Raw genomic sequence first — 55,756 nt, 5'->3', positions numbered from 1 at the left:
ACTGCGTAACCAGTTGCGTCTGCGCCTGAATGGTCTTGGCAACCACCATCAGGCCGGTAGTGTCCTTGTCCAGACGGTGCACGATACCGCAACGCGGCACGTTGATGATGTCCGGGATATGGTGCAACAGGGCATTGAGCAAGGTGCCATCAGCGTGCCCGGCCGCCGGGTGAACCACCAGGCCTGCGGGTTTGTTGATGACCAGGATGTCGTCGTCTTCATAGACGATATCCAGCTCAATGTCTTGGGCGACCCATTCTCCCTGGGCTTCCTGCTCGGCAGTCAGCTCAAGAATCGCACCGCCATGAACTATGTCTCGCGGGCGGATAACCGCTCCATCCACAGTCAGGCGGCCGTCTTTGATCCAGGCGGAAAGGCGCGAGCGCGAGTGCTCAGCGAATAATTGTGCGGCGACTTGATCGAGGCGTTGGCCGCCCAATTCGGACGGCACCTCTGCGCGAAGTTCAATTTTATCGGACATGCTCAGACTAGGCGTGGCACAGCCTTTGGTTTCGGCTGCGCGCTTGTGGTTAAATACGGCGTCTTTTGCCCCGAGGCTTTCAACGGGGCGCTCATCATAACAGGACGGCCCCGCCCAAGACAGCGGCCGTCATAGGGACGCAAGCCGCCATGCAAGTGAAACACCTGCTGCTGATCGCCATCCTCGCCATGACTGCTGCTTGCTCGTCAACAAAGGAAGTCGTCGACGAAAACCTGAGCGAAGTCGAGCTGTACCAACTGGCACAGAAAGACTTGGACAATAATAGCTACACCAGCGCCACAGCGAAGCTGAAGGCACTGGAGTCGCGTTATCCGTTCGGGCGCTATGCCGACCAGGCTCAGCTTGAGCTGATCTATGCCAACTACAAGAACGCCGAACCGGAAGCCGCCAAGTCCGCCGCCGAGCGTTTCATCCGTTTGCACCCGCAACACCCGAACGTGGACTACGCCTACTACCTCAAGGGCCTGACCTCGTTCGACCAGGATGTTGGCCTGCTGGCGCGCTTCCTGCCGCTGGACATGACCAAGCGTGACCCAGGTGCTGCCCGCGACTCCTACAATGAGTTCGCCCAGCTGACCAGCCGCTACCCGAACAGCCGCTACGCCCCGGACGCCAAGCAGCGCATGATCTACCTGCGCAACCTGCTGGCGTCTTACGAGATCCACGTAGCTCACTACTACCTGACCCGTCAAGCGTATGTCGCTGCTGCCAACCGTGGCCGCTACGTAGTAGAAAACTTCCAGGAGACCCCTTCCGTGGGTGACGGCCTGGCAGTGATGACCGAGGCCTACCAACGTCTGCACTTGGACGAACTGGCCAACACCAGCCTGGAAACCCTGAAGCTCAACTACCCGGATCACCCGAGCCTGAAAGACGGCCAGTTCGTGCCTCAGGTTGCAGAAGCGGACAACCGTTCGTGGCTGAGCAAATACACCCTGGGCCTGATCGAGTCGCGCCCACCGTTGCCGCCGGGCGAAACCCGCGCCAATCAGGACGTGATCAAGCAGTACCAGGACGCCAAGGAAGCCATTCCTTCGGAGCTCAAGCCGCACGACGAGAACGGCGACGTGATCGAAGAAGAAGAGCCAGAGGCCCTGGGCAACAATCAGGACCGCTCCTGGTTCAGCTACATGACCTTCGGTGTGTTCGACTGATCTGTCGACGCAACGCAAAAAGGAGCCCCTCGGGGCTCCTTTTTTATTGGGCAGTATTATTGCGCTGTGCGCTTGCCACGTCCTTGGCTAAACTGGCGCATTCCTTATCGAGAAACCGCCCATCATGCTTCGTCTTCTGTTCTGGATTGCCGTTATTGCTGCAGCGGTATGGTTCTGGCGCAAATTCAAAAGCCCGGCCACCAAGCAGCGACGCACAAGCGAGCCAAGCGCTGCGTTGATGGTGCGCTGCGCCCACTGCGGCGTGCACCTGCCACAGGATCGCGCTCTAAGCTCGCGCCAGGAGTGGTATTGCACCCAGGCGCATCTGGAGCAGGGACCGAAGTCTATCCAGCGCTGACCCGACCTTCAGGCGCGTAAGGTGCGGGGTCGATAATCGGCGTATGCCCCAGCAGCAAGTCTGCAAACAACTGACAGGACGCCGGCGCCAGAACCAGGCCGTTGCGGTAGTGCCCGCAGTTGAGCCACAGCCCTTTGAAGCCGGGCACCTGGCCAATATAGGGAATGCCTTCCGGTGAACCGGGGCGCAAACCGGCCCAATGCCCAACCACCTCGGCATCCGCCAGAGCGGGAATCAGTTCCACAGCCGAGGCCTTGAGACTTTCCAGCGCAGTTTCGGTGGGTGTCTTGTCGAAGCCCTCATGTTCCAGGGTACTTCCGATGAGAATGTGTCCGTCGCGCCGGGGGATGGCGTAACGCCCCTTGGCCAGGACCATGCTCGACAGGAAGTCCGAGGCGCACTTGTACAAAATCATCTGCCCCTTGACCGGCTCCACCGGAAGCGCCAAGCCCAGCGTGCCAAGCAACTCACCGCTCCACGCTCCTGCCGCCAACACTACATGCGCCCCCACAATCGGCCCCTCTGCCGTATTTACGCCCACCACATTGTCGCCTTCCAGAACAAATCCGGTGACTTCGCACTGTTCGTGAACGATTACGCCAGGCATCGCCAATAACGCGGCTTTAAGGGATTTAACCAAGCGAGGGTTTCGCACATTGGCCACATTCGCCATATAGATTGCTTGGCAATACCCGCCGCCCAGCACCGGCACCGCATCATGGGCGGCCGAAACATCCACTTTGGTCAGGGGCCGACCTTCACGGATCGCCCATGCCAGCGCTTCAGCCTCGTCGTCCAAGTCCAACCAGTACAAGCCGGTAACATGAACCTCCGGATCCACGCCGGTGGCGGCAAACAGGCGCTCACCCAGTTGTGGATAAAAATCCTGGGACCAATGGGCCAAAGCAGTGACCGCCGGGCTGTAGCGCCACGGATACAGCGGCGAAACAATGCCACCGCCCGCCCATGAAGACTCCTGCCCAACGCCGGCGCGCTCCAACAGGACGACCGCCTGCCCCTGGCTCGCCAGGTTGTACGCCGTCAGCAGGCCAATGACTCCGCCTCCGACAATCACCACTTGCTGTTGCTTAGCCATCATTTGATCCAGCCGATAAAATAGGAACAGGCGCGCCCGGCGCCCAATCATCCAGCCACCTCATCATTGCCCCCAGCATGTCTGGCGCGACATTTCAGGAGCAGCACCCGGATTGGCCCGTAGACCGGTGCTGCTGAGGCTGAAGCCACCGCAAGGGTCACCAGCCATCAACGAATCGGCGCCCGGCGTAGCGACCAGGTAGAAATCCTGAGGGTTCAACGCAGCGGTGATTCTATAGCGATCATTGCCCGTGCTGACGCCGCTTGCGTCAATAAAAGTGCCGTTCCTCGTATAAAAGCGCTCCAGTAGCTGAGCTTGCTCAGTCAGCAGCGCGACAATTTCCGCGCGATAGACTTTTTTCACATGGCCGGTGTACCCGGGGTAAGCTATCCCGGCCAGAAACGCGATAATCGCCACAGCGATCAGTAACTCGATCAGGGTAAATCCCTGGCTGTCCATGCCCATTCCATTGCTCCTTATTGAAGTTGTCGCCAAGACACTCGCCTAAAACGCGAGCCACTGGCTTCGTCCACTCGCGCGTACACGGTCTCCAATACCGTGCGTGACTGACCACTCATCCCAATCGCCGTCACCCGGTACAACGTTGCTGGGGTTTGCGGTGGCAAATTCGCCAGTCCTACGCTCGGACCAAGGGATTGAATACCGTAGAGCCCCCCTTTGATGGCAACCCAGTTAACTGATGAAACAGGACTGGTACCGGCCGCGACCACCGACAACGCCTCATCCGGAGGCCCACAGGCAACAATCGAATGGCACTGCGGCAAATCCGCACCCTTTCGCCTCACAACTTCCTCCCCCAGCCTTAAGCCACTTTCTGCTGCTTGAAACGATTGGTTGCGATGCCACAGGCTGCCGGCAATTTTTTGCTGGGTGACTGCCCCCTGCATGGACGACAACCCGATCAACGCCAACAACAGCAGAAACACCAGGCTTATCAGCAGGACTATCCCTCTTTGTCGCAAAGAAATTCCTCCAGCACTCTTCATGGCTGCCCTACCCCACACGGTTTCGCAGAGCCACCACCACGCTGTAGGTTTGATCTCTCACCTTCCCAGTGGGGTCCTGCAGCGTCATGCGGATGCGCACGCTGCGGATCAATGCCTCATCGGATGGCATGGCGTCGTAGCCCACAACTCGCGGTGATGACGCCCTGGCAGCCACGCCGAAACTGATATCGAAATCCCGTACGTTATCCACCAGCACCGCCTTGGCCGGCGCTGCGAGCGTGCTGACCTTTAACTGGCTGGTCTCGAAGGTGTAAGTCAGCTGTCGAATCGCAAAACGAATCTGTCCAGGATCAGGGGCAGGTGGATTCCCTGCATAGGCTTGAGCGTTAGTCGTGCAGTCGGACAGCACCGTCCAGTCTGGCCTGCCAACCCCTCGGCCGACATCAGTGGTGACCAGCGTTAGCGACTTTGAGCTACCCCCGGCAGTCCAGCGCATGGGCTGTTCAAAGGCTGGCGGCGCGTTATCAATAACTTCCGTGGCCAAACAGCCAAACATCCCAGCCTGACGAATGTCCTGAATCATCTTGCCCAGCGCAAACCGCGCGTCATCCTGCAACAACATGGAAGCCTGCTGGCTGGCGTAGGTAACTCGGGAGCTGATCACCACTTGGCTCCCTCCAATCACCAGTACCAAACCGACGGCCAGTGCCAGCAACAATTCCACCAGGCTGAAACCGCTAACCAGAGGCCTCATTGCATTACCCCAGGTTCATTGTCGATGCGACTGGTCAGGGACAAGGTTTCCCGCGCGCCAGGCGTGTTCTCACTTCGGCTGCCATCCCAACTGATACTGACAGTCACTTCATTTGTGCTGACCGCCACTGAACCTTTGGCACCCTCCCCGGCAAAGGCGCGAATATTGGATTCGAAATCATGGAGGTCCAAATCACGCACGCTGACGTTCCCAGTACTGGGGGCCTGCACTCCGTGGCGCAATGAGTAGTCCGCGCCGGAATTGGCGCGGACTCGGTCGAGCATATCGTAGGCAATAAAACTGGCCTGACTGGTCATCCTCGAACTTTCGGTGTACTTGAGGGCATTTAGTTGAAGCACCACTGCGCCTAACAGGCCCACGGTGAGAATCAGCATCGCCACCAGTACCTCGATCAACGTCATGCCGGTCTGGCATCGCGCAAAAGCGTGGGGAAAACAGGTGTTAAGGCAGGAAAACATTACCGTCGTCATCCGTGTCGAAGGCCGAAGAAAGCAGGAAATCCCGCTGTGCGATCCAAGACTAGCGTCGGTTTTTCGCCCGTGCTGCCCACGGCACAAAGGGAAATACTTTGGACCTATAGGCCATCATTCGCCTCCCAGAAACGGACGCTATACCTATGCCTAGACCTGTTTCCTAAACACGCCCACGGAGAGAAAGCCGATGGAACAGCGAGGTTTTACCCTGATCGAACTGCTGCTCGGACTCCTTGTGAGCGGCACTCTGCTGCATCTGGCAGCACCTAATTTCATGGGCCTGCTGGAGTCACAGCTGCGACAAAGCGCGGCACAATCACTTACCAGCGGGCTTCGCTTCGCACGCACTGAAGCCATCGCGCGTAACCGTGCGGTGGTCATCCACGCACTGGACGAGGACTGGAGCAAGGGTTGGCGGGTGATATTGGATGTGAGCGGACACGGGCATCAGGACGACGACAACCCCGTGCTCTTGGAGCGCCAAGACAGCGGGCGCGTGCCGATAGTCGGGAATGGGCCGGTCAAAAGCCAGGTGCGCTTCAGCAGTTCAGGCGAGCCGGTGTTTTCAGGGGGAGGTTTTCGTGCTGGCACTGTGCACGTATGCGCCAGGGACTCGGCGCAAAGCCTGCACCAGTTGGTGCTGGCGCCTAGTGGGCGTATCAGCCTGCGTAGCGATAAAGCCGAACAGGCGTTGTGCCGAAGTTAATCCGGCACCCTGACGTTCAAAGCAATGAGCGAACGCGCAGCTCCTTGGGCATGGAGAAAGTGATGTTCTCTTCACGTCCTACCAGCTCATCAGCGCCGGTAGCGCCCCAGGCGTGCAGTTGCTGGATAACACCGCGCACCAGCACTTCAGGGGCAGAAGCACCCGCAGTGATGCCAATACGCTCGACGCCATCGAACCAACTGCGTTGCATGTCTTCGGCACCGTCGATCAGGTACGCCGGTGTCGCCATCCGCTCAGCCAGCTCACGCAGGCGGTTGGAATTGGAGCTGTTAGGACTGCCAACCACCAGAACCACATCGCACTCGTCAGCCAATTGTTTGACCGCGTCCTGGCGGTTTTGGGTGGCGTAGCAGATGTCATCCTTGCGCGGGCCGCCAATGGCCGGGAAGCGGCTGCGTAGCGCGTCGATCACACGGCTGGTGTCGTCCATGGATAAGGTTGTCTGAGTCACGAAGGCCAAACGATCAGGGTTGTGTACCTGAAGGCTGGCGACGTCATTCTCGTCCTCCACCAAGTAGATGGCGCCGCCGTTGCTGGCGTCGTATTGGCCCATGGTGCCTTCGACTTCCGGGTGACCGGCATGACCGATCAGAATGCATTCCCGACCATCACGGCTGTAGCGCGCGACTTCGATGTGCACCTTAGTAACCAGCGGGCAAGTCGCGTCGAACACTTTCAGGCCCCGGCCCGCCGCTTCGGTACGCACGGCCTGGGAAACACCATGAGCACTGAAGATGACGATCACGTCGTCCGGCACCTGCTCCAGTTCTTCGACAAAGATGGCGCCACGTGCGCGCAGGTCTTCGACCACAAACTTGTTGTGGACGACTTCATGACGCACGTAGATCGGCGGACCGAAAACTTCCAGGGCACGATTGACGATTTCGATCGCACGGTCCACGCCGGCGCAGAAGCCACGGGGGTTGGCGAGTTTGATTTGCATGCTGTGCCTCGTGTCTTGCAGCTACTATGGGTCAGTATTGAAGCTACTCAACTGACAATGAAGATCAAAGGTGTGAGGGGGCTTGCCCCCGATAGTGATGGGTCAGTAAAAAACTTTGACTGATACCCCGCTATCGGGGGCAAGCCCCCTCACACAAGTCCGATCCACACATTTAGTGTGTTTCGTCAGTTAGAGCGCTTTAACGTCGATGATTTCAACGTCAAACGTCAAGGTTTTACCGGCCAGCGGGTGGTTGAAGTCGATGGTCACTTGCGCGTCATCGAACGCTTTCACCACGCCAGGCAGCTCAGTATTCGCGGCGTCGTTAAAGATCACCAGCAGGCCTTCCGACAGGTCCATGTCCTGGAACTGCGAACGCGGGATGATCTGCACGTTTTGCGGGTTAGGCTGACCAAAAGCGTTTTCCGGCAGGATCTGCAGGGTGCGCTTGTCGCCAGCCTTGAAACCGAATAGAGCCGCTTCGAAACCCGGCAGCAGATTGCCGTCGCCGACCTTGAAGGTCGCCGGGGCCTTGTCGAACGTGCTGTCGACCGTGTCGCCATTCTCCAGGCGCAATGCGAAATGCAAAGTGACTTCCGTGTTCTGGCCGATGCGTTGCTCAGCCAATACCTGATCAGTCATTGACGGTCTCTCCGGTTTTCTTACTTTTGAACATATCCAGCGCCAGCATGATTGCACCAACGGTGATGGCGCTGTCGGCAAAGTTGAACGCAGGGAAATAATGACGGTTCTGCCAATGCACCAGGATAAAGTCGATCACATGGCCCAGGGCAATGCGGTCGTACAGGTTACCCAGCGCGCCGCCCAGAACCAAGGCCAAGGCGACGGCCAGCCAGGTGTCATCGCGGCCCAGGCGCTTGAGCCAGACCACGAGCACCGCACTGACCACCACTGCGATCAGCGCGAACAACCAGCGCTGCCAGCCGCCACCGTCAGCCAGGAAGCTGAAAGCGGCGCCGGTGTTGTAGGCGAGGGTCCAGCTGAAGTAATCCGGGATCACCACGATTTGCTGGAACATTTCCAGGGAGCCTTCGAAATGAGCCTTGCTGACCTGGTCGATGACCAAGACCAGCAAACTCAGTACGAGCCAGCCCAGACGTCCGAAACGACTGGTATTAGGCATAATGGCGAACCTCGCCTTCACCCGAGATGTTGTCGACGCAACGACCACAGATTTCTGGATGCTCAGGGTTCACGCCGACGTCTTCACGGCAATGCCAGCAACGAGCGCACTTGGCAAAGGCCGACTTGACCACTTTGAGCTTGAGGCCCGGCACTTCGGTGGCCACGGCGTCCGCTGGGGCCTGGGCGAATGGCGCCAAGCTTGCAGTCGAGGTGATCAGTACAAACCGCAGTTCGTTGCTCAGCTTGGTCAAGTCGGCGGTCAGGCCTTCCTCGGCAAACAGGGTGACTTCGGCCTGCAGGTTGCCGCCGACGGCCTTGGCCGCACGCTGCACTTCCAGCTCCTTGTTCACTGCAACTTTGACGGCCATCACGCCTTCCCAGTACTCGCGACCCAGTTCGAAATCGGCCGGCAGTTCGGTCAGGCCTTCGTACCAGGTGTTGAGCATCACGGACTCGTTACGCTCACCCGGCAGGTATTCCCACAGCTCGTCGGCGGTGAAGGCCAGGATCGGTGCGATCCAGCGCACCAGCGCTTCGGAGATGTGATACAGCGCGGTCTGCGCCGAGCGGCGTGCCTTGCTGTTGGCGCCGGTGGTGTACTGGCGGTCCTTGATGATGTCGAGGTAGAAACCACCCAACTCCTGCACGCAGAAGTTGTGGATCTTCGAATACACGTTCCAGAAGCGGTATTCGCCGTAGTGCTCCTGCAACTCGCGCTGCAACAACAGGGTACGGTCCACGGCCCAACGGTCCAGGGCGAGCATGTCCTCGGCCGGCAGGATATCGGTGGCCGGGTTGAAGCCGGTCAGGTTCGACAGCAGGAAGCGCGCGGTATTACGGATACGACGGTAGGCATCGGCGCTGCGGGCCAGGATCTGGTCCGATACGGCGATCTCGCCCGAGTAGTCAGTAGACGCAACCCACAGACGCATGATGTCGGCGCCCAGGGTGTCGTTGATCTTTTTCGGTTCGATCACGTTTTTCAGCGACTTGGACATCTTGCGGCCCGTCTCGTCGACGGTGAAACCGTGTGTCAGCAGCTCGCGATACGGGGCGTGATCGTCGATCGCGCAACCGGTCAGCAATGACGAGTGGAACCAGCCACGGTGTTGGTCCGAGCCTTCCAGGTACAGGTCGGCACGCGGACCGGTCTCGTGGCCCATCGGGTGCGAACCGCGTAGCACGTGCCAGTGGGTGGTGCCCGAGTCGAACCATACGTCGAGGGTGTCGCTGATTTTGTCGTACTGCGGCGCTTCTTCGCCCAGCAGTTCGGCGGCGTCCAGCTTGAACCAGGCTTCGATGCCTTCCTGTTCAACACGCTGGGCCACCACTTCCATCAGTTCGACGGTACGCGGATGCAACTCACCGCTTTCCTTGTTCAAGAAGAACGGGATCGGCACACCCCAGTTGCGTTGACGGGAGATGCACCAGTCCGGACGGTTGGCGATCATCGAATGCAGGCGCGCCTGGCCCCACGCCGGGACGAACGTGGTGTCTTCGATGGCCTTGAGCGAGCGCACACGCAAGGTGTCGCCGCTGGTCGGCTCTTTGTCCATGCCGATAAACCATTGCGCGGTGGCGCGGTAGATCAGCGGGGTCTTATGACGCCAGCAGTGCATGTAGCTGTGCTTGATGGTGTCGGTTTGCATCAGCGCACCGACTTCACGCAGCTTATCGATGATCGGCTGATCGGCCTTGAAGATGAACTGGCCGCCGAAGAACTCCAGCGAAGGCACGTAAACACCGTTGCTTTGCACCGGGTTGATGATCTCATCGTTGACCATGCCGTACTTCTTGCAGATCACGAAGTCGTCCACGCCATACGCGGGCGAGCAGTGAACCACACCGGTACCCGAACCCAATTCGACGTAGTCAGCCAGGTACACCGGCGACAGACGGTCATAGAACGGGTGACGGAAGTTGATCAGCTCCAGCGCGGAACCGGTGGTGGTGGCGATCACCGAACCTTGCAGTTCGTAGCGAGCCAGGCACGCTTCGACCATTTCCTCGGCGAGTACCAGCAGGCGATCACCGACGTCCACCAGGGCATAGGTGAATTCCGGGTGCACGTTCAGCGCCTGGTTGGCGGGAATGGTCCACGGGGTGGTGGTCCAGATCACGATGGCAGCCGGTTTGCTCAGGCTAGCCAGGCCAAACGCCTGGGCCAGCTTGGCGTCGTCAGCAATCGGGAAGGCTACGTCGATGGTCGAGGACTTCTTGTCTTCGTATTCGACTTCCGCTTCAGCCAGGGCCGAGCCGCAATCGAAGCACCAGTTCACGGGTTTGAGGCCCTTGAACACGAAACCGCCCTTGACGATTTCGGCCAAGGCACGGATTTCACCGGCCTCGTTCTTGAAGTTCATGGTTTTGTACGGGTTGTCCCACTCGCCCAGCACACCCAGGCGAATGAACTCGGATTTCTGCCCTTCGATCTGCTCGGCGGCGTAGGCACGGCACAGTTCGCGGGTTTTATCGGCACCCAGGTTCTTACCGTAGGTCACTTCGACCTTGTGTTCGATGGGCAGACCGTGGCAGTCCCAACCCGGCACATACGGCGCGTCGAAGCCCGACAGGGTTTTCGAGCGCAGGATCATGTCCTTGAGAATTTTGTTCAGCGCATGACCGATATGAATCGTGCCGTTGGCGTAAGGAGGGCCATCGTGCAGGACGAATTTCGGACGATCCTTGCCAATCTCGCGCAACTTTCCGTACAGGCCAATACTGTCCCAGCGCTGCAGGATCTGCGGTTCGCGCTGTGGCAGGCCGGCCTTCATTGGGAAGGCGGTGTCCGGAAGGTTTAGCGTGGCTTTATAGTCGGTCATTTAAGGCTCTTCGGTTAGCGATGGGCGCTAGGTGCGGCTAGTGCACGGGCGGCGGCGACATCCGCATTGATCGCCGTTTTCAACGCCTCAAGGGAGGCGAAACGCTGCTCTTCACGCAGCTTCTGGTGGAAAACCACCGTCAAACGCCGGTCGTATAAATCACCGGCAAAATCCAAAAGGTGAACCTCCAGGTGGGCCTTGCCATCACCTGCAACCGTGGGCCTGACGCCTATGTTGGCGACTCCCGGCCACGACTGGCCGTCAATATCGACGCTAACCAGGTAAACCCCTGTCAGCGGCACACGACGGCGCTTGAGTTGCACGTTGGCGGTTGGCGTGCCCAATTGGCGCGCCAGCTTCTGGCCGTGCAGCACCCGCCCGGCAATGCGGAACGGGCGACCGAGCAAACGCTCAGCCAAGGCGAAGTCGGCAGCCGCCAGCGCATTACGCACTTGGGTACTGCTCACGCGCAGGCCATCTAATTCGACGGTTTGCGCGGCTTCGACGGTAAAGCCCTGGATGACGCCGGCGTGCTGCAGGAATTCAAAATCCCCAACCCGGTCGCAACCAAAACGGAAGTCGTCGCCGACCTCCAGATGTTGTACGCCCAGGCCATCCACGAGGATGCGGTCAACGAACTCGGCAGCGCTGAGGCTTTGCAAGCGCTGATTGAAAGCCAGGCAGAGGACGCGGTCCACACCTTCTTCAGCTAGCAGTTGCAGCTTGTCCCGCAAGCGAGCCAAGCGGGCTGGCGCCGTTTCCGGAGTGAAATATTCCCGCGGCTGTGGCTCAAAAATCACCACGCAGCTGGGCACGCCCAACTCGACCGCACGCTCGCGCAGCCGGGCCAGGATAGCCTGGTGACCACGGTGAACACCGTCAAAGTTGCCAATAGTGGCGACGCAGCCCCGATGCTGGGGGCGCAGGTTGTGGAGACCTCGAACCAGCTGCATAACGCGCTTCTTGCTCATAAAGTGGTCGATTATAACCACACCCAGCCCCGGACGACAGGCAACAGCGCAGGGCAAGGTGGATGGAATCGATAAAACACCTGTTTTATCGCAGCAAACTCTCTAGCTCAGCGACTTGCGATTGAAATCGCGCAGGCGGAAACCCTGCAGCAGCAACATCCCGAAGTACACCACCACACCGGCGACCACCAGCGCACCCAGGCGCATGAAGCGATCTAACATGTGGCCTTGGTCCCACGCTGGCATAAAGTGCATCAGCCCAAGCAGAACCGCCGACATCATTGCCACCGCCACCAGCAACTTCAGTGCAAACATGCCCCAGCCCGGCTGCGGCTGGAACATCTGCTGTTTGCGCAGCTGATAAAACAGCAGTCCAGCGTTGATGCAGGCGCCCGCACTGATGGCCAGGGCCAGGCCGGCGTGAGCCAACGGGCCGATAAACACAAGGTTGAGCAGTTGCGTGACGATCAGCGTGAAAATCGCGATTTTGACCGGGGTGCGGATGTTCTGCTGGGCGTAGAAGCCAGGCGCCAGCACTTTGATCACGATGATGCCGAGCAGGCCAACGGAGTAAGCAACCAGCGCGTGCTGCGTCATCAAGGCGTCATGGGCGTCGAACTGCCCGTATTGGAACAGTGAGACCGTTAGCGGCTCGGCCAGGATCCCCAGCGCAAGGGCGCACGGCAACACCAGGACGAAACACAGGCGCAGGCCCCAATCGAGGATGCGCGAGTACTCCTGACGGTCCTTGCTTGCGTAGGTACGCGCCAGGGTCGGTAGCAGAATTGTACCCAAGGCCACGCCGAGCACGCCGGAAGGCAACTCCATCAGACGATCGGCGTAATACATCCACGACACCGAGCCCGATACCAGCAGCGAGGCAAAGGCCGTGTTGATAATCAGGGAAATCTGACTGACCGACACGCCGAGAATCGCCGGCAGCATATTGCGCATCACGCGCCAGACGCCGGTGTCTTTCAGATTCAGACGAGGCAGCACGAGCATGCCGATCTTTTTCAGGTGCGGCAGTTGGTAGAGCAATTGCGCCAGACCACCGGCCAGCACCGCCCAACCCAAGGCCATGACCGGCGGATCGAAGTACGGCGTGAGAAACAGCGCGAAAATAATCATGCTGACGTTTAGCAACGTTGGCACGAACGCCGGCACCGAAAACCGGTTCCAGGTATTGAGGATCGCCCCGGCCAGGGATGACAGGGAAATCAGCAATATATAAGGAAAGGTCACTCTCAGCAGATCAGTGGTCAGCGCGAACTTTTCCGGCGTATTGGCAAAACCGGGGGCCGTCGCCCAGATCACCCAGGGAGCGGCGAGCATTCCGATGAGGGTCACCAGCATTAAAACCAGGGTCAGCAGGCCCGAAACGTAGGCAATAAAGGTACGAGTAGCTTCCTCGCCCTGCTGAGTCTTGTATTCAGCCAGAATCGGCACGAACGCTTGGGAAAATGCGCCTTCAGCGAAGATCCTGCGCAGCAGATTGGGCAACTTAAAGGCAATAAAGAAGGCATCCGTGGCCATGCTGGCGCCAAAAATGCGCGCCAGCAGGGTGTCACGCACGAACCCCAAAACCCTGGAGATCATTGTGATAGAGCTGACGGCAGCCAACGATTTGAGCAGATTCATTGAAAGAGTTTGCGCCTATAGATAAAGAGCAGGCGAACAAAGCGCCCACTTATGCGATACTGCGCGCCTGCAACAGCACAGAGCCAAAGCTCGCGAGTTTACAGGTCAAGCGCCGGAAATAAATCACCCGCCTCTTCAGATCGACCACTCAGCAGTTCGCATCAGCCGCCCTTGACAACACATCAAGTCATCGGCATGATTCGCGGCCTATTTTGTTTGCTATTTCCTAAAAAGTCTTTCGAGGAGCTCGACGGTGGCCAACACACCTTCCGCCAAAAAACGTGCAAAACAGGCTGAGAAGCGTCGCAGCCACAACGCCAGCCTGCGTTCCATGGTTCGTACCTACATCAAGAATGTAGTTAAAGCCATCGACACCAAAGACGCTGAAAAAGCTCAAGCAGCTTACGTTCTGGCTGTGCCAGTTATCGACCGTATGGCCGATAAAGGCATCATCCACAAGAACAAGGCCGCTCGCCATAAGAGCCGCCTGAATGGCCACATCAAGGCTCTGAGCGTTGCTGCTGCAGCCTAAGTGGTAACAACTGCTACGTAACCTTGGTTGCGAAACAGTTAGGAAATGCCCCGTACCGAAAGGTCCGGGGCATTTTTGTTTGTGCCTGAAAACACATGCGAGAGCGAGCTTGCCCCTTGCCACAGAAGGAGCTGTGATGATTTCAGGCACAAAAAAACGCCCCGAACAAGTCGGGGCGTTTTTGCTATCAGCTGATTAACGCATCAATCAGTGCTGATGACCGCCTTCACCGTGAACGTGGCCGTGAGCAACTTCTTCCTGGGAAGCGTCGCGGATGGCAACGATCTTTACTTGGAAGTTCAGGCGCTGACCAGCCAGAGGGTGGTTGCCGTCGACGGTTACGTCGTCGCCGTCCAGATCACGGATGGTCACGATCTGCATTTGGCCGTCCGGCGCGGAAGCGTGGAACTGCATGCCCACTTCCAGCTCGTCAACGCCTTCGAACATGCTGCGGCTCAAAGTGCTGACCAGTTCAGCAGAGTATTCGCCGTAGGCATCTTCAGGTTCTACGGCTACGGTCAGTTCATCACCAACTGCCTTGCCTTCCAGGGCCTTTTCCAGGCCTGGGATGATATTACCTGCGCCTTGCAGGTAGACCAGCGGCGCGCCGCCGGCGGAGCTGTCGATGACCTCACCAGCGTCGTTGGTCAGGGTATAGTCGATGGAGACAGCCTTGTTAGCGGCGATCGTCATGGGGCGAGACCTTTTGCATAAGAATGAAGAACGGACAAGTCTAAACAAGGATTTGCCCGAAAGCGAACGGAACCCGGACGGACGGGACCAATCAACGGTCATGATCATCGGTTTTCATTCGGACGAAGAAGGGCATTGGGTGGCCGAGCTTTCATGCGGCCATACCCAGCACCTGCGCCACCAGCCGCCGTGGCAATCCCGCGCGTGGGTACTCGACCCCGCACAGCGCCTGGAAAAAATAGGCCAGCCCTTTGCCTGCGGCTGGTGTGCGCAAGCACCGAATAACGATAACCTTGACGCCTGATTCCCGGTAGGCACTCAGCCATAGAGCGCCACCGAAGCCATGCACCTCCAGAGAATTCGCATGCAGACTTTTTTTATCGCGCCCACCGATTTTGGTGTGGGTCTGACCTCCATCAGCCTAGGGCTGGTGCGCACCCTTGAACGGGCCGGGCTGAAAGTCGGCTTCTTCAAGCCGATTGCCCAACCGCATCCTGGCGACACCGGCCCAGAACGCTCCACCGAACTGGTGGCACGCACCCACGGCCTGAAGCCTCCACAACCCCTGGGCCTCGCCCATGTAGAGCGGATGCTCGGCGACGGCCAGTTGGATGAACTGCTAGAAGAAATTATCACGCTGTATCAGCAGGCCGCGGTGGGCAAGGATGTGCTGATCGTCGAAGGCATGGTGCCGACCCGCAATGCCAGCTACGCGGCGCGGGTCAACCTGCACTTGGCCAAGAGCCTGGATGCTGAAGTGATTCTTGTCTCCGCTCCGGAAAACGAAGTGCTTACCGAACTCTCAGGCCGCGTGGAATTGCAGGCCCAGTTGTTCGGCGGCCCGAAAGACCCGAAGGTACTCGGCGTAATCCTCAACAAAGTACGCACCGACGAAAGCATGGAAGCTTTCTCGGCGCGCCTGAAAGAACATTCGCCGCTGTTGCGCAGCGGTGACTTCCGCCTGCTGGGCTGCATCCCGTACCAGCCGGAACTCAACGCGCCGCGCACCCGCGACGTAGCCGACCTGATGGGCGCGCAGATCCTCAACGCCGGCGACTACGAAACTCGGCGCATGACCAAGATCATCATTTGCGCCCGCACCATGCGCAACACCGTAGAGCTGCTCAAGCCCGGCGTGCTGGTGGTGACCCCCGGCGACCGTGACGACATCATCCTCGCCGTCAGCCTGGCCGCGATCAACGGCGTACCCCTGGCCGGCCTGCTGCTGACCAGCGATACTCTGCCCGACCCGCGCATCATGGATCTGTGCCGCGGCGCCTTCCAGGCTGGGCTGCCGGTTTTGTCGGTGAGTACCGGTTCCTACGAGACCGCCAACCTGCTCAACAACCTCAACAAGGAAATCCCCATTGATGACCGCGAGCGCGCGGAGATCATCACCGATTTCGTCGCCAGCCACCTCGACGCGCGCTGGCTGCACCAGCGCTGCGGCACGCCGCGGGAGATGCGTCTATCGCCGGCGGTGTTCCGCTACCAGTTGATCCAACGCGCCCAGGCTGCCAACAAACGCATTGTGCTGCCCGAAGGCAGCGAGCCGCTGACCGTGCAAGCCGCCGCTATCTGCCAGGCAAGGGGCATCGCGCGCTGCGTGCTGCTGGCCAAGCCGGCAGACGTGGAAGCCGTCGCCCGCGCCCAAGGCATCGAATTGCCTGAAGGCCTTGAGATTCTCGACCCGGACCTGATCCGCCAACGCTACGTCGAACCGATGGTCGCGCTGCGCAAAAGTAAGAGCCTCAACGCGCCAATGGCCGAGCAACAATTGGAAGACACCGTGGTGATCGCCACGATGATGCTCGCGCTGGACGAAGTGGACGGCCTGGTCTCTGGCGTTATCCACTCCACCGCGAACACCATCCGCCCTGCCCTACAGCTGATCAAAACGGCGCCGGGCTGCACCCTGGTGTCGTCCGTGTTCTTCATGCTGTTCCCCGAGCAGGTGCTGGTCTACGGCGACTGCGTGATGAACCCGCACCCAAGCGCTGCGGAACTGGCGGAAATCGCCCTGCAAAGCGCCGATTCGGCGGCGGCATTCGGCATTACCCCACGTGTGGCGATGATCAGTTATTCCAGCGGTGATTCAGCCAGTGGAGAAGAAGTGGAAAAAGTCCGCGAGGCCACCCTGCTCGCCCACGAACAGCAAAGCTCGCTGCTGATCGACGGCCCGCTGCAATACGACGCCGCCGCCAACGAAAACGTAGCGCGGCAATTGGCGCCCAACAGCCAGGTCGCCGGCAAAGCCACGGTGTTCGTCTTCCCCGATCTGAACACGGGTAACACCACCCACAAAGCCGTGCAACGCAGCGCCGACTGCGTAAGCCTTGGCCCAATGCTGCAGGGCCTGCGCAAACCGGTCAACGACCTGCCCCGTGGCGCCCAGGTCGACGACATCGTGTACACCATCGCACTGACTGCGATCCAAGCCGCCAACCGACCAATGGATATCTAAATGCTGGATTTTCTACCTGCCGCCGTGCGCGGGGTCATCGCTTCGCTGTTGCTGGCACTGAACACGATACTGCTGTGTTCGTTCCTATTCATCGTCGCGCTGTTCAAGGCGCTACCGTTTGCCAAACGCTTCAGCGAATGGCTGATGAACCACACCCACGAAGCCTGGGTAACTAACAACAAGGGCTGGATGAACCTGGTACAGCGAACGCGTTGGCATCTCAAAGGCCTTGAAGGGCTGGACTATCAGCACTCGTACCTAGTGACCAGCAACCACCAGAGCTGGGTCGACATCATGGTGTTGCAATACGTGCTCAATCGACGGATTCGCCCGCTGAAGTTCTTCCTCAAGCAGGAATTGATCTGGGTGCCGGTGATTGGTCTGGCGTGGTGGGCGTTGGGCTTTCCGTTCATGAAGCGCTACACCAAGGCCTACTTGGAGAAACACCCGGAGAAGAAAGGCAAAGACCTGGAAACCACCCGCAAGACCTGTGCGAAGTTTCGCGCAAACCCGGTAGGGATTTTCAACTTTGCCGAAGGCACTCGGTTTACGCCGGGCAAACATGCCCAGCAGAAGTCGCCGTTTCGCTACTTGCTCAAACCCAAGGCGGGCGGAATCGCGTTTGTGTTGGATGCCATGGGGGAACAGCTGAAATCACTGGTCAACGTGACCATTCACTACCCTGGCGGACGCCCTGGGTATTGGGACTTGCTCTGCGGCAAGGTGCAGGACGTGGTGGTGCAGTTTGAAGAGGTGCAGATTCCAGCCGAGTTCGTCGGCAGGAATTATGAGCAGGATGCGGAGTATCGGCTGGCGTTCCAGGGGTGGATTAACCAGCTGTGGGAAACCAAGGATGCGTTGCTGGAGCAGCTTCACACCGAATTCCCAAGCAAGCGATGATCAACCTGCGGGAGGGGGCTTGCCCCCGATGAGGGAGTATCAGTTGATGCATCCGTAGCGGACCCACCGCTATCGGGAGCAAGCGCCCTCCCACATTTGACCTCGCCCGATCTTGAAGATGTGAAAAAGCCCGCCACCGATCACTCGGTGGCGGGCTTTTTTGTGGCCGCGAAGTTTAGATCGCGCCGCGCTGACGCAACAGCTCCAGCACTTGCTTGACGCTCTCTTCCAACGACAGAGCCTGGGTGTCGAGTACCAGATCGGCATTCAACGGCACGTCGTACGGGAAGGACTCGCCAGGGATGTTATCCCCACCGGCAGCGTACAAACCTTGCGGATCACGCTCGGCGCACACCAACGGCGACGCTTGCACGTAGACGGTCAGCAAGCGGTCGCTGCCAATCAGCGCCTTGGCCTGTTCACGGCCTTCGGCATCCGGGGCAACGAACGCCGCCAGGGTCAGCAGGCCGGCCTCGTTGAACTGACGCGCCACGTGAGCAGCACGACGCCAGTTCTCGGTACGCCCGGCACGATCCTGAGGCAAGCCTTTGTTCAGGTCGTGGCGTAGATTCTGACCATCCAGTACGAACACTGCACGGCCCATGTCGAACAGCTTGCGCTCAACCGCGTAGGCCAAGGTGCTTTTGCCAGCGCCCGAGAGGCCGCTGAACAGAACGGTGGCCGGTTGCTGGCCAAAGCGCTGGGCACGTTCTTCAGTGGCCACATGAGCCAACTTGCCGTGCTGCGCCGCGCTGCCGTGGGTAACAGGCGGTGCGATGATCATGCCCGCGGCGACGGTGCCGTTGGTCAAACGGTCGATGACAATAAACGCGCCCGTGGTGCGATTGCTGTCGTAACCGTCCAACGCGATGGCGGCGTCGAGGCTGACCTTGACCCGGCCAATCTCATTCAGTTGCAACGAACTCGCCGGGCCTTCGGCCAGGGTGTTCACGTCCACGCGGTGCACGATGCTGGTGATGGAACCCGGCACATAGCTGGTGGCGCGCTTGATGTCGTATTTCTTGCCCGGCAGCATCGGTTCTTCGGCCATCCACACCAGCATGGCGTCGAAGGCGTCAGTCACTTGCGGCACGTTGTCGGCATGCACCAACAGGTCGCCACGGGAGATGTCGATCTCGTCTTCCATGGTCAGGGTCACGGCCTGACCTGGGCCGGCGTGCTCCAGTTCACCGTCGAAGGTGACAATGGATTTGACGCGGCTGCTCTTGCCCGATGGCAGAACAACGATTTCGTCGCCCTTATGCACGATGCCGCTGGCAAGGGTGCCGGCGAAACCGCGGAAGTTAAGGTTTGGACGGTTAACGTACTGCACCGGGAAACGCAGGTCGGTGTAGTTGCGGTCGTTGGCGATCTCGACGGTTTCGAGGATTTCCATCAGCGACTGGCCGGTGTACCAAGGCGAACGCTCGCTCTTGTTCACCACGTTGTCACCCTTGAGCGCCGACATCGGCACGAATGCCAGGGTGCTCGGCTTGAACGCGATACCGTCGGCGAACTTCAGGTAATCAGCCTTGATCGACTCGAATACGCTTTGGTCAAAGCCATTGATGTCCATCTTGTTGATGGCAACGACGATGTGCTTGATGCCCAGCAACGACGCGATGAAGCTGTGGCGACGGGTCTGGGTCTGCACACCGTAGCGGGCATCGATCAGGATGATCGCCAGGTCACAGGTGGAGGCACCGGTAGCCATGTTGCGGGTGTACTGCTCATGGCCAGGAGTGTCGGCGATGATGAATTTGCGCTTTGCGGTGGAGAAGTAGCGGTAGGCAACATCGATGGTGATGCCCTGCTCACGCTCGGCCTGCAGGCCGTCGACCAGCAACGCCAGGTCGATGTCATCACCGGTGGTGCCGGACTTCTTCGAATCGCGGGTAATGGCTTCCAGGTGATCTTCGTAGATCATCTTGGAGTCGTGCAGCAGGCGCCCGATCAGGGTGCTTTTGCCGTCGTCGACGTTGCCGCAGGTCAGGAAGCGCAACATCTCTTTGCGCTCGTGCTGGCCCAGGTAGGCGAGGATGTCCTCGCTGATCAAATCAGATTGATGCGACATGACAGCCCCTTAGAAATAGCCTTGACGTTTTTTATCTTCCATCGAGCCTGCACCATCGTGGTCGATGACACGGCCCTGGCGCTCGGAAGTTCGCGTCAGGAGCATTTCCTGAATGATGTCCGTCAGCGTCTCGGCTTCGGACTCCACCGCGCCCGTCAACGGGTAGCAGCCAAGGGTACGGAAACGTACTTTCTTTTTGACGATACGGGCTTTGTCTTCGTCGGACAGGTGCTCGAGGATGCGGTCGTCGTCGATCATGATCAACGTGCCGTTCTTCTCGATGACATCGCGTTCGGCGGCAAAGTACAGCGGCACGATCGGGATGCCTTCAAGGTAGATGTACTGCCAGATGTCCAGCTCGGTCCAGTTGGACAGCGGGAACACACGGATCGACTCACCCTTGTTGACGTTGCCGTTGTAGACATTCCACAGCTCGGGGCGCTGGTTCTTCGGGTCCCAGCGGTGCTTGCTGTCGCGGAACGAGTACACGCGCTCTTTGGCACGGGATTTCTCTTCATCGCGACGGGCACCGCCGAAGGCAGCGTCGAAACCATGCTTGTCCAATGCCTGCTTAAGGCCTTCGGTCTTCATGATGTCGGTGTGTTTGGCGCTGCCGTGGGTGAATGGGTTGATGCCCTGCGCAACACCATCGGGGTTGACGTGGGTGATCAGGTCCAGGCCCAGTTCTTCGACCATCTTGTCGCGGAACGCGTACATCTCCTGGAATTTCCAGCGGGTATCGACGTGCATCACCGGGAACGGCAGTTTGCCCGGGAAGAAGGCCTTGCGTGCCAGATGCAACATCACGGCGGAGTCTTTACCGATCGAGTAGAGCATCACCGGGTTGTCGAACTCGGCGGCGACCTCGCGGATGATGTGGATGCTTTCCGCCTCCAGCTGTTTCAGATGCGTCAGTTTGTCGACCATGGCTACTCACGGAAAAACGATCTTATGGACGGCCAGCGGGCCGTGTTCGAGCGAGGCATGCTAGCACAGCACCTTCTTCTATTCAGGGAGCCAGCTAGATCGAAACGATATAAGAATATGCCCCCAGGTTTGGCGCTCAAATCGGGTTGGGACAATCGATAAACAGATGTTCCAGGGCGAAACGTCGCGCTAAATAATCTCCCAAAGCCTGCACACCGTAGCGCTCGGTTGCGTGGTGCCCGGCGGCGATGAAGCTGATGTCGTTTTCCCGCGCACTGTGGAAGGTTTGCTCGGAAGCTTCACCGCTGAGGAACAGATCGACGCCGGCGGCAATCCCATGGTCGATGTAGCCTTGGCCACCGCCGGTGCACCAGCCGACGCGGCGGATCATCTCGCTGCCTTCGATCAGCAGCGGTTCGCGGCCCATGACGTCCTGTACGCGGCGGGCGAAGTCACGGGGCGACAAAGGTTCGGCGAGGGAGCCGACGAGGCCGACGATCTTGGGGTTGCTTGGGTCCAGCGGGCCCTCGACGGTGATGTCCAACTGCTTGGCAAGCTGCACGTTGTTGCCGACGTCGGGGTGCAGGTCCAACGGCAGGTGGTAGGCCAGCAGACTGATGTCGTGCTTGAGCAGGGTTTTCAGTCGCCGTTGCTTCATGCCGGTGATGCAGGGGTTTTCGCCTTTCCAGAAATAACCGTGGTGCACCAGGATCAAATCGGCCTGGGCTTCGACGGCTGCGTCCAGCAGGGCTTGGCTGGCGGTCACGCCGCTGACGATGCGCATCACCTGCGGGCGACCTTCGACTTGCAGCCCGTTGGGGCAGTAGTCGGGGATTTTTGCACTGCCGAGGTAGCGGTCTGCTTCCTCAACGAGGGTGGTAAGGGGGACGGCCATAAAAGACTCCTAAATATCCCGTTCCGAGGCGCTCGCAGCCTCGTATAATGCGCGACATTATGGGCGCTCTCCCGCCCCCTGCAACCTGTCAGGACTTACTTGATGCTCAAGGCACTGCGTTTTTTTGGATGGCCATTGTTGGCTGGCGTGCTGATCGCGATGCTGATTATTCAGCGTTTCCCCCAATGGGTGGGCTTACCGAGCCTTGATGTGAACCTGCAACAGGCACCGCAAACCAGCGCGGTGGTACAAGGCCCGGTGACATACGCGGACGCAGTGGTCATTGCCGCGCCGGCAGTGGTCAACCTGTACACCACCAAGGTCATCAACAAACCAGCGCATCCGCTGTTTGAAGACCCACAGTTCCGCCGCTATTTCGGCGACAACGGGCCCAAGCAACGGCGCATGGAATCCAGCCTGGGTTCCGGGGTGATCATGAGCCCCGAGGGCTACATCCTCACCAACAACCACGTGACCACCGGCGCCGACCAGATTGTGGTGGCCCTGCGTGATGGTCGCGAGACCCTGGCTCGTGTGGTGGGCAGCGACCCGGAAACGGATCTGGCGGTATTGAAGATCGATTTGAAAAGCCTGCCGTCCATCACTCTCGGCCGCTCCGATGGACTGCGGGTGGGTGATGTGGCACTGGCCATCGGCAACCCGTTCGGGGTGGGACAGACGGTGACCATGGGCATCATCAGCGCCACCGGACGCAACCAGCTGGGGCTTAACAGCTACGAAGATTTCATCCAGACCGACGCGGCGATCAACCCTGGCAACTCCGGCGGCGCGCTGGTGGATGCCAATGGCAACTTGACCGGTATCAACACGGCGATTTTCTCCAAGTCGGGCGGTTCCCAGGGCATCGGTTTTGCGATCCCGGTGAAGCTGGCGATGGAAGTGATGAAGTCGATCATCGAGCACGGCCAAGTGATTCGCGGCTGGCTGGGGATCGAAGTGCAGCCGCTGACCAAGGAACTGGCCGAGTCGTTTGGCCTGACCGGGCGCCCAGGCATTGTGGTCGCCGGGATCTTCCGCGACGGTCCGGCACAAAAAGCCGGGCTGCAATTGGGTGACGTGATCCTGAGCATCAACGGCGAACCGGCGGGTGATGGTCGCAAATCGATGAACCAGGTGGCACGGATCAAGCCGACCGATAAGGTGACGATCCTGGTGATGCGCAACGGCAAAGAGATCAAGTTGTCGGCGGAAATCGGACTGCGCCCGCCGCCGGCTCCGGTTAAAGAAGAGGAATAAGCCGCTTCGCTCAGGTGCCCGTTCGCGGGCACCTACAAGCCAACATTTCATAGCGATTCATTCTCATTGGTCATGTTATATTGTTTCAATATCGCTATTGGAACGCTCTATCATGCCGTCTCGAAGAACTGCCCCCTTGGCTGGCCTGGCCTTGGGCTTGCTGCTTGATCCCGCTTTTGCCGAAGAAACCACCGTCGAACTCGATACCATCAGCGTCACCACCGACGCCTATGAATCCGCAACCGGCCCAGTGAAGGGCTACCGCGCCACGCGTTCAGCCAGTGCGACTAAAACCGACACGGCCCTGCGCGATATCCCACAATCCATCAGCGTTATTCCGGCCACGGTGCTCAAGGACCTGGGCAGCACCAACGTGGAACGCGCCCTGGAATTCGCGGGCGGCGTATCCAAGCAAAATAACTTTGGCGGCCTGACACTCTACGAATACAGCGTGCGCGGCTTCACGACCTCAGAGTTCTATCAAGACGGTTTCAGCGCCAACCGTGGTTACCCGAGCACACCGGACGCGGCCACTATCGAACGCATCGAAGTGCTCAAAGGCCCCGCGGCCAGTTTGTACGGGCGTGGCGACCCAGGGGGCACCGTGAATATCGTGACCAAAAAACCTCAGCCAGAAGCCTTCACTACCCTGCAAACCAGTGCCGGTAGTTGGGACCGTTATCGCACCGCTCTCGACGTCAACACGCCGCTGGACAACGAAGGCCACGTGCTGTCGCGGGTCAACCTGGCAGTGGAAGACAACCACAGCTTCCGCGATCACGTGCAGAGCAAGCGCGTGTTCGTCGCGCCCTCGTTCAGTTGGCAATTGGACCCAGACACCAGCCTGCTCGTCGAAAGTGAATTCGTGCGCCACAGCTCAACCTTCGACCGTGGCATCGTCGACGCCCCCGGCCTGTCACGCGAAACCTTCCTCGGCGAACCCAACGACGGTGACATCGACAACCACAACAATCGCATCCAGGCGACCCTCGAACATCACCTAAACGACGCCTGGAAACTGCGCCTGGCCAGCCACTACAAACAAGGTAGCCTGTGGGGCGACGCCTCGGAAAACCGCGCTCTCAATGCAGATGGCCATACCCTAAACCGCCGCTACCGCGAACGCTCCATGGGCTGGCACGACAGCATCACCCAGTTGGAACTGCGCGGCCTGTTCGACGTCGGCAGCTGGCAGCATGAACTGTTGATCGGCACTGAATACGAGGACTACCGCAAGAAGGAACGCGTGACGGCCATCGCCGGCAGCCCCGGTAGCTCGTACGCCATCGACATCTACAACCCGGTCTACGGCCAAACCAAACCCAATGGCATACGCTCCGGCACCGACTTTTTCGAGCACACCAAAAGCCACGCGCTTAACCTGCAAGACCAGATCGTCTTTACCGATCGCCTGCGCGGCATGGTTGGCGCACGCTTCGAGCATTTCCAGCAAAACGTCGACGACTTCACTCGAAACGTCCCACCGAGCCGGCAAACTCACGACGCTCTTACCCAGCGCGCCGGCCTGCTTTATCAACTCACCCCCGAAGTCGGCGTGTTCGCCAACGCCTCCACTTCGTTCAAACCCAACAGCGGCCTGGACGCGACAGGTAACACCTTCAAGCCCGAAGATGGGGTGGGTTATGAAGTTGGGATCAAGAGCGAGCTGTTCGACGACCGCCTCAGCGCTACCCTCGCGGCGTTCCATATCGAAAAGGAAAACGTACTGGCCCTGGACCCGGCCACCAACACCAACCGTGCAATGGGCAAGGCGCGCAGCCAGGGCTTTGATCTGCAACTGACCGGGCAACTGACCGACACAGTGCGAGTGATCGGCGCCTTCGCCTACATTGACGCCGAGGTGACCAAGGGCGACAAGGCCATTCCGGCGGGCAGCCGCATTCTCGGCGTGGCCAGGCGCAGCGGCAGTCTGTTGGGGGTGTATGAATTCCAGGACGGCGCCTTGCGCGGCTCAGACGTGGGCGCGGCGTTCACCTATGTGGGAGACCGCTCGGGTGAAGCCGGCAGCAGTTTTGAACTGCCGGCCTACCACACCGTGGATTTGCTGGCGCACTACAAGGCCACTGAGAACGTGACTGTGGGCCTGAATCTGAACAATCTGTTTGACGAGAAGTACTACGAGCGGTCCTACAGCAACTACTGGATCAGCCCCGGCGAACCGCGCAATCTCACCGTCAGCTTGAGCCTAAGCCTATAGGGACAACGGCGCTCTTTCGCACAAAGTATTGAGCGCCGCCGCCCACTGCGGATCATCATTCAAGCACGGCACCAACACCAACTCCTCGCCCCCCGCCTCACGGAATTGCTCCAACCCGCGATCGCCAATTTCTTCCAGGGTCTCGATGCAATCGGCCACAAACGCCGGGCACATCACCAGCAGCTTTTTCACGCCTTGTTGGGCCAGCGCCTCCAGGCGAGCTTCAGTGTAGGGCTCGATCCACTTCGCACGGCCCAGACGCGATTGAAACGCCACCGACCATTTGCCATCCGGCAAACCCAGGCGGGCGGCTACATCGCGGGCAACACTGAAACATTGTGCGCGATAGCATTTGGCAAGCACTTCAGGCGAGGCTTTCTTGCAGCAGTCGGCATCCTTGAAACAATGCTGGCCAGTCGGGTCGAGCTTAGTCAGATGGCGCTCGGGCAAACCGTGGAAGCTCAGCAGCAAGTGATCGTAATCCTGCTCGACATAACGCCGTGCGCTCGCCGCCAGGGCATCAAGGTATTCCGGCTGGTCGTAGAACGGCTGCAGAATCGAGAGTCGCACATTCAGTTTCTTGCTTCGCACCACGCGCCGGGCTTCTTCGATCACCGTGGTCACGGTGCTGTCGGCGAACTGCGGGTACAACGGCGCCAGGGTGATCTTCTGAATACCCTGGGTGGCGAGGCGCGTCAGTGTCGTTTCCAGGGACGGCTCGCCATAACGCATGGCCAGTTCCACCGGGCCTTGTGTCCACTGCGCCGTCATCTGCTGTTGCAGGCGACGACTGAGCACAACCAGCGGCGAACCTTCATCCCACCAGATCGACGCATAGGCATGGGCCGACTGCTCGGGGCGCTTGATCAGGATCAGCGACACCAGCAATCGACGTACCGGCCACGGCAAGTCGATCACATAAGGGTCCATCAAAAACTGGTTAAGGTAGCTGCGCACATCCGCCACCGAAGTGGACGCCGGTGAACCCAGGTTGACCAGTAACAACGCGTGATCCGTCATGCAACATCCTATTTCTAGAGGCGGCTGGACAAGTCATCCAAAGCCGTATGCAACTCAGTGAACTGGAAAGTGAAACCGGCGGCCATCAAGCGTTCGGGAATCGCCTTCTGCCCGCCCAGCAACAGCCCCGACAACTCACCCAAGCCTACCTTCAGTGCAAAGGCCGGCATCGGCATGAACGCCGGGCGGTGCAGTACCTGGCCCAGGGTCTTGGCGAACTCGCGGTTACGCACTGGGTGTGGGGCGCAGGCATTATAAGGACCGCTGGCGTCATCCTTGTGCAGAAGAAAATCAATCAGGGCGATTTGATCCTTGATATGCACCCATGGCATCCACTGCCGACCATTACCGATAGGCCCGCCCAGCGCCAGTTTGAACGGCAGCAGCAGCCGCGACAAAAAGCCGCCCTCGGCCGCCAACACCAAACCGGTGCGCACCAGAACCACGCGCATGCCCAAGGCTTCGGCACGCTGGGCGGTTTCCTCCCAGGCGATACAGAGCTGGCTGGGAAAATCGTCCTGTACCGGACCACTGGCCTCGGTCAGTTCGCGCTCACCACCGTCGCCGTACCAGCCCACCGCCGAGCCGGAAATCAACACCGCCGGCTTTTGCGCAAGACCTTCCAGCCACGCCAACAGGGTTTCGGTAAGACCGATGCGACTGCTCCACAACAGCGCCTTGCGTTTGTGGGTCCAGGGACGATCGGCGATGGCGCCGCCGGCGAGGTTGACCACAGCGTCCACGACGCCGATCACCTCTTCCAGGCGCGCAACGCCCAGCACCTCGGCGCCACACAAGGCGGCAACCTCTTCGGGATGACGGCTCCACACGGTCAGGCGATGGCCTTGACCGAGCCAGTGTTGGCAGAGTTGGCGGCCGATCAAGCCGGTACCGCCGGTCAGCAAAATGTGCATGGGATCTTCCTCATGTAACGTTCGCCGCCGATCACTGGTCTATTTTATAAGCAGGGATCAATTTGTAATCGTGCGTGACTGTTGTTTAAGCCTCAGCTTTAACCATAGGCCACGCCACACGTTCAGGTACGCCAAAACTTATACCAAAAAACAATATTGTACAGCTATTGGTGTCGGCGTAGTCTGTACCCAACGGTAGAACGAGGCCCTCCATGACTGTCCCCATCGCGATCATCGGTACCGGCATCGCCGGTCTCTCCGCCGCCCGAGCGTTACGAGACGCCGGGCACGCTGTGCAACTCTTCGATAAAAGCCGCGGCAGTGGTGGCCGCATGTCCAGCAAGCGCAGTGATGCCGGTGCGCTGGACATGGGCGCCCAATACTTCACCGCCCGCGACCGACGCTTCGTCAATGAAGTGCAACGCTGGCAAAGCAACGGCTGGGCCGAGCAGTGGAAACCGCAGTTGTACAACTTCAAATCCGGCCAGCTCACCCCTTCCCCCGACGAGCAGATCCGCTGGGTAGGCTCACCGCGCATGAGCGCCATCACCCGTGCCCTGCTCGATGACTTGCCGGTGGAGTTCGGTTGCCGCATTACCGAGGTGTTCCAAGGGACTCAACACTGGAACCTGCTCGACGCTGACGGTGGCAATCATGGACCATTCAGCCACGTGATCATCGCCACGCCAGCGCCACAAGCCACCGCCCTGCTCGCTGCTGCGCCGAAGCTGGCCAGCGCCGCCGCAGGGGTAAAAATGGACCCCACCTGGGCGATCGCCCTGGCCTTCGACACACCCCTTGATACGCCAATGGAAGGCTGCTTCGTGCAGGACAGCCCCCTCGACTGGCTGGCGCGTAACCGCAGCAAACCTGGACGCGACACCACCCTCGACACCTGGGTACTGCACGCCACCAGCGCCTGGAGCAAAGCCCACTTGGACCTGTCCAAGGAAGCCGTGATCGAACACCTGCACGGCGCCTTCGCCGAGTTACTGCACAGCGCCATGCCTGCGCCGTCGTTCAGCCTGGCGCACCGCTGGCTCTATGCGCGGCCGTCCAGCAGCCATGAATTCGGTGTGCTGGCCGATGCCGACCTGGGTCTGTACGTGTGTGGCGACTGGTGCCTGTCCGGTCGAGTGGAAGGCGCCTGGCTCAGTGGCCAGGAAGCCGCGCGACGCCTGATCGAGCACCTGCAATGAACCGCATCAACCCCGCTAAGCTGCTGCTGTCAAAGTGGACAGCAGCCCATCCCCGTAATAAGGAAAAACACTTTTTGGTCACCGAGCTGTTTCGGGATGAAGAAGGCACGGTGCTGGAAATCGAGCTGCAAGCCATCATGACCAAACGCGGCGAACGCCTTCCGTGGCAGACCTTGCAGAATGCCGAGGCATGGAAAATGGGCTGGAAATAGTCTCCCCCGCAAAAAAACCTGTACAAATAATTTGACTTGTACAGCTTCAGACCTATGATGAGATTAGTTGTACAGAAATCAACGCTTGTACAAGAATCTTGCAGAGGTTTGGCCATGTCCAGCAGCGCAAAACCGAAGATCGCTATAAGCGCCTGCCTACTAGGCGAGAACGTGCGCTTCAATGGCGGCCATAAACAATCCCTGCTCTGCAGCCAAACCCTCGCCGACTACTTCGACTTTGTGCCCCTGTGCCCCGAAGTTGCGATCGGCCTGGGCATCCCCCGCGAACCGATCCGCCTGGTTGGCGACCCTGCCCATCCGCAGGCCGTGGGCACTGTGCGCCGCGAACTCAACGTGACCCAGCCCCTTAACGAATACGGCCAGCAAATGGCTGAAGAACATACCGATCTGTGCGGCTACATCTTCATGCAGAAGTCGCCGTCCTGTGGACTGGAGCGAGTCAAGGTGTACCGCGAAAACGGCACACCGGTCGACGGTGGCGGACGCGGCATCTATGCCCAGGCATTTTGCGCGCGCCACCCCAACCTACCGGTCGAAGAAGACGGCCGACTGAACGACCCGGTGCTGCGGGAAAACTTCCTGACCCGCGTTTTCGTCTACGCCAGTTGGCAAAAGCTACTGGCCGAAGGGCTGACCCGTCACCGCCTGCTGGCCTTTCACTCGCGCTACAAATACCTGCTGATGGCCCACAGTCCCGCCCATTACAAAAGCCTGGGTCACCTGCTGGGCAGCATGGGCAAAGGCACCGACCTTAATGAACTCGCCGAGTCTTACTTCAGCGATTTGATGACCGGCCTGACCAAATGCGCCACTCGCGGCACCCACACCAATGTGCTGCAACACATCAGCGGCTACCTCAAGCAAGTGATCAGCGCCGATGACAAGCAGGAAATGCAAACCGTCATCGGCCAATACCGCCACGGCATCGTGCCGCTGGTGGTGCCGCTGACGCTGCTCAAGCATCACTTTCGCCAACACCCGGACCGCTACATCGCGCAGCAGGCGTACCTGCAACCGCACCCGGAAAATCTCAGCCTGCGTAATGCGATCTAGACCATGAAAGCTGCCCTGCAAGACGAACCCGGCGAAGACATCGCTCAAGCCCTGGAAGACGGCTGGTTGCCGATCCGCGAAGTGGCGCGCCAGACCGGCGTCAACGCTGTGACCCTGCGCGCCTGGGAGCGTCGCTATGGCCTGATCGTGCCCCAGCGCACACCCAAGGGTCATCGGCTGTTCAGCGCCGACCATGTACAACGCATCCACGCCATCCTCACCTGGCTCAATCGCGGCGTGCCGGTCAGCCAGGTGAAGCACCTGATCGACTCTGCCCAGGCCAACACCGACACGGCGCAGAATGAATGGCACACCCTGCGCCAGACCTTGATACAGGCCATCAGCGAACTGACCGAACGCCGGGTCGACGATGCCTTCAACCAGGCCATGGCGCTGTACCCGCCACGCACCCTGTGTGAGCAACTGCTACTGCCGCTGATCAAGGAGCTGGAGCAGCGTTGGCAGGGCCAGTTCGGCGCGCAGATGGAGCGGGTATTTTTCCTGTCCTGGCTGCGCAGCAAGTTCGGTGCGCGCATCTACCACAACAATCGCCAGTTGCACGGTGCGCCGCTGCTGCTGATTAACCAGTCCGACCTGCCCCTGGAGCCGCATTTGTGGCTCAGCGCCTGGCTGGCCAGCAGCGCCGACTGCCCCGTGGAAGTGTTTGACTGGCCGCTGCCCGCCGGCGAGCTGGCCCTTGCAGTCGAGCACCTGCAACCGCGCGCGGTCTTGCTGTATTCGAGCAAAGCCCTGCACCTGCCGGGCCTGACCAAGCTGCTCACGGGCGTCAGTCGCCCGACGCTGCTCGTCGGACCAACGGTCTGCATCCATCAGGCGGAGTTAGCCGTATTAACCCATGACACTCCTGAATTATTCGTGGCCGAAGATGTGTTGTCGGCCCACCAGCTACTGATACAGCGTGGACTTATTTAAATGCACTTGATCTGGCTGCGCACCGACCTGCGCCTACACGACAACACCGCCTTGGCCGCTGCGACCCAGCGAGGCCCGGTTGCCGCCGTGTACCTGATCACGCCTGAGCAATGGCTGGCCCACGATGATGCTCCGTGCAAGGTCGACTTCTGGCTGCGCAACCTGCAGCACTTGAGCAAAGACTTAGGCGAGCTGAACATTCCCCTGCTGATCCGCACAGCTGCCACCTGGGACCAGGCGCCCAGCGTGCTCAGCGAACTGTGCCGGGACCTGTCGGCGCAATCGCTGCACGTCAACGAGGAGTACGGCATTCATGAAAGCCGTCGTGACGCCGCCGTGGCCCAGGCGCTGGAAGCCGAGGGCGTGACCTTCCACAGTTACCTTGATCAATTGTTCTTCCAACCGGGCAGTGTGCTGACCAAGACCGGCACCTACTTCCAGGTCTTCAGTCAGTTCCGCAAGGTCTGCTACACACGTCTGCACAGCGCGCTTCCACAGGTAGTGCCCACGCCAAAGGCCCAGGCCAAACTCGACCTTAAAAGCGATCCGGTGCCGACCACCGTCGCAGGCTTCGAGCCGCCCAGCGACACCCTGCGTGCCCTCTGGCCCGCCGGTGAGGACGAAGCCCGGCGGCGCCTCGATGCATTCGCCGACCAGCAGATCAGCTACTACAAAGACGAACGCGACTTCCCCGCCAAGCCCGGTACCAGCCAGCTGTCGGCCTACCTCGCTGCCGGCGTGGTTTCGCCGCGCCAGTGCCTGCATGCAGCCTTGCAGAGCAACCAAGGCGAATTCGAAAGTGGCGACATCGGCGCCATCACCTGGATCAACGAACTGCTCTGGCGTGAGTTCTATAAGCACATTCTGGTGGGCTACCCACGGGTGTCCCGTCACCGTGCGTTCCGCCCCGAGACCGAGGACGTGGCCTGGCGTGATGCACCCAAGGATCTGGCAGCCTGGCAAGAAGCTCGCACTGGCCTGCCGATCATCGACGCCGCCATGCGTCAATTGCTGGAAACCGGCTGGATGCACAACCGCCTGCGCATGGTAGTGGCAATGTTCCTGACCAAAAACCTGCTGATCGACTGGCGTGAAGGCGAGCGTTTCTTCATGCGTCACCTGATCGACGGCGACTTGGCCGCCAATAACGGTGGCTGGCAGTGGAGCTCGTCCACCGGTACCGACTCGGCGCCCTACTTCCGGATTTTCAGCCCGCTGAGCCAGTCAGAAAAATTCGACAGCGAAGGCGTATTCATCAAGCACTGGCTGCCGGAATTGGCCGCACTGAATAAAAAGGAAGTGCATAACCCCGAAGCCGCCGGTGGTCTGTTTGGCGTGGCAGATTATCCGCGCTCGATTGTCGACTTGAAGAAGTCCCGCGAGCGCGCCCTGGCCGCTTTCCGCAGCCTGCCTTCACGTCAATCGGTCGTCGAACATGAGTGACTTCCTGCAACGCTTCGCCCAAACCTTCGCCACGCTGGACAAGCACAACCTGCACCTGCTCGACAGCCTGTACAGCAAGGACATTGCCTTTACCGACCCGCTGCACGAGGTCCATGGGCTGACCGCGTTGCACAGTTATTTCGCCGAGTTGTACAGCAACGTCAGCCAACTGCGCTTCGACTTCCACGGTTTCGACCAAGTGGCCGAAGGCGAAGGCTACCTGCGCTGGAAAATGAGTTTTTGCCACCCACGCCTGGCCAACGGCCAAGTCATCCGGGTGGAAGGATGCTCGCACCTGATGTGGCGGGACAAGGTTTACCGCCACCGCGATTACTTCGATGCCGGCGCCATGCTCTACGAGCACCTGCCCGTGCTGGGCAGAGTCGTCAGTTGGCTCAAAAGGAGAGTGGGATGAACGCAGTGTCGCCACGTCGTTATTGGCTGACCGGTGCCAGCAGTGGGATAGGCGCCGCCTTGGCCGTGGAGCTGCTTAACAGCGGCGCCCATGTCGCCTTGAGTTCTCGCACCCAGGCACCGCTGGATGCGCTGGCTCTACGCTACCCCGGCCAAGTGTTGGTGGTGGCCGGTGACCTGACCAACAGCCAGACCGTGCGCGAAATTGGCGAGCACATCGGTGACGTCTGGGGCTCGCTCGACACCGTGATCCTTAACGCCGGCACCTGTGAATATGTCGACGCCAAGCAGTTTGATTCATCGATCATCGAGCATGTGGTGCGCACCAACCTGCTGGCCAGCAGTTATTGCATCGAAGCGGCCCTGCCGTTGTTGCGTGTTGGGCGTGCACCGCATCTGGTGGGCGTTGCCAGCGCCGTGACCTACCTGCCGATGCCCCGCGCAGAAGCCTATGGCGCGTCCAAGGCCGGCCTGCGTTATCTGTTCGAGTCCCTGCGCATCAGCCTGTCGCCGGAAAATATCGATGTCACCGTGATCAGCCCGGGCTTCGTCGATACACCACTGACCGAGCGCAATGACTTCCCGATGCCCCTGAGCTGGCCGGCCGACAAGGCTGCTCGGCATATATTCTCCAAGCTGGACAAACGCCCGCTGGAAATCGCCTTCCCGGCCTTGTTTATCGCCACCCTGTGGCCGCTGTCGAAACTGCCTAATCGCGCGCAATTGATCATCGGCAAACGCATGCTGCGCAGCCCGCCACCGAAAAAGGACGACCTGTGAAGATCGCCATTATCGGCAGCGGCATTGCTGGCCTGACCAGCGCCTACCTGCTTAGCCGCAGTCACGAAGTCACCGTGTTCGAAGCGGGCGACCGGATCGGCGGGCATACCCATACGGTTAACGTCAGCGTCGACGGCAAAAGCTACGCAGTGGATACCGGCTTCATCGTGTTCAATGACTGGACCTACCCCAACTTCATCCGCTTGCTGGGGCAGATCGGTGTCTCGTTCAAACCCACCGAAATGAGCTTTTCGGTGTGTGACGAAAAAACCCGGTTCGAATACAACGGCAATAACCTCAATAGCCTGTTCGCCCAACGCCGCAATATCCTGTCGCCGGGCTTCTGGGGCATGTTGCGCGACATCCTGCGGTTCAACCGCCAGGCACCGCTGGACCTGCAGGAGCAACGCATCAGTGCCGAGATGACCTTGGGCGATTACCTCACGGCCGGCGGCTACGGCGAGCGCTTTGTGCGGCACTACATCGTGCCGATGGGTGCGGCGATCTGGTCGATGTCCCTGGCGGACATGCTGGGTTTTCCGCTGCAATTCTTTGTGCGCTTCTTCAAGAACCACGGCTTGCTGTCGGTGAACAACCGGCCGCAGTGGTGTGTGATCGAAGGTGGATCCAGCAGCTATATCGAACCGCTGACCCGCGGCTTTCGCGAGCAGATCCGCCTCAACAGCCCTGTGCATAACGTCGAGCGCACCGAGCAAGGCGTAGTTATCCACAGTCCTGCCGGCAGCGAGGCATTTGATCGGGTGGTGTTCGCCTGTCATAGCGACCAGGCGCTGGCATTGCTCGCCGACCCAAGCCAGGCCGAACAAGAGATTCTCGGTGCCCTGCCCTACGCCGATAACGACGTGGTTTTGCACACCGACACGCGCCTGCTGCCCGACCGCCAACTGGCCTGGGCCAGTTGGAATTACCGGCTGAGCGGTAACAACCAGACTCAGGCCGCCGTCACCTATGACATGAACATCCTGCAAGGCATCGACAGCGCTACCACCTTTTGCGTCAGCCTCAACCAGACGCCGATGATCAACCCGCTGAAGATCCTCGCGCGCTTCACCTACGCGCATCCGCAATACAGCCTGGCGGCGGTGGCCGCGCAAAACCGCTGGGAAGAACTGGCCGGCGTGCGCAACACGTTTTATTGCGGCGCCTACTGGGCCAATGGTTTCCACGAAGACGGCGTGGTCAGCGCGCTACGCGTGGCCCAGGCCTTTGGGGAAACCCTGTGAACAGCGCCCTGTACAGCGGCTGGATTGCCCATCGACGGTTTGCGCCCAAGGCCCATGCCTTTCGCTACCGCATCGGCCTGCTGTACCTGGATTTGAGCGAACAAGACGAAATCCTAGGACTGTCACCGTTGGCCGGACCAAGTCGCCTGGCGCCCTTCGGCTTTCGTCAGCAGGACTATCTGCGTGAATTCACGCGTCACGGCATGAGCTTGAGCGATGCCGTGCGCCAGGAAGTCGGCAAGGCTCTGGGGCATACGCCTCAGGGCGTTATCTGCCTACTGACCCAGGCCCGCAGTTGGGGCCTGGCTTTTAATCCCGTGAGTTTCTTCTACTGTTTCGAGGCCGATGGGCAACTGGCCGCGATCTTGTGTGAAGTGACCAACACCCCGTGGCGCGAGCGCTACCACTACGTACTGCCGGCCCAAGCCCTGGGCGCTGATGAGCACCAGCATTTCGCGGTGGCCAAGGCCTTCCATGTGTCGCCGTTCCTGCCTCGCGACCTGGAATACCGCATGAGCTTCAGCCCGCCCGCAGACAGGCTCGGCGTGCACATGGCCGACTGGCAGGGCGAGCTGAAAGTCTTCGACGCCACCTTGAGCCTGCAAAAGGAAGCGCTGACCCGCGCCAGCCTGCATCGCTACTTGTGGCGATTTCCGTGGATGACCGCCAAGACTTGCCTGGCCATTTACTGGCAGGCGATACGCCTGTTTCTTAAACGCACACCGATTTTTTCCCACCGGGCCGCCGATGGCGCCTCTCGTACAGCAGTCGGGTATACCAAGGATCGCCGCCATGAAATCCCCTAGCTTATCGGTCAAGACCAGCCGCCTGAACGTCAACGGCGTGACCAGTGCGCTGCTGCGCAAGGGCGTACTGCGCCAACTCAGCCAATTGCGCCATGGCCAATTGGTGGTGATCGAGGACGGCGAACGGCAGGTGTTCGGCGCACGGGAAGCGCACTTGCTGGGGGAAATCCAAATCCTCGACCCTGCGGTGTGGGGCCTGGTGGCGGCCAACGGTTCCATCGGCGCCGGCGAGGCGTTTATTCACGGCTATTGGAGCAGTCCGGACCTGACCGCGGTGGTACGTGTGATGGTCAGCAACCTGGACGTGCTCGACGCCATGGAAGGTGGCCTGGCGCGGCTGGCACGCCCGTTCACCCAAGGTCTGCACTGGCTCAACCGCAATACGCGCAAGGGCTCGCAGAAAAACATCGCCGCGCACTACGACCTTGGCAACGACCTGTTCGAAGAATTCCTCGACCCGACCATGATGTATTCGGCGGCGCAATTTCTGAGCGACGACGACACCCTGGAACAGGCGCAACTGAACAAGCTTGAACGCATCTGCCAGAAACTCGCGCTCAAACCCACCGACCACCTGCTGGAAATCGGCACCGGCTGGGGCAGCATGGCGCTATACGCGGCGCAACACTATGGCTGCAAGGTCACCACCACGACCTTGTCCAAGGAGCAATTCGCCTACACCGAAAAACGCATCGAAACCCTCGGTTTGCAAGGCCAGGTCACGCTGCTGCTGAGCGACTATCGCGACCTCACCGGCCAATACGACAAGCTGGTGTCCATCGAGATGATCGAAGCCGTGGGCCATCGCTTTCTGCCCACCTATTTCAAGCAGTGCGCGCATTTGCTCAAGAGCGATGGGCTGATGCTGCTGCAGGCCATCACGATCCGCGAGCAACGGTTTGAGCAGGCCAAGAACAGCGTGGACTTTATCCAGCGCTACATTTTCCCCGGCGGCGCCCTGCCCAGTGTGCAGAACATGCTGCAGATCGTCAGCCGCGACACCGATATGAACCTGCTGCACATGGAAGACTTTGGCCTGCACTACGCGCGAACCTTGCGCCTGTGGCATGAGAACTTTCGCCGCGCCCACGGCCGTCTGACGGAGCTGGGCTACGACGAATACTTTTTGCGGTTGTGGGAGTTTTACCTCTGCTACTGCGAAGGTGGCTTTATGGAGCGCACCATCGGCACCGCGCAATTGCTGCTGGCCAAACCGGCAGCCATCAACCCGCCGTTGCTCGGGCGCTTCAATGCTTAAAACCCTGGCCAATGCCGCGCTGTTCCAGTGCGGCTGGTTTGCCTGTGTGCTGGGCGGCGACAGCCTATGGCTGCTGGTTGGCCTGGCGGTGCTGGCCGTTCACCTGCTGTGGATAAGTGCGTGGGTCGAGGACGGTGTACTGATCATCAGCGTGATGCTGGTGGGCACCGCAGTGGACACGCTGTTGCGCGCCGTAGGGGTTTTCCAGTTCAGCGAGCCGGGGCCATTGATTCCGTTCTGGTTGATGCTGCTATGGGCATTGCTGGCGACCACCCTGCGCCATTGCCTGGCCTGGAGTGCGCGGCCCTGGTGGCGTGCCGCACTGCTGGGCGCGATGGGCGGGCCGTTGTCCTACTACGCGGGGAGCCAATTGACCGATGTTCAATTTGGCTATGGCTTGGGCCCTACAATGGCCGGCCTTGCCGTGCTTTGGGCGGTGCTTTTTGTCGGGCTGCACCGGCTGGCACGCTGACGTCCGTCAGAGCATTCATACGTAAATGACCGGCTTGCCTTACACTGCTCTTCTATGACCAACATCCCCCACACCCAAATCACTGAGCCCACCGTCACCTGCTCGACGTGCGCGGCCTGCTGCTGCCAGCTGGAAGTCATGTTGATCACCGATACCGGCGTGCCGGAGCGCTATATCGACACCGACGACTGGGGCGGCGAAGTGATGCTGCGCCTGGACGACGGCTGGTGCGCGGCGCTGGATCGGGACACGATGATGTGCACGATTTATGAGCGTCGGCCGCTGATTTGTCGGGAATTCGAGATGGGCGCACCGGAGTGCCTGACCGAACGCGAAGGAATCGCCACGGCGTACCGCTGATCTCAGGCCAGTGACGACCTCAATGTGGAAGGGGGCTTGACCCCGATGGTGGTGGATCAGTTGGAAAATTCCGCGACTGACACTCCGCCATCGGGGCAAGCCCCCTCCCACAAGGTTTTGAATTACAGCGGCATGGTGTAGTGCAGTGAGTAGCTTTCTACACCGTCGTTATTGCTGCTGATCCCGGCATTAGAGTAGTGCGTGGCGCGAATGCCCACTTCATGCCCACCGGTGAAGCGCAGGCCGAAACCCAAGCGGTCTTCGAACTGGAAAGCCTGGCCGATGTTGTTGTCCTCCAGCTTGGTACGGGAGAACACCGCCACGCCAATCCCGGCTTCGATGTAGGGCTTGACCGACTGACCGGCAAATTCATACACAAAGACAGGCGAGAACGACAGGCTGCTGGCGCCTGCACGGTCATCACCTTCCCAATAGGTATAGGCGCCGCTCCAATAGCCGGTCAGGCGACCGACATCACTTTGCATCCAACTCTTGTCCCAATCCGACGTCAGCCCCAATCGATAGGTGAGCGTCGAATCACTGGTGGCCCCCAGGCCAAACTCAAGCCCGGCGGCCTGCGCCGAAAAAGAGTGTCCCACCACAGCGGCCGCAATCGCAGCCAAACAGAACAAGCGCTTCATAAGAAACATCCTTTCCGAACGAAGTTATATGGTTTTGTACAAGCAATCTGGCTATAGAAGCCTACGCAGTGCCAGAAGTTCAGCGTCTAATGGCGATATTTCACGAAATTTTCACGCGCCAAAGCTTCGCACAACTCCGGAATATTTCCACAGTGTCGGTAGGATATTTCTTAGGTGATACACATCACCGCTGGTCCAGAACTGCGCAGGCTCAGGATCACCGTGGGCAAGCAGGTCGCGTTCGCCCAGTAAACGCTTGAGCTGGCGAGCCACGGCGGCGCCGGTGTCGATGAGGATGATGCTGGGGGGCAGCATCTGCGCCAGGAGCGGCTTGAGGAAGGGATAGTGGGTGCAACCGAGGATGAGGGTGTCGCAACCGGCGCTTAGCAGCGGCTCGATGTAGCCCTGCAACAACTGACGCAGGGCCGGGCTGTGCAGATCACCGGTTTCAATCAGCTCCACCAGGCCCGGGCACGGCTGGGTGATCACCTGCACATCGGTGGCGAAACGGTCGAGCAACGCGGCGAACTTGGCACTTTGCAGAGTACCGGTGGTGGCCAGCACACCGACCACGCCACTGCGCGTGGCGGCAGCCGCAGGTTTGACGGCGGGTTCCATGCCCACCAGCGGCCAATCGGGATAGTCCTGGCGCAAGTCGGCTACGGCGGCGACGGTCGCGGTATTGCAAGCGATCACGAACGCCTTGGCGCCCCGTTCGCGGAAAAACTCAGCGACCCGCCGTGAACGCTCACGAATAAATTCGGGGGTTTTCTCGCCATAGGGGATATGCCCGCAATCGGCCACGTACAGCAGCGATTCGTGGGGCAACAGTTGCTGAATTTCATCCAGCACCGACAAGCCGCCGACCCCGGAATCGAACACACCGATCGGCGCGTCCTTAATCATGTTGCGTCCCACAGACACTGCATCCGGGATCACGCTTGACCCGCAATTCACGAAAGCGCGTGGTCAAGGCATCAATCAATAACAAGCGGCCCACCAGCGGTTCACCAAAACCGGCAAGCAGCTTCAAGGCTTCCAAGGCTTGCAGGCTACCGACCAGCCCCACCAACGGCCCGACCACCCCCGCTTCGCTGCACGTAAGCTCGGTGTCGCTGCCATGCCCGTATAAACAGTGGTAACACGGGCTTTCGGCGCGACGCGGGTCGAAGACAGACAATTGGCCTTCAAGCCGAATTGCCGCGCCGCTGATCAACGGCTTGGCTGCGACGACGCAGGCGGCGTTGACCGCTTCGCGTGTGGAGAAGTTGTCGCTGCAATCGAGCACCACGTCTACCGCCGCCACTGCGGCCGCCAGGGAGTCGGCGTCCAGCGCGGTGCGATGGGCAACCAACGTGATTTCAGGGTTGATGGCGGTCAGGCGGCGCAGCGCCGATTCGACCTTGGTCTGCCCAACGCTGTCGGTGTCATGGATGATCTGGCGTTGCAGGTTGGTCAGGTCGACGGTGTCGAAGTCGGCCAAATGCAGCTCGCCCACGCCCGCAGCGGCCAGATACAGCGCCACCGGCGCGCCCAGGCCACCGAGCCCGACGATCAGAGCTCGGCTGTTTTTCAGGCGTAATTGGCCCTCGATGTCGACATGTTGCAACAGAATCTGTCGGCTATAGCGCAACAGCTCCTGATCAGTCAGCACGGGCGACGTCCCAGGGTGATGCGTTCGTGACCACCGAGGTCGAGACGGCTATGCACTTCGTCAAAACCCTGGCTCAGCAACAGATCACGTACGGCCAAAGCCTGATCGTAACCGTGTTCGAGCAGCAGCCAGCCACCCGCATTCAGGTGGGCCGGCGCCTCGTTGATGATCAACCGCAAGTCGTCCAGACCATCATGGCCCGCCACCAGCGCACTGGCCGGTTCGAAACGTACATCGCCTGCGACCAGATGCGGGTCGTTGTCAGCGATATAAGGCGGATTACTGATGATCAGATCGTAACTGCGACCTTGCAGTGAGCTGAACCAATGACTGCTCAGCACTGTGGCGTTATTCAGGTGAAGACGCTGGCGGTTGCGTTCGGCCAGGGCCACGGCTTCAAGCACACGGTCGACGGCAGTGACTTGCCAGGCCGGGCGCTCACTGGCCAGGGCCAGGGCGATGGCGCCGCTGCCGGTGCCGAGGTCGAGAACCTTGGCTGGCGTGGCCGGCAGTAATTCCAGGGCCGCCTCCACCAGCAGTTCGGTTTCCGGACGCGGGATCAGCGTGTGAGGCGCGACCTCTAGGTCCAGCTTCCAGAAGCCTTGCTGGCCGAGAATATAAGCGACCGGCTCACCCCCGCGGCGGCGCTGGAGATAGCCGGCAAAGGTCAGAGCGTCTTCGCTGCTGACGATTTTTTCCGGCCAGGTGTGCAGGTAGCTGCGGGATTTGCCCAGGGCAGCCGCCAGCAACAATTCCACATCCAGGCGCGCAGTGGGCGAGTCTGGCAAATCAGCGGCACGCAGCAGGCTGGCGATGATGGTCATTTATTCACCTATCGCGGCCAGTTGATCGGCCTGGTATTCGGCGAGCAAGGGCTCGATCACCGCATCGACGCCACCGGCAAGAATCTCGTCGAGGGAGTACAGGGTGAGGTTGACCCGGTGGTCGGTGACCCGGCCCTGGGCAAAGTTGTAGGTGCGAATGCGCTCTGAACGGTCGCCCGACCCCACCAGCAACTTGCGCTCACTGGCAATCGCATTGGCGGCGGCGCTGGTTTGCTGGTCGTTGAGTTTGGCCGACAACCAGGACATGGCCCGTGCACGGTTCTTGTGCTGGGAACGCTCTTCCTGGCATTCCACCACGATGCCCGACGGCAAGTGGGTGATGCGGATCGCCGAGTCGGTCTTGTTGACGTGCTGCCCCCCGGCACCCGACGAGCGGTAAGTGTCCACGCGCAAGTCCGCGGGGTTGATCTCGATGGCTTCCTGCTCGTCAGGCTCAGGCAGTACGGCCACGGTGCACGCGGAGGTGTGGATACGGCCTTGGGATTCGGTCGCTGGTACACGTTGTACGCGGTGCGCGCCGGATTCGAACTTCAGCTTGCCGTAGACATTCTCGCCTTCAACCCGCGCGATGACTTCTTTATAGCCGCCGTGCTCGCCCTCGTTCTCGGACAGGATCTCCACACGCCAGCCACGTCGCTCGGCATAGCGCGAATACATACGGAAGAGGTCGCCAGAGAAAATCGCCGCCTCGTCACCACCGGTGCCGGCGCGGATTTCGAGGAACACGTTGCGTCCGTCGTTGGGATCCTTGGGCAGCAGCATGCGTTGCAGGTCGCCTTCCAGCGCGATCAGCTTGTCCTTGGCTTCGCGGACTTCTTCGACGGCCATTTCGCGCATGTCCGGGTCGCTGTCCTTGAGCAGCGCCTGGGCGCCTTCAAGGTCGGCTTGGGTCTTCAGCCATTGTCCGTAGGTGCTTACGATCGGCTCAACTTCCGCGTATTCCTTGGAATAGGTACGAAATTTGGTCTGATCGGAGATGACTTCGCCATCGCCGAGCAAGGCGGTCAGTTCTTCGAAACGGTCCTGGAGCACGTCCAGTTTATTGAGCAGTGACGCTTTCATTGCGATTTTTTATCCGAAGAGCTATCTGACGCGCCCTCACCGAGGGCAAAGAGTTCCTGGGCCATGGCCAGCGCATCGAGGCGGCCTTCGGCAGTCAATTTTTTAAGCTGCACGCTGGGGGCGTGGAGTAACTTGTTGGTCAACCCACGGGCCAGTTGCATCAGCACCTCTTCAGCGCTACCGCCGTTGGCCAGCAAACGCTGGGCCTTGAGCAGTTCCTCGTCGCGCAGGCGTTCGCCCTGCTGACGATACGCCTTGAGCACATCCACCGCCGCCAGTTCACGCAGACGCACCATAAAATCTTCGGCACCGGTGCTGACCATCTCCTCGGCAGCCTGGGCAGCCCCTTGGCGACTCTTGAGATTTTCGGCGACCACTTCGTGCAGATCGTCGACGCTATAGAGGTAAACGTCGTCCAACTCGCCGACTTCGGGCTCGATATCCCGGGGAACGGCGATATCCACCATGAAAATCGGTTTATGCTTGCGCAGCTTCAGCGCACTTTCCACCGCGCCTTTGCCCAGAATCGGCAATTGGCTGGCAGTGGAGCTGATGACGATATCGCTGCGCACCAGTTCAGCCGGAATATCCGCCAGCAGCACGGCGTGGGCACCGAATTGTTCGGCGAGGATGCTGGCCCGCTCCAGGGTGCGGTTGGCGACCACGATGCGCTTTACACCCAGGTCATGCAGATGACGGGCGACCAGGGTGATGGTCTCGCCGGCGCCAATCAGCAAGGCCTGGCTGCGCTGCAAGTCGCTGAAAATCTGTTTGGCCAGGCTGACGGCGGCAAATGCCACGGACACCGGGTTTTCGCCGATGGCTGTATCAGTGCGCACTTGCTTGGCGGAATTGAACGTGGCCTGAAACAGCCGACCCAGCAACGGACCAACGGTACCGGCCTCACGCGCCACGGCGTAGGCGGACTTCATCTGGCCCAAAATCTGCGGCTCGCCCAATACGAGCGAATCGAGACCCGCGGCCACACGCATCATGTGACGAACTGCCGCATCCTCTTCGTGCACATAAGCGCATGCGCGCAGGTCGTCGAGGCTTAAATGGTGGTAATCGGCCAGCCAGCGCAGGACGACATCCGCTGAAAGATGTTCCTGCTCTATATAAAGCTCGCTGCGATTGCAGGTCGAAAGGATCGCAGCTTCGCGGCTGTCGGTGAGCCGGCAGAGCTGCTGCAAGGCCTCAACCAACTGCTCTGGCGTAAACGCCACGCGCTCGCGCACGTCTACGGAGGCAGTCTTGTGGTTAATACCGAGTGCGAGGAAGGCCATTCAATATCGCTGATGATGTCGGGAAGCCGACAATTGTCCTACTTCGAAAGATTCAGAACAACCACCGTCGTCTATTGTCCTAATGCCTTGTGTCTATAAAGGCATCAACTGAGACTCGGTTATGTTTGGCCGAAGGCTTGTGTCATGATGATCCGACCGCAGGTTAGTCGTCCTCTTCCTATATGAATAGATCCTCCGCGTTGCTCCTTGCTTTTGTCTTCCTCAGCGGCTGCCAGGCCTTGGCCCCCGTGTCGTCGGACGGTACGCCGCCGGTAGAAGACAGCACCCCCGCCCCTGAAAAGCCCAAGGTTTATTCCTCGTTCAGTGAAGAAACGGTGTTCAGCCTGCTGAGTGCGGAACTGGCTGGCCAGCGCAATCGCTTCGATATTGCGCTGGATAACTATGTGACCCAGGCCATCAACACCCAGGACCCAGGCATCTCCGAACGCGCATTTCGCATCGCCGAGTATCTGGGAGCCGATCAGGCTGCGCTGGATACCTCGCTGATCTGGGCAAAAAACGCACCGGACGATCTGGAGGCGCAACGTGCCGCAGCCATTCAACTGGCGCGGGCCGGGCGCTATGACGACTCCATGGTCTATATGGAGAAAGTCCTGCAAGGCAAGGGTGATACCCATTTCGACTTCCTCGCGCTGTCGGCTGCCGACACCGACCAGGACACGCGCAATGGCCTGATGAAGAGTTTCGACCGCCTGCTTCAAAAGCATCCCAAGAACAGCCAACTGATTTTCGGCAAGGCCCTGTTGCTGCAACAGGACGACGAGCCTGACGCCGCGCTGAAGCTGCTGGAACAGAACCCGCCGGACGATGGCGAGATTGCGCCGATCCTGCTGCGTGCACGCCTGCTGCAAAATCTCAATCGCGGCAAGGAAGCCATTCCGCTGCTGGAAAAAAGCATCAAGAAGTACCCGGACGACAAACGCCTGCGATTGACCTATGCGCGCATGCTGGTTGAGCAGGACCGTATGGAGGACGCCAAAGTGCAGTTCGCCAATCTGGTCCAGCAATACCCGGACGACGATGAGCTGCGTTACTCACTGGCGCTGGTATGCCTGGAGGCCAAGGCCTGGGATGAGGCCAAGGGCTATCTGGAAGAACTGATCGAGCGTGAAAGCCATGTGGACTCCGCACACTTGAACCTGGGCCGTATCGCGGAAGAACGCAACGACCCACAAGCTGCCCTGCTCGAATACGCTCAGGTTGGCCCCGGCAACGACTACCTGCCCGCCCAGTTGCGCCAGGCCGACATCCTGATGAGTAACGGGCGCACTGATGAGGCGGAAAAACGCCTGACCGCGGCCCGCGATGCCGAGCCGGACTACGCGATCCAGCTGTACCTGATCCAGGCCGAGACCTTGTCGGCCAACAATCAGGGCGAGCGCGCCTGGAAACTGCTGCAACAAGCCTTGTTGCAATTCCCCGACGATTTGAACCTGCTGTACACCCGTGCCATGCAGGCGGAAAAACGCAATGACCTGGCGCAGATGGAAAAAGACCTGCGCCTGATCATCAAGCGCGACCCCGACAACGCCATGGCTCTCAACGCCCTGGGCTACACCTTGTCTGACCGCACCACGCGCTACGACGAAGCCAAGGTGCTGATCGAACAAGCGCACCAACTCAACCCGGAAGACCCGGCCGTACTCGACAGCCTAGGCTGGGTGAATTACCGCCTGGGCAACCTGGATGAGGCCGAACGCTTACTGCGCCAAGCGCTGGAGCGCTTCCCCGATCAGGAAGTCGCGGCGCACCTGGGTGAAGTGCTGTGGGCCAACGGCAAGCAGCGCGAAGCACGTCAAATCTGGGAAAAATTCCTCAAGGAACAACCCGAAAGCCCCATCCTGCGCGGCACCATCAAGCGCCTGACCGGATCCGAGACCCTTTAAGCTTATGTTCTTGCGCCACGTTGTAGTGTTCAGTCTTATTGCCCTGCTCGCCGGTTGCGCGGGCGTAGGCACCCGTGAATCCGTTGAAGGCCAGGGCAACCCGGCGCAATGGAAACAGCATAAGGATCAGCTCAGCAGCATCGATGGCTGGCAGATCGAAGGCAAAGTCGGCGTTCGCGCCCCCAAGGACTCGGGCAGCGGCACCTTGTTCTGGCTGCAACGCCAGGACTACTACGACATTCGTTTGTCGGGCCCGCTGGGCCGTGGTGCCGCTCGCCTGACGGGTCGCCCGGGTCAGGTCAGCCTCGAAGTGGCCAACCAAGGTCGCTATGAAGCGACTTCGCCGGAAGCGCTGCTTGAAGAACAGATTGGCTGGAAGCTGCCCGTGTCACACCTTGTGTGGTGGGTGCGTGGCTTGCCCGCGCCCGATAGCAAGAGTCGACTGAGCCTTAATGGCGACAGCCGCCTCGCCTCGCTGGAGCAGGATGGCTGGCAGGTCGAATACCTCAGCTATACCGAACAGGGCGGTTACTGGCTGCCGGAGCGTATCAAGCTGCATGGCACTGACCTTGACGTCACGCTGGTGATCAAGGACTGGCAACCGCGCAAGCTGGGGCAATAACGTGACTGTAGAAAAACTGACCCTGCCCTCCCCCGCAAAACTCAATCTGATGCTGCACATTCTCGGTCGTCGTGAAGACGGCTATCACGAGTTGCAGACGCTTTTCCAATTTCTCGACTACGGCGATGAACTCACCTTCGCCGTACGCGACGACGGCGTGATTCAACTGCACACAGAATTCGAAGGCGTGCCCCACGACAGCAACCTCATCGTGAGGGCAGCAAAAAAACTTCAGGAACAATCCGGTTGTTCGTTGGGCATCGATATCTGGATCGATAAAATTTTGCCCATGGGCGGCGGAATCGGTGGTGGCAGCTCAAATGCCGCGACGACATTGCTGGGCTTGAATCACTTATGGCAACTGGGTTGGGACCATGATCGCTTAGCAGCGCTGGGCCTTACGCTGGGCGCCGACGTCCCGGTTTTCGTGCACGGACACGCCGCTTTTGCTGAGGGTGTAGGGGAGAAACTCACCCCGGAATACCCCGAAGAGCCGTGGTATGTCGTGCTTGTGCCGCAAGTATCTGTAAGTACAGCAGAAATTTTTTCAGATCCGTTGTTGACACGTAACTCTTCTCCCATTAAAGTGCGCCCCGTTCCCAAGGGAAACAGTCGAAATGACTGCTTACCGGTTGTAGCAAGGCGTTATCCAGAGGTACGTAACGCTTTGAATTTGTTAGGTAAATTTACCGAAGCAAAATTAACCGGAACTGGAAGTTGTGTGTTTGGGGGCTTCCCAAACAAAGCTGAAGCTGATAAAGTCTCGGCCCTTCTTACAGAGACCCTTACAGGGTTTGTAGCAAAGGGAAGCAACGTTTCGATGTTGCATCGCAAGCTGCAAAGTCTGCTCTAAAAGGAACCGAGTACTGGGTACTCGTTGCAACAGATACAGGGGCGTCGCCAAGCGGTAAGGCAGCAGGTTTTGATCCTGCCATGCGTTGGTTCGAATCCAGCCGCCCCTGCCATTTTCTAATACTCATCCAGGTTACCCTCAGCCTCTAGGTACTGCGCGTGTCCAAGATGATGGTCTTTACGGGGAACGCCAACCCCGATCTGGCTCGACGTGTCGTACGTCAGCTGCATATCCCTCTCGGTGACATCTCTGTCGGTAAATTTTCCGACGGCGAAATTACAGCCGAGATCAATGAAAACGTCCGCGGTAAAGACGTATTCATTATTCAGCCGACCTGCGCTCCGACCAACGATAACCTGATGGAACTCGTCGTGATGGCTGATGCCTTCCGCCGCTCCTCAGCGACTCGAATCACAGCTGTAATCCCTTATTTTGGTTATGCCCGTCAGGATCGCCGTCCGCGTTCCGCACGTGTGGCTATCAGTGCGAAAGTCGTTGCTGACATGCTCACCGTGGTAGGTATCGATCGTGTTCTTACGGTTGACCTGCACGCTGACCAAATCCAGGGGTTCTTCGATATTCCGGTAGATAACATCTACGGCTCGCCAGTACTGGTGGACGATATCGAAGACCAGCGCTTTGAAAACCTGATGATCGTGTCCCCGGACATTGGTGGCGTCGTGCGTGCACGGGCTGTTGCCAAATCCCTGGGCGTTGATCTCGGGATCATCGACAAACGCCGCGAGAAAGCCAATCACTCTGAAGTGATGCATATCATCGGTGATGTCGAAGGGCGTACCTGTATTCTGGTTGATGACATGGTCGACACCGCCGGCACCCTGTGCCACGCGGCGAAAGCCTTGAAAGAGCACGGTGCTGCAAAAGTGTTCGCCTACTGCACACACCCTGTGCTGTCGGGCCGCGCGATCGAGAACATCGAGAACTCTGTGCTGGACGAACTGGTGGTGACTAACACCATCCCGTTGTCCGCTGCTGCACAAGCCTGTGCGCGTATCCGTCAACTGGATATCGCACCGGTAGTTGCCGAAGCGGTTCGCCGCATCAGCAATGAAGAATCGATCAGCGCGATGTTCCGCTAAGGGTCAAACCTTCGGATCACCTCACTGACGAAAAGCGCCCCGCCCCAGCATTCTGCTGGGGCGGGGCTTTTTTGCCCATATCGCCTTTAGCGCTGGTCGCAAACGCTGGGGCGAATGTGGTTATTTTGGAGATACAACATGAACGATTTTACTCTGAATGCTGAAGTGCGTTCCGACCTGGGGAAAGGTGCGAGCCGCCGCCTGCGTCGTCTCGCAAGCCTGGTTCCAGCTGTAGTTTACGGTGGCGAAAAAGCCCCTGAATCCATCAGCATGCTGGCTAAAGAAGTTGCCAAACTGCTCGAAAACGATGCTGCCTACAGCCACGTTATCGAACTGAACGTTGGCGGCAAAAAGCAAAACGTCATCATCAAAGCTCTGCAACGTCACCCATCCAAGGGTCACGTCCTGCACGCTGACTTCGTACGTGTCGTAGCCGGCCAGAAACTGACCGCTATCGTACCTGTGCACTTTGTTGGTGAAGAAGCTCCGGTCAAGAAAGGTGGCGTTGTTTCCCACACCACTACCGAGCTGGAAGTAAGCTGCCTGCCGAAAGATCTGCCTGAGTTCATCGAAGTCGACCTGTCGGCTGCTGAAATCGGCACCATCATTCACCTGTCCGACCTCAAGGCCCCTAAAGGCGTTGAGTTCGTTGCACTGGCTCACAACGACGACAAGGCTGTTGCCAACGTCCACGCGCCACGTGTTGTAGCAGAAGATGAAGCAGGCGAAACCGCTGCAGAGTAATGCTCTGCGGCATCGGAGCTTGAGGAAACATCGCGGACCGAAACGTAGCGAGAAAGCGGGCGATAACGCGAAGTTTATCTCTGGATAAGTGAGCTCCTGTCGTCCACTTTCGCCGCACTCCGGTCAGGCGATGTTATCCACAACTCCAAAGGAAGGGCCCCTGTCGTGACTGCCATTAAACTGATCGTTGGCCTGGGAAATCCAGGCGCCGAATACGAACAGACCCGGCATAACGCGGGGGCCCTTTTTGTTGAGCGTATCGCCCATGCCCAAGGTGTAAACCTGGGGGCCGATCGCAAATATTTTGGCCTGACCGGGCGCTTTTCGCACCAGGGTCAGGATGTTCGTCTGCTGATTCCCACCACCTACATGAACCGCAGCGGCCAAGCTGTTGCGGCGCTTGCGGGCTTCTTTCGAATCAAACCCGAAGAAATCCTGGTGGCCCATGACGAACTGGATCTGCCACCCGGCGTAGCCAAGCTCAAGCTTGGCGGCGGGCACGGCGGGCACAACGGCCTGCGCGACATCATCGCGCAGTTGGGTAATCAGAATAATTTTTACCGTCTGCGGCTCGGCATTGGCCACCCAGGCGTTGCAAGTATGGTTTCAAATTTCGTCCTGGGTCGTGCGCCACGCGCCGAACAGGAAAAACTCGATGCCAGCATCGACTTTGCCCTCGGCGTGCTGCCGGATATCTTCGCCGGTGAATGGAACCGCGCGATGAAAAACCTGCACAGCCAGAAGGCCTGACTTTTTTCCGAGGGGAAACACCATGGGATTCAATTGCGGCATCGTCGGCCTGCCCAACGTCGGCAAATCCACCTTGTTCAACGCTTTGACCAAGTCCGGTATTGCGGCGGAGAACTTCCCCTTCTGCACCATCGAGCCTAACAGCGGTATCGTGCCGATGCCGGATACACGCCTGGACGCTCTGGCAGCGATCGTCAATCCGAAGCGTGTACTGCCGACCACCATGGAGTTCGTCGACATCGCAGGCCTGGTAGCCGGCGCATCGAAAGGTGAAGGCCTGGGCAACAAGTTCCTGGCCAACATCCGCGAAACCGATGCCATCGCCCACGTGGTCCGCTGCTTTGAAGACGAGAACGTGATTCACGTCTCCAATAGCGTCGACCCGAAACGCGACATCGAGATCATTGACTTGGAATTGATCTTCGCTGACCTCGACAGCTGCGAGAAGCAACTGCAGAAAGTCGCGCGCAACGCCAAGGGAGGCGACAAAGACGCCGTGGTCCAGAAAGGCCTGTTGGAACAGTTGATCGCGCACTTCACCGAGGGCAAGCCGGCACGCAGCCTGATGAAAAGCATGGGCGCTGACGAGAAGGCCGTGATCAAGGGCTTCCACCTGCTGACCACCAAGCCAGTGATGTACATCGCCAACGTGGCTGAAGACGGTTTCGAGAACAACCCGTTGCTCGACGTGGTCAAGGCCATCGCCGACGAAGAAGGCGCCATCGTGGTGCCGGTTTGCAACAAGATCGAAGCGGAAATCGCCGAGCTTGATGACGGCGAAGAAAAAGACATGTTCCTCGAGGCCCTGGGCCTGGAAGAACCAGGTCTGAACCGCGTGATCCGCGCCGGCTACGAAATGCTCAACCTGCAGACTTACTTCACCGCTGGTGTCGAAGAAGTCCGCGCTTGGACCGTCAAGGTCGGCGCCACCGCGCCACAAGCTGCTGGCGTGATCCACACCGACTTTGAAAAAGGCTTTATCCGCGCAGAAGTGATCGCCTACAACGACTTCATCCAATTTAAAGGTGAAGCCGGTGCCAAGGAAGCCGGTAAGTGGCGCTTGGAAGGTAAGGAATATATCGTCAAGGATGGCGACGTGATGCACTTCCGCTTTAACGTGTAAGCGGCCGCCGCAAATAAAAAAGCCGATGCAATGCATCGGCTTTTTTGTGGGCTATGATTAAAACTCAGACAAAGAAAACACCCACACTCAATTATCAGATTCCCCCTACTCACTTCCCAGGTTTATAGATACAACAACACTCAAACAACTAAATAGCTATAACCAACGATGTTTTCCTACACCATTGCAGTACATACCCGCTTTAAGCGCACATCATAATCCTTATACGCTTCACTTTAGCGATCGGCGTCTGGATAACGCCGTTAAACAGTGAAACACTCGCAACAATGGAGCGCCCAGTTAATGCCGGCCCACTCTAATGGGGAAAATGAATCGACCATCTTACTCAATGATGGCCCGGATATTGAAAACACACTTAACAGTACGGCATCCCTCAACATTGACATTTTACTACTGGGGGAAACCGGTACTGGCAAAGATACATTGGCACAACGGGTTCATCGCTTATCGGGACGACGGGGTAATTTTGTTGCCGTGAACTGCGCAGCTATTCCTGAAAGCCTCGCAGAAAGCCAATTGTTCGGAGTCAACAGCGGTGCTTATACCGGGGCAATGCAATCACGGGCCGGATTTGTCGAAGCCGCCCATCTAGGTACCCTGTACCTCGACGAAATCGACAGCATGCCATTGTGCTTGCAAGCCAAACTGCTACGGGTGCTGGAGTCGCGTGGGGTGGAGCGCTTGGGCTCAACCCGTTTTATACCGGTGGACATGCGCGTCATCGCGTCCGCACAGCATTCGCTTTATCAGATGGTCGAGCACGGCACTTTCAGGCGTGACCTGTACTTTCGCCTGAATGTCGTCAACATCCAGCTCCCGCCGCTGCGCGATAGGCGAGAACGCATCATCCCGCTGTTTCTGGAAATGATCCAACAAGAAGCTGCCCAGTTCAAATGCAATGCCCCGCCACCGCCTGGTGGGCTGTTGCAACAGCTGCTGTGCCACCCCTGGCTAGGCAATGTTCGTGAACTACGCTCGACGGCCAAAAGATTCGTGCTGGGCCTGCCACCGCTTTCGACGTCGTCGAGCCAGTTGCAGGATAACCAAATGAACCTTAAGGCACGCCTGCAGCACATTGAAAGGGCATTGATTAAAGAGTCCTTGTGCCGCCATCTCTACTGCGTGGATACCGTGGCGATTGAGTTGGGTATTGCGAAGCGCACGCTGTACTACAGGATGAAACAATTGGACATCTCATTGGCTTGAGGACACAGAGCTCATTAAAGGCTCAGTAAGGGGGCCATGCTTCTACCCTCAGCACTCCAATCATCCAGAAATATCTAGCCATAGACATATCAGGAACGCTTTAGCGTTGCGAGCCACATATTCAAAGCCTGGTTCAAGTTACAAAAAGTTCCAGACATCAGGGCTTGGTTCACGACACGTGAATCAACGTTCAAAATATCCAAATCGGAGTCTTATTATGAATGGTATATCCGGTAGCAGTTCATACGGTGGATACGCATACGGCAACAGCATGATGTCCAGTGAACTCGATGGAGTACAGAGTGGCAGTGGTTCCCGTTCCGCTTCTGAACGCGCAGAGGAAGTCGCCGAGCTTACGTTCCAAGAAAGTTTGAAATCAAAGATGATTTCGGGCTTGTACGCCGCGGCTAAAGAAATTCGCTCGTAACATGATTACCTCCCTGGCTCATTAGCCGGGGAGGTTGTCATATGAGTCGATGTAATAAATGCGGCATCAGCCATTATCAAGAACCTGCTTCAGACACCTCACCGCAGGCCCTATATGCAGATAGAAGCATTTGACTTTTCAACGCCAAACAAACTTCACAGCAACACGGGCGCCACACGGGAACCTTCAGCTTCTAGTACGGATGTTGGTTTCTTCACCTCAATGCTCGAAGGTCCGATATCAAAAACGCCTGCCTTCGCCAACCATACTGTATTGGCCATGCTGACAGAGCCATCAAAACATATCGTAGATGCCAAAGATCGCCTTGCACGCGCGTTGAAATCATCAAGTAAAGGGATGGACGCTGACAAGTTCAGAGAGTATCCGCAGGAACTTTCTAATGTAGCGCTAACGACCCAGCTTTTAGTAAAGAGCCTTGGCAAGACAAGCCAATGCATCGACAAAATCTGTAACCTGCAATAGTGAACATGACTAAATACCTGCCTGCCGCCCTACTTCTGACTTTTGCATTCATGCTAAACGGTTGCAGCGACCGCGTTGAACTTCATCGACAGCTTTCTGAGCAAGAAGCCAATGAAGTGGTAGCGGAATTGGCAGACAAACATATTCGCGCCCAAAAAATCCCGTCCAAAGACGGTGTCGTCGTGGCGGTTAACACCGCCGATATCGGGCGTGCCGTACGTACATTGGAAGCCGCAGGATTACCTAGAGTGGCACGAACCACGCTGGGCGATACCTTTCGCAAGGAAGGGGTTATTTCCACTCCACTGGAAGAACGAGCACGCTATATCTACGCCTTATCCCAGGAGCTTGAAGCCACCTTATCCAACATTGACGGGGTAATTATTGCCCGGGTGCACGTGGTATTGCCCGAACGCATCGCACCGGGAGAACCAGTCCAGCCCGCTTCAGCGTCAGTATTCATTAAGCATGACCCACGGCTGGATCCCGATAATATTCGCGCGCGCGTTCGCAGGATGGTGGCGAGCAGCATTCCAGGCATGACCACTGCAGTGGATAACCTGCAAAAACTCAGCGTGATCTTTGTACCTGCCACCACCTACCAAGAGCAGCAGCGGCTGGTGTATTTCGGCCCTTTCCTGGTGCCAAGCGATGATCTTGGGTTTTGGCGAGGCAGTGTTATCGCGGTACTGCTTGGCGTGGCGTCCTCCTTGGTTGCCGGGCTATTCCTGTTCAGCCGCCGCCAGCATCCTCAGCAAGAGCCGCGCATAGCCCACGAACAGGATGGCACCTCTCATGACACCTGAGCTGGATCACTCCATGAGTGAACATCTGGCGTGGGCTCAATGGTGGGCGTTCCCTTGGAGGCACGCCCACGAGGACTGGAGGGGCGACAAGTACCCCGCAATTAAAGTGCTTTATCGCAACAGGCGGTCCGCGCCGGACGACCTCACTGGCATTGTTGCGTGCTTGCCTCCTGCCCCTCACCCGACGGTACTTCGCTTGGCCCTTGCTTCAACTGAACAACTCAACCTGGCGCTGACACTGGTTCACGACACGTTCAATCCTGAAGCGGCGACGCCGTTGAGCGAGAGCCAGCACCTGTGGTGCATGCGTTTATCCAAGGCGCTGCCCCCTACCATGCTGTCGCGCGATGCTGATCCATTGCAATTGCTCTCCAGCTGGGTAGAGCCCGATACCTGGCGGCGCCTTCGACTGAGATTCCCCCGTAACCGCGTACAGGCGGTTGAGAAAAGTACCGTCTCACTCGAAAACGCAAGCAGTCGACTGAACACGCTATGGCAAGCCGTAGTCTGGCGCGTGACGACATTGGCAAACGCCCCCCTGTCACCTGACCCGAACGCGTAAGGAAAACAGCGATGTTATGCCGACACACCATTGAGTTGCTCAAGGATGCTTCGGAATTGCCACGTTGCCTGATCCCCCGGGAAGAGCTTGCAAACTGGGCACACGCTAACCAACTCATCAGTCGCGCCAAGGCACAGGCTGATGAACTGGTAATCCAGGCAGAGAAGCGATGCGAAATGCTGCTGGAAAAGGCGTCCCTGGATTTCTGGCAACGCGCAGACGCCCAACTCAAGCGCTGGGAGCATGACCGTCAGGCGATGTGTGACAACCTGGAGGTGTATGCAACATCAATCACCAACCAGGCGATTCGCTGCCTGCTTGACGACACGGTGCCCCCCGAGCGGCTGGCCGCCCTTCTGAGGCAACTACTGGCAAACCAGATTCATGAGATCAACGCCTCGCTGCTCTGTCACCCACAGGACATTGAGGAGATAAAACAGTGCCTCGCCAATCAACAGGCAACACTCTGGAAGCTCCAGCCCGACGAAACAATCCCTGCGCAGACCCTTGTATTGAAAACCGATGAGGGTGATTTCCGTATTAGCTGGCACTCGATGCTCGATGCTTTTTTCAATCAAGCAAAGGAATACCGGATAGACATTTAATTGCATCCGCCTGGCGTCCTGCACAACGCTACTTAACAACAATTGATCCCCCCATGCACGTCCACCCAAGACAAAGGAACGCCCATGAGTCTTTCCAACAATCTTTCACAAGAACTTTCAAGAAGCAGCAGTATTGCCCACAAGCTGTATAAGCAGAGTTCAAGCAACGGTTCTAAAGATGGGGCTGATGCTGAATTATTCTATGAACTTGCCGTCAAGAACACACTTTCCCAAATGGCGTATCTGGAACATAACCGCGTTTCGCATATGTTGCTCAAAAGTACTTTTGAGAGTTTCCAATAACATGCAATCGCTAATTCGTGATTGGTTAAGTGGCTGTAGAGAACAACTCAGTTTGTTTGAGGGTGATGACCAAATCATGCTGAAACGTCAGGGAGACGCTTTGTTACTTAGCGCTCAACTGACCTCAATCCGCGCAGACACCACCACCTTGCAGCACTGGATGCGCCTGGGCGCGGCCAGCCTGAATCATTTCCATGGCGCACTGGCTCAAAAAGCTGACAGCGGCGCGTTATGGCTGATTCAGAAACTGCCAGTTGGGCAGGGAGAGGCTTACGTGCTCGGTTGCCTTGAGGCCCTGCTGAACCAACGCGACACCTGGCGCGCCACAGTCGCGCGCTTTGCTCGCCCGACTCAAAACCTCAAACCCACCTCGCTACGCTCACTGTCGTACTAACCCGAGAACCGACAATGCATAACAAGAACCATGAGCACAGTCGCTTACGCCGTGCTTCGCCCAAAGAATTTCCCTGGCGTAACGCTATTCTGCTTTCCTGGCTGCTGATCCCGGCACACACCGCATTGGCCGCCATCCCTTCCGATTGGAAGAACACCGCTTACGCATATGAGGCAGAACATAAGCCCTTGCGTGAGGTGCTCGTCGATTTCGCTCAAGCCTTTGGTACTCAACTGCAAGTCGAGGGGCTGCTGGAGGGCAACGTCAATGGCAAGATCCGCGCTAATACCCCGCAATCGATGCTCGACAGGTTGGGGGTGGAACACCGCTTCCAGTGGTACATGTACAACAACACCCTCTATATCAGCACGCTGGACCAGCAAGAGTCTGCGCGCCTGGAAGTCTCTTCCGAGACGATTGCCGATCTCAAGCAAGCGCTCACGGATATCGGCTTGCTCGATAGCCGCTTCGGTTGGGGTGAGTTACCAGAAGACGGCGTAGTACTCGTATCTGGCCCTCGTCGCTATATCGAGCAAATCAAACAGTTCAGCAGTCAGCGTCGTTCGCCGGATGAAAAACAGAGTGTGTTGAGCTTCCCGCTCAAGTTTGCCAATGCAACGGACCGGCAAGTGGATTATCGCGGCGAGAAACTCAACATTCCGGGTGTTGCGAGCATTTTGCGAGGGTTACTGGAACC

At 58.8% G+C, this 55,756-nt stretch carries 60 protein-coding genes and 1 tRNA gene (2 of these 61 running past the window's edge); 37 read left to right on the top strand and 24 right to left on the bottom strand.

Annotation, left to right across the window (positions count from 1 at the left end; genetic code table 11):
- On the bottom strand, window positions 1–481 hold the beginning of the coding sequence (gene rluD / locus ACEN2T_RS07335; RefSeq protein WP_032886184.1) for a 23S rRNA pseudouridine(1911/1915/1917) synthase RluD. 482 nt of this gene lie to the left of the window's left edge; only the first 481 of its 963 coding nucleotides appear in the window; the start codon lies at window positions 479–481; the stop codon falls past the left edge of the window.
- Window positions 482–630: 149 nt separating this feature from the next.
- Between rluD and ACEN2T_RS07330 the strand changes: the two genes are divergently transcribed.
- A complete protein-coding gene (locus ACEN2T_RS07330) occupies window positions 631–1,656 on the top strand; it encodes an outer membrane protein assembly factor BamD (protein ID WP_032886183.1) in 1,026 nt (341 codons plus the stop codon).
- A 124-nt stretch (window positions 1,657–1,780) separates the two neighbouring features.
- Window positions 1,781–2,014: a PP0621 family protein gene (locus ACEN2T_RS07325; RefSeq protein WP_032886182.1), complete on the top strand. Its 234-nt coding sequence runs from the start codon at window positions 1,781–1,783 to the stop codon at window positions 2,012–2,014.
- Here ACEN2T_RS07325 and thiO read toward each other — a convergent pair.
- From thiO to pilV, 5 genes are all read right to left on the bottom strand, one after another.
- Complete coding sequence (gene thiO / locus ACEN2T_RS07320) at window positions 2,001–3,110, bottom strand: glycine oxidase ThiO (RefSeq protein ID WP_122680440.1); 1,110 nt, start codon at window positions 3,108–3,110, stop codon at window positions 2,001–2,003. The two genes, ACEN2T_RS07325 and thiO, sit on opposite strands and share 14 nt — an antisense overlap.
- Window positions 3,111–3,173: 63 nt before the next feature.
- Window positions 3,174–3,575 carry a type IV pilin protein gene (locus ACEN2T_RS07315; RefSeq protein ID WP_099601962.1) on the bottom strand — a complete coding sequence of 134 codons (402 nt, stop codon included), beginning with the start codon at window positions 3,573–3,575 and terminating at the stop codon, window positions 3,174–3,176.
- Between the two features lie 11 nt (window positions 3,576–3,586).
- Window positions 3,587–4,117: a pilus assembly PilX family protein gene (locus ACEN2T_RS07310; protein WP_442116514.1), complete on the bottom strand. Its 531-nt coding sequence runs from the start codon at window positions 4,115–4,117 to the stop codon at window positions 3,587–3,589.
- A 7-nt stretch (window positions 4,118–4,124) separates the two neighbouring features.
- Complete coding sequence (locus tag ACEN2T_RS07305; protein WP_442116513.1) at window positions 4,125–4,832, bottom strand: prepilin-type N-terminal cleavage/methylation domain-containing protein; 708 nt, start codon at window positions 4,830–4,832, stop codon at window positions 4,125–4,127.
- Window positions 4,829–5,311 carry a type IV pilus modification protein PilV gene (pilV, locus tag ACEN2T_RS07300; protein WP_442116512.1) on the bottom strand — a complete coding sequence of 161 codons (483 nt, stop codon included), beginning with the start codon at window positions 5,309–5,311 and terminating at the stop codon, window positions 4,829–4,831. The genes ACEN2T_RS07305 and pilV overlap by 4 nt, the downstream gene beginning before the upstream one ends.
- A 202-nt stretch (window positions 5,312–5,513) precedes the next feature.
- Here pilV and ACEN2T_RS07295 point away from each other — a divergent pair, with 202 nt between their 5' ends.
- On the top strand, window positions 5,514–6,032 hold the full coding sequence (locus tag ACEN2T_RS07295) for a GspH/FimT family pseudopilin (RefSeq protein WP_050442823.1): 519 nt from the start codon (window positions 5,514–5,516) through the stop codon (window positions 6,030–6,032).
- A 16-nt stretch (window positions 6,033–6,048) separates the two neighbouring features.
- On the opposite strand, the gene ispH is transcribed toward ACEN2T_RS07295, so the two are convergent.
- From ispH to murJ, 6 genes are all read right to left on the bottom strand, one after another.
- Window positions 6,049–6,996, bottom strand: coding sequence for a 4-hydroxy-3-methylbut-2-enyl diphosphate reductase (gene ispH, locus ACEN2T_RS07290; protein WP_442116511.1), 948 nt, complete (start codon window positions 6,994–6,996; stop codon window positions 6,049–6,051).
- A 189-nt stretch (window positions 6,997–7,185) separates the two neighbouring features.
- Window positions 7,186–7,623 (bottom strand): FKBP-type peptidyl-prolyl cis-trans isomerase, encoded by a 438-nt coding sequence (fkpB, locus tag ACEN2T_RS07285; RefSeq protein WP_174562729.1) that lies wholly within the window; start codon window positions 7,621–7,623, stop codon window positions 7,186–7,188.
- A 7-nt stretch (window positions 7,624–7,630) separates the two neighbouring features.
- Window positions 7,631–8,140, bottom strand: coding sequence for a signal peptidase II (lspA, locus tag ACEN2T_RS07280; protein WP_095183789.1), 510 nt, complete (start codon window positions 8,138–8,140; stop codon window positions 7,631–7,633).
- Entirely contained in the window at window positions 8,133–10,964 is a 2,832-nt protein-coding gene (gene ileS, locus ACEN2T_RS07275; protein WP_181642867.1) for an isoleucine--tRNA ligase, read from the bottom strand. The genes lspA and ileS overlap by 8 nt, the downstream gene beginning before the upstream one ends.
- A gap of 14 nt (window positions 10,965–10,978) precedes the next feature.
- Entirely contained in the window at window positions 10,979–11,917 is a 939-nt protein-coding gene (gene ribF / locus ACEN2T_RS07270; RefSeq protein ID WP_032886174.1) for a bifunctional riboflavin kinase/FAD synthetase, read from the bottom strand.
- Between the two features lie 120 nt (window positions 11,918–12,037).
- Window positions 12,038–13,576 carry a murein biosynthesis integral membrane protein MurJ gene (gene murJ, locus ACEN2T_RS07265; protein WP_122755568.1) on the bottom strand — a complete coding sequence of 513 codons (1,539 nt, stop codon included), beginning with the start codon at window positions 13,574–13,576 and terminating at the stop codon, window positions 12,038–12,040.
- A 253-nt stretch (window positions 13,577–13,829) separates the two neighbouring features.
- Between murJ and rpsT the strand changes: the two genes are divergently transcribed.
- Window positions 13,830–14,108 (top strand): 30S ribosomal protein S20, encoded by a 279-nt coding sequence (gene rpsT / locus ACEN2T_RS07260; RefSeq protein ID WP_016976313.1) that lies wholly within the window; start codon window positions 13,830–13,832, stop codon window positions 14,106–14,108.
- Between the two features lie 207 nt (window positions 14,109–14,315).
- Here the strand turns inward: rpsT and ACEN2T_RS07255 are convergent, their stop codons facing one another.
- Window positions 14,316–14,801 carry an FKBP-type peptidyl-prolyl cis-trans isomerase gene (locus ACEN2T_RS07255; protein WP_032886172.1) on the bottom strand — a complete coding sequence of 162 codons (486 nt, stop codon included), beginning with the start codon at window positions 14,799–14,801 and terminating at the stop codon, window positions 14,316–14,318.
- Between ACEN2T_RS07255 and ACEN2T_RS07250 the strand changes: the two genes are divergently transcribed.
- From ACEN2T_RS07250 to ACEN2T_RS07240, 3 genes are read left to right on the top strand one after another with little or no spacing between them, the layout of a single operon-like run.
- Window positions 14,770–15,105, top strand: coding sequence for a DUF3565 domain-containing protein (locus tag ACEN2T_RS07250; protein ID WP_032886171.1), 336 nt, complete (start codon window positions 14,770–14,772; stop codon window positions 15,103–15,105). The two genes, ACEN2T_RS07255 and ACEN2T_RS07250, sit on opposite strands and share 32 nt — an antisense overlap.
- A gap of 60 nt (window positions 15,106–15,165) precedes the next feature.
- Window positions 15,166–17,265 carry a phosphate acetyltransferase gene (pta, locus tag ACEN2T_RS07245; protein ID WP_099601957.1) on the top strand — a complete coding sequence of 700 codons (2,100 nt, stop codon included), beginning with the start codon at window positions 15,166–15,168 and terminating at the stop codon, window positions 17,263–17,265.
- Entirely contained in the window at window positions 17,266–18,165 is a 900-nt protein-coding gene (locus tag ACEN2T_RS07240; protein ID WP_032886168.1) for an acyltransferase, read from the top strand.
- A gap of 175 nt (window positions 18,166–18,340) precedes the next feature.
- Here the strand turns inward: ACEN2T_RS07240 and cysN are convergent, their stop codons facing one another.
- The 3 genes from cysN to ACEN2T_RS07225 all read right to left on the bottom strand — a co-directional run bounded on the left by cysN (window position 18,341) and on the right by ACEN2T_RS07225 (window position 22,061).
- Complete coding sequence (cysN, locus tag ACEN2T_RS07235) at window positions 18,341–20,239, bottom strand: sulfate adenylyltransferase subunit CysN (RefSeq protein ID WP_099601955.1); 1,899 nt, start codon at window positions 20,237–20,239, stop codon at window positions 18,341–18,343.
- A 9-nt stretch (window positions 20,240–20,248) separates the two neighbouring features.
- Window positions 20,249–21,166 (bottom strand): sulfate adenylyltransferase subunit CysD, encoded by a 918-nt coding sequence (cysD, locus tag ACEN2T_RS07230; RefSeq protein WP_032886164.1) that lies wholly within the window; start codon window positions 21,164–21,166, stop codon window positions 20,249–20,251.
- Window positions 21,167–21,302: 136 nt separating this feature from the next.
- Window positions 21,303–22,061 carry a Nif3-like dinuclear metal center hexameric protein gene (locus ACEN2T_RS07225; RefSeq protein WP_032886163.1) on the bottom strand — a complete coding sequence of 253 codons (759 nt, stop codon included), beginning with the start codon at window positions 22,059–22,061 and terminating at the stop codon, window positions 21,303–21,305.
- Window positions 22,062–22,163: 102 nt separating this feature from the next.
- On the opposite strand from ACEN2T_RS07225, the gene algW reads away from it, so the two are divergent.
- Complete coding sequence (gene algW, locus ACEN2T_RS07220; protein WP_032886161.1) at window positions 22,164–23,318, top strand: Do family serine endopeptidase AlgW; 1,155 nt, start codon at window positions 22,164–22,166, stop codon at window positions 23,316–23,318.
- A 112-nt stretch (window positions 23,319–23,430) separates the two neighbouring features.
- A complete protein-coding gene (locus ACEN2T_RS07215) occupies window positions 23,431–25,536 on the top strand; it encodes a TonB-dependent siderophore receptor (RefSeq protein ID WP_442116510.1) in 2,106 nt (701 codons plus the stop codon).
- Here ACEN2T_RS07215 and hemH read toward each other — a convergent pair.
- Together hemH and ACEN2T_RS07205 are read right to left on the bottom strand one after the other, a co-directional pair.
- Complete coding sequence (gene hemH, locus ACEN2T_RS07210) at window positions 25,531–26,556, bottom strand: ferrochelatase (RefSeq protein WP_032886152.1); 1,026 nt, start codon at window positions 26,554–26,556, stop codon at window positions 25,531–25,533. The genes ACEN2T_RS07215 and hemH overlap by 6 nt on opposite strands.
- Window positions 26,557–26,570: 14 nt before the next feature.
- Window positions 26,571–27,470 carry a TIGR01777 family oxidoreductase gene (locus tag ACEN2T_RS07205; RefSeq protein WP_442116509.1) on the bottom strand — a complete coding sequence of 300 codons (900 nt, stop codon included), beginning with the start codon at window positions 27,468–27,470 and terminating at the stop codon, window positions 26,571–26,573.
- 212 nt (window positions 27,471–27,682) lie between these two features.
- On the opposite strand from ACEN2T_RS07205, the gene ACEN2T_RS07200 reads away from it, so the two are divergent.
- From ACEN2T_RS07200 to ACEN2T_RS07145, 12 genes are all read left to right on the top strand, one after another.
- Window positions 27,683–28,669, top strand: a complete 987-nt coding sequence (locus ACEN2T_RS07200) for an NAD(P)/FAD-dependent oxidoreductase (RefSeq protein WP_095183781.1) — start codon at window positions 27,683–27,685, stop codon at window positions 28,667–28,669.
- Window positions 28,666–28,881, top strand: a complete 216-nt coding sequence (locus tag ACEN2T_RS07195; protein ID WP_032886144.1) for a TIGR02450 family Trp-rich protein — start codon at window positions 28,666–28,668, stop codon at window positions 28,879–28,881. The genes ACEN2T_RS07200 and ACEN2T_RS07195 overlap by 4 nt, the downstream gene beginning before the upstream one ends.
- A gap of 114 nt (window positions 28,882–28,995) precedes the next feature.
- On the top strand, window positions 28,996–29,955 hold the full coding sequence (locus ACEN2T_RS07190) for a YbgA family protein (RefSeq protein WP_095183780.1): 960 nt from the start codon (window positions 28,996–28,998) through the stop codon (window positions 29,953–29,955).
- A 3-nt stretch (window positions 29,956–29,958) separates the two neighbouring features.
- A complete protein-coding gene (locus tag ACEN2T_RS07185; protein WP_122755564.1) occupies window positions 29,959–30,888 on the top strand; it encodes a MerR family transcriptional regulator in 930 nt (309 codons plus the stop codon).
- A complete protein-coding gene (phrB, locus tag ACEN2T_RS07180) occupies window positions 30,889–32,331 on the top strand; it encodes a deoxyribodipyrimidine photo-lyase (protein WP_032886139.1) in 1,443 nt (480 codons plus the stop codon).
- Window positions 32,324–32,746 (top strand): nuclear transport factor 2 family protein, encoded by a 423-nt coding sequence (locus ACEN2T_RS07175; RefSeq protein WP_032886136.1) that lies wholly within the window; start codon window positions 32,324–32,326, stop codon window positions 32,744–32,746. Before phrB ends, ACEN2T_RS07175 begins: the two co-directional genes overlap by 8 nt.
- Window positions 32,743–33,525, top strand: coding sequence for an SDR family NAD(P)-dependent oxidoreductase (locus tag ACEN2T_RS07170; RefSeq protein ID WP_032886135.1), 783 nt, complete (start codon window positions 32,743–32,745; stop codon window positions 33,523–33,525). Before ACEN2T_RS07175 ends, ACEN2T_RS07170 begins: the two co-directional genes overlap by 4 nt.
- A complete protein-coding gene (locus tag ACEN2T_RS07165; protein ID WP_442116508.1) occupies window positions 33,522–34,769 on the top strand; it encodes an NAD(P)/FAD-dependent oxidoreductase in 1,248 nt (415 codons plus the stop codon). Before ACEN2T_RS07170 ends, ACEN2T_RS07165 begins: the two co-directional genes overlap by 4 nt.
- Window positions 34,766–35,575: a DUF1365 domain-containing protein gene (locus ACEN2T_RS07160; protein WP_032886131.1), complete on the top strand. Its 810-nt coding sequence runs from the start codon at window positions 34,766–34,768 to the stop codon at window positions 35,573–35,575. The genes ACEN2T_RS07165 and ACEN2T_RS07160 overlap by 4 nt, the downstream gene beginning before the upstream one ends.
- On the top strand, window positions 35,562–36,833 hold the full coding sequence (locus tag ACEN2T_RS07155; protein ID WP_032886130.1) for an SAM-dependent methyltransferase: 1,272 nt from the start codon (window positions 35,562–35,564) through the stop codon (window positions 36,831–36,833). Before ACEN2T_RS07160 ends, ACEN2T_RS07155 begins: the two co-directional genes overlap by 14 nt.
- Window positions 36,826–37,305, top strand: a complete 480-nt coding sequence (locus ACEN2T_RS07150) for a DUF2878 domain-containing protein (protein ID WP_442116507.1) — start codon at window positions 36,826–36,828, stop codon at window positions 37,303–37,305. Before ACEN2T_RS07155 ends, ACEN2T_RS07150 begins: the two co-directional genes overlap by 8 nt.
- 54 nt (window positions 37,306–37,359) lie before the next feature.
- Window positions 37,360–37,665, top strand: coding sequence for a YkgJ family cysteine cluster protein (locus tag ACEN2T_RS07145; RefSeq protein ID WP_032886126.1), 306 nt, complete (start codon window positions 37,360–37,362; stop codon window positions 37,663–37,665).
- A 122-nt stretch (window positions 37,666–37,787) separates the two neighbouring features.
- Here ACEN2T_RS07145 and ACEN2T_RS07140 read toward each other — a convergent pair whose 3' ends face one another.
- From ACEN2T_RS07140 to hemA, 6 genes are all read right to left on the bottom strand, one after another.
- Window positions 37,788–38,306 (bottom strand): acyloxyacyl hydrolase, encoded by a 519-nt coding sequence (locus ACEN2T_RS07140; protein ID WP_032886125.1) that lies wholly within the window; start codon window positions 38,304–38,306, stop codon window positions 37,788–37,790.
- 111 nt (window positions 38,307–38,417) lie between these two features.
- Entirely contained in the window at window positions 38,418–39,212 is a 795-nt protein-coding gene (murI, locus tag ACEN2T_RS07135) for a glutamate racemase (RefSeq protein WP_179179543.1), read from the bottom strand.
- Window positions 39,205–39,960 (bottom strand): molybdopterin-synthase adenylyltransferase MoeB, encoded by a 756-nt coding sequence (locus ACEN2T_RS07130; RefSeq protein WP_442116506.1) that lies wholly within the window; start codon window positions 39,958–39,960, stop codon window positions 39,205–39,207. Before ACEN2T_RS07130 ends, murI begins: the two co-directional genes overlap by 8 nt.
- On the bottom strand, window positions 39,954–40,784 hold the full coding sequence (gene prmC / locus ACEN2T_RS07125) for a peptide chain release factor N(5)-glutamine methyltransferase (protein WP_442116505.1): 831 nt from the start codon (window positions 40,782–40,784) through the stop codon (window positions 39,954–39,956). Before prmC ends, ACEN2T_RS07130 begins: the two co-directional genes overlap by 7 nt.
- Entirely contained in the window at window positions 40,785–41,867 is a 1,083-nt protein-coding gene (gene prfA / locus ACEN2T_RS07120) for a peptide chain release factor 1 (protein ID WP_032886121.1), read from the bottom strand.
- Complete coding sequence (hemA, locus tag ACEN2T_RS07115; RefSeq protein WP_032886119.1) at window positions 41,864–43,153, bottom strand: glutamyl-tRNA reductase; 1,290 nt, start codon at window positions 43,151–43,153, stop codon at window positions 41,864–41,866. The genes prfA and hemA overlap by 4 nt, the downstream gene beginning before the upstream one ends.
- A 182-nt stretch (window positions 43,154–43,335) precedes the next feature.
- Here hemA and ACEN2T_RS07110 point away from each other — a divergent pair, with 182 nt between their 5' ends.
- From ACEN2T_RS07110 to sctC, 16 genes are all read left to right on the top strand, one after another.
- On the top strand, window positions 43,336–45,060 hold the full coding sequence (locus tag ACEN2T_RS07110) for a tetratricopeptide repeat protein (RefSeq protein WP_032886118.1): 1,725 nt from the start codon (window positions 43,336–43,338) through the stop codon (window positions 45,058–45,060).
- A gap of 4 nt (window positions 45,061–45,064) precedes the next feature.
- Window positions 45,065–45,682, top strand: coding sequence for a lipoprotein insertase outer membrane protein LolB (lolB, locus tag ACEN2T_RS07105; protein WP_095183772.1), 618 nt, complete (start codon window positions 45,065–45,067; stop codon window positions 45,680–45,682).
- A 49-nt stretch (window positions 45,683–45,731) separates the two neighbouring features.
- Complete coding sequence (ispE, locus tag ACEN2T_RS07100; protein WP_185168227.1) at window positions 45,732–46,535, top strand: 4-(cytidine 5'-diphospho)-2-C-methyl-D-erythritol kinase; 804 nt, start codon at window positions 45,732–45,734, stop codon at window positions 46,533–46,535.
- Between the two features lie 37 nt (window positions 46,536–46,572).
- A tRNA-Gln gene (locus ACEN2T_RS07095) sits at window positions 46,573–46,647 on the top strand.
- A gap of 46 nt (window positions 46,648–46,693) precedes the next feature.
- Window positions 46,694–47,635, top strand: a complete 942-nt coding sequence (locus ACEN2T_RS07090; RefSeq protein ID WP_003171603.1) for a ribose-phosphate pyrophosphokinase — start codon at window positions 46,694–46,696, stop codon at window positions 47,633–47,635.
- Window positions 47,636–47,773: 138 nt separating this feature from the next.
- Complete coding sequence (locus ACEN2T_RS07085) at window positions 47,774–48,379, top strand: 50S ribosomal protein L25/general stress protein Ctc (protein ID WP_032886113.1); 606 nt, start codon at window positions 47,774–47,776, stop codon at window positions 48,377–48,379.
- 165 nt (window positions 48,380–48,544) lie between these two features.
- A complete protein-coding gene (gene pth / locus ACEN2T_RS07080; protein ID WP_442116504.1) occupies window positions 48,545–49,129 on the top strand; it encodes an aminoacyl-tRNA hydrolase in 585 nt (194 codons plus the stop codon).
- A 22-nt stretch (window positions 49,130–49,151) separates the two neighbouring features.
- The gene (ychF, locus tag ACEN2T_RS07075; protein ID WP_095183770.1) at window positions 49,152–50,252 is read left to right on the top strand and encodes a redox-regulated ATPase YchF; all 1,101 of its coding nucleotides are present in this window, start codon (window positions 49,152–49,154) and stop codon (window positions 50,250–50,252) included.
- A gap of 303 nt (window positions 50,253–50,555) precedes the next feature.
- Window positions 50,556–51,479, top strand: a complete 924-nt coding sequence (locus ACEN2T_RS07070; protein ID WP_442116503.1) for a sigma 54-interacting transcriptional regulator — start codon at window positions 50,556–50,558, stop codon at window positions 51,477–51,479.
- Between the two features lie 541 nt (window positions 51,480–52,020).
- Window positions 52,021–52,389 carry an EscI/YscI/HrpB family type III secretion system inner rod protein gene (locus tag ACEN2T_RS07065; RefSeq protein WP_442116502.1) on the top strand — a complete coding sequence of 123 codons (369 nt, stop codon included), beginning with the start codon at window positions 52,021–52,023 and terminating at the stop codon, window positions 52,387–52,389.
- Window positions 52,390–52,394: 5 nt separating this feature from the next.
- Window positions 52,395–53,195, top strand: a complete 801-nt coding sequence (gene sctJ / locus ACEN2T_RS07060; RefSeq protein WP_122752377.1) for a type III secretion system inner membrane ring lipoprotein SctJ — start codon at window positions 52,395–52,397, stop codon at window positions 53,193–53,195.
- Between the two features lie 13 nt (window positions 53,196–53,208).
- Entirely contained in the window at window positions 53,209–53,757 is a 549-nt protein-coding gene (locus ACEN2T_RS07055; protein ID WP_122680441.1) for a type III secretion protein, read from the top strand.
- Between the two features lie 11 nt (window positions 53,758–53,768).
- Window positions 53,769–54,362 (top strand): type III secretion system stator protein SctL, encoded by a 594-nt coding sequence (gene sctL / locus ACEN2T_RS07050; RefSeq protein ID WP_442116501.1) that lies wholly within the window; start codon window positions 53,769–53,771, stop codon window positions 54,360–54,362.
- 84 nt (window positions 54,363–54,446) lie between these two features.
- Complete coding sequence (locus tag ACEN2T_RS07045) at window positions 54,447–54,665, top strand: hypothetical protein (RefSeq protein ID WP_032886104.1); 219 nt, start codon at window positions 54,447–54,449, stop codon at window positions 54,663–54,665.
- Window positions 54,666–54,741: 76 nt separating this feature from the next.
- Entirely contained in the window at window positions 54,742–55,059 is a 318-nt protein-coding gene (locus tag ACEN2T_RS07040; protein WP_256226246.1) for a type III secretion protein, read from the top strand.
- 14 nt (window positions 55,060–55,073) lie between these two features.
- On the top strand, window positions 55,074–55,756 hold the start of the coding sequence (sctC, locus tag ACEN2T_RS07035; RefSeq protein WP_442116500.1) for a type III secretion system outer membrane ring subunit SctC. Its footprint extends 1,441 nt past the window's final position; only the first 683 of its 2,124 coding nucleotides appear in the window; the start codon lies at window positions 55,074–55,076; its stop codon lies off the right edge, out of view.

Origin of the sequence: Pseudomonas sp. W22_MBD1_FP4 (assembly GCF_052113765.1) — a bacterium.
Classification (GTDB): Bacteria; Pseudomonadota; Gammaproteobacteria; order Pseudomonadales; family Pseudomonadaceae; genus Aquipseudomonas; species Aquipseudomonas sivasensis.
The sequence above is the reverse complement of the archived record's forward strand: the minus strand, read 5'-3'. Positions and strand labels throughout refer to the sequence as shown.

Bases quoted from the DNA above. Each gene is read 5' to 3' on its own strand.
- ACEN2T_RS07330 (WP_032886183.1), top strand. From the start codon at position 631: ATGCAAGTGAAACACCTGCTGCTGATCGCCATCCTCGCCATGACTGCT.
- ACEN2T_RS07325 (WP_032886182.1), top strand. From the start codon at position 1,781: ATGCTTCGTCTTCTGTTCTGGATTGCCGTTATTGCTGCAGCGGTATGG.
- thiO (WP_122680440.1), bottom strand. From the start codon at position 3,110: ATGGCTAAGCAACAGCAAGTGGTGATTGTCGGAGGCGGAGTCATTGGC.
- ACEN2T_RS07315 (WP_099601962.1), bottom strand. From the start codon at position 3,575: ATGGGCATGGACAGCCAGGGATTTACCCTGATCGAGTTACTGATCGCT.
- ACEN2T_RS07310 (WP_442116514.1), bottom strand. From the start codon at position 4,117: ATGAAGAGTGCTGGAGGAATTTCTTTGCGACAAAGAGGGATAGTCCTG.
- ACEN2T_RS07305 (WP_442116513.1), bottom strand. From the start codon at position 4,832: ATGAGGCCTCTGGTTAGCGGTTTCAGCCTGGTGGAATTGTTGCTGGCA.
- pilV (WP_442116512.1), bottom strand. From the start codon at position 5,311: ATGTTTTCCTGCCTTAACACCTGTTTTCCCCACGCTTTTGCGCGATGC.
- ACEN2T_RS07295 (WP_050442823.1), top strand. From the start codon at position 5,514: ATGGAACAGCGAGGTTTTACCCTGATCGAACTGCTGCTCGGACTCCTT.
- ispH (WP_442116511.1), bottom strand. From the start codon at position 6,996: ATGCAAATCAAACTCGCCAACCCCCGTGGCTTCTGCGCCGGCGTGGAC.
- lspA (WP_095183789.1), bottom strand. From the start codon at position 8,140: ATGCCTAATACCAGTCGTTTCGGACGTCTGGGCTGGCTCGTACTGAGT.
- ileS (WP_181642867.1), bottom strand. From the start codon at position 10,964: ATGACCGACTATAAAGCCACGCTAAACCTTCCGGACACCGCCTTCCCA.
- ribF (WP_032886174.1), bottom strand. From the start codon at position 11,917: ATGCAGCTGGTTCGAGGTCTCCACAACCTGCGCCCCCAGCATCGGGGC.
- murJ (WP_122755568.1), bottom strand. From the start codon at position 13,576: ATGAATCTGCTCAAATCGTTGGCTGCCGTCAGCTCTATCACAATGATC.
- ACEN2T_RS07250 (WP_032886171.1), top strand. From the start codon at position 14,770: ATGGAGACAGCCTTGTTAGCGGCGATCGTCATGGGGCGAGACCTTTTG.
- ACEN2T_RS07255 (WP_032886172.1), bottom strand. From the start codon at position 14,801: ATGACGATCGCCGCTAACAAGGCTGTCTCCATCGACTATACCCTGACC.
- pta (WP_099601957.1), top strand. From the start codon at position 15,166: ATGCAGACTTTTTTTATCGCGCCCACCGATTTTGGTGTGGGTCTGACC.
- ACEN2T_RS07240 (WP_032886168.1), top strand. From the start codon at position 17,266: ATGCTGGATTTTCTACCTGCCGCCGTGCGCGGGGTCATCGCTTCGCTG.
- cysN (WP_099601955.1), bottom strand. From the start codon at position 20,239: ATGTCGCATCAATCTGATTTGATCAGCGAGGACATCCTCGCCTACCTG.
- cysD (WP_032886164.1), bottom strand. From the start codon at position 21,166: ATGGTCGACAAACTGACGCATCTGAAACAGCTGGAGGCGGAAAGCATC.
- ACEN2T_RS07225 (WP_032886163.1), bottom strand. From the start codon at position 22,061: ATGGCCGTCCCCCTTACCACCCTCGTTGAGGAAGCAGACCGCTACCTC.
- algW (WP_032886161.1), top strand. From the start codon at position 22,164: ATGCTCAAGGCACTGCGTTTTTTTGGATGGCCATTGTTGGCTGGCGTG.
- ACEN2T_RS07215 (WP_442116510.1), top strand. From the start codon at position 23,431: ATGCCGTCTCGAAGAACTGCCCCCTTGGCTGGCCTGGCCTTGGGCTTG.
- hemH (WP_032886152.1), bottom strand. From the start codon at position 26,556: ATGACGGATCACGCGTTGTTACTGGTCAACCTGGGTTCACCGGCGTCC.
- ACEN2T_RS07205 (WP_442116509.1), bottom strand. From the start codon at position 27,470: ATGCACATTTTGCTGACCGGCGGTACCGGCTTGATCGGCCGCCAACTC.
- ACEN2T_RS07200 (WP_095183781.1), top strand. From the start codon at position 27,683: ATGACTGTCCCCATCGCGATCATCGGTACCGGCATCGCCGGTCTCTCC.
- ACEN2T_RS07195 (WP_032886144.1), top strand. From the start codon at position 28,666: ATGAACCGCATCAACCCCGCTAAGCTGCTGCTGTCAAAGTGGACAGCA.
- ACEN2T_RS07190 (WP_095183780.1), top strand. From the start codon at position 28,996: ATGTCCAGCAGCGCAAAACCGAAGATCGCTATAAGCGCCTGCCTACTA.
- ACEN2T_RS07185 (WP_122755564.1), top strand. From the start codon at position 29,959: ATGAAAGCTGCCCTGCAAGACGAACCCGGCGAAGACATCGCTCAAGCC.
- phrB (WP_032886139.1), top strand. From the start codon at position 30,889: ATGCACTTGATCTGGCTGCGCACCGACCTGCGCCTACACGACAACACC.
- ACEN2T_RS07175 (WP_032886136.1), top strand. From the start codon at position 32,324: ATGAGTGACTTCCTGCAACGCTTCGCCCAAACCTTCGCCACGCTGGAC.
- ACEN2T_RS07170 (WP_032886135.1), top strand. From the start codon at position 32,743: ATGAACGCAGTGTCGCCACGTCGTTATTGGCTGACCGGTGCCAGCAGT.
- ACEN2T_RS07155 (WP_032886130.1), top strand. From the start codon at position 35,562: ATGAAATCCCCTAGCTTATCGGTCAAGACCAGCCGCCTGAACGTCAAC.
- ACEN2T_RS07150 (WP_442116507.1), top strand. From the start codon at position 36,826: ATGCTTAAAACCCTGGCCAATGCCGCGCTGTTCCAGTGCGGCTGGTTT.
- ACEN2T_RS07145 (WP_032886126.1), top strand. From the start codon at position 37,360: ATGACCAACATCCCCCACACCCAAATCACTGAGCCCACCGTCACCTGC.
- ACEN2T_RS07140 (WP_032886125.1), bottom strand. From the start codon at position 38,306: ATGAAGCGCTTGTTCTGTTTGGCTGCGATTGCGGCCGCTGTGGTGGGA.
- murI (WP_179179543.1), bottom strand. From the start codon at position 39,212: ATGATTAAGGACGCGCCGATCGGTGTGTTCGATTCCGGGGTCGGCGGC.
- prmC (WP_442116505.1), bottom strand. From the start codon at position 40,784: ATGACCATCATCGCCAGCCTGCTGCGTGCCGCTGATTTGCCAGACTCG.
- prfA (WP_032886121.1), bottom strand. From the start codon at position 41,867: ATGAAAGCGTCACTGCTCAATAAACTGGACGTGCTCCAGGACCGTTTC.
- hemA (WP_032886119.1), bottom strand. From the start codon at position 43,153: ATGGCCTTCCTCGCACTCGGTATTAACCACAAGACTGCCTCCGTAGAC.
- ACEN2T_RS07110 (WP_032886118.1), top strand. From the start codon at position 43,336: ATGAATAGATCCTCCGCGTTGCTCCTTGCTTTTGTCTTCCTCAGCGGC.
- lolB (WP_095183772.1), top strand. From the start codon at position 45,065: ATGTTCTTGCGCCACGTTGTAGTGTTCAGTCTTATTGCCCTGCTCGCC.
- ispE (WP_185168227.1), top strand. From the start codon at position 45,732: ATGCTGCACATTCTCGGTCGTCGTGAAGACGGCTATCACGAGTTGCAG.
- ACEN2T_RS07085 (WP_032886113.1), top strand. From the start codon at position 47,774: ATGAACGATTTTACTCTGAATGCTGAAGTGCGTTCCGACCTGGGGAAA.
- ychF (WP_095183770.1), top strand. From the start codon at position 49,152: ATGGGATTCAATTGCGGCATCGTCGGCCTGCCCAACGTCGGCAAATCC.
- ACEN2T_RS07070 (WP_442116503.1), top strand. From the start codon at position 50,556: ATGCCGGCCCACTCTAATGGGGAAAATGAATCGACCATCTTACTCAAT.
- ACEN2T_RS07065 (WP_442116502.1), top strand. From the start codon at position 52,021: ATGCAGATAGAAGCATTTGACTTTTCAACGCCAAACAAACTTCACAGC.
- sctJ (WP_122752377.1), top strand. From the start codon at position 52,395: ATGACTAAATACCTGCCTGCCGCCCTACTTCTGACTTTTGCATTCATG.
- ACEN2T_RS07055 (WP_122680441.1), top strand. From the start codon at position 53,209: ATGAGTGAACATCTGGCGTGGGCTCAATGGTGGGCGTTCCCTTGGAGG.
- sctL (WP_442116501.1), top strand. From the start codon at position 53,769: ATGTTATGCCGACACACCATTGAGTTGCTCAAGGATGCTTCGGAATTG.
- ACEN2T_RS07045 (WP_032886104.1), top strand. From the start codon at position 54,447: ATGAGTCTTTCCAACAATCTTTCACAAGAACTTTCAAGAAGCAGCAGT.
- ACEN2T_RS07040 (WP_256226246.1), top strand. From the start codon at position 54,742: ATGCTGAAACGTCAGGGAGACGCTTTGTTACTTAGCGCTCAACTGACC.